Here is a 57,342-nt window from a genome sequence, read left to right as displayed (position 1 = left end):
CTTGGTCTCTCGCAGGGAAGCCAGCGGATAAGCCGCCAATTCGCGCGGGTAACTGCGCTGCCAGTCGTCGGCGGTAACAGTTTCAGCAGCGTGTGGTGCGTGGCACAGCGGGTTGTCTTCCAGCGGGTATTCCCCTCGCTCCACCGCTGCAATTTCTTCACGGATCTGCAACATGGCGTCACAGAAACGATCCAGCTCTTCGCGGGATTCACTTTCAGTGGGTTCGATCATCAACGTGCCGGGCACCGGGAAAGACATAGTCGGAGCATGAAAGCCGTAATCAATCAGGCGTTTGGCCACGTCGTCTACGGTGATACCCGACGCTTCCTTGATAGCGGCGAGGTCGACAATACATTCGTGAGCAACCCGGTCGTTAGCACCGGTATAGAGTATCGGGTAGGCATCCTTGAGACGGTGGGCCACATAGTTGGCATTGAGAATTGCGCCTTCGGTCGCCTGCTTCAGACCCTCGGCTCCCATCATGCGGATATACATCCAGGTGATAGGCAGAATACTGGCACTGCCCCAGGGAGCAGCAGAAACTGCTCCCACGGGGGATGCTTTCCCGTTACTGACATGCCCTGGCAGGTACGCCGCCAGGTGCTGTTTGACCGCCACCGGGCCAACACCGGGGCCACCGCCGCCGTGGGGAATACAGAAGGTTTTATGTAGGTTGAGGTGGGAAACATCGCCACCAAACTGCCCAGGCTGACATAGACCCACCATGGCATTCAGGTTCGCGCCATCGATGTACACCTGCCCACCGTGGCCATGAATAATCTCGCAGATTTCGGTGATACCCTCCTCGAACACCCCGTGGGTAGACGGGTAGGTCACCATAATTGCTGCCAGTTGATCACTGTATTGTTCGGCCTTGGTACGCAGATCATCCAGGTCGACGTTGCCGTTATCGTCACAGGCAACCACCACCACTTTCATTCCGCACATCTGCGCCGAGGCAGGGTTGGTACCGTGGGCAGAACTTGGGATCAGGCAGATATTGCGCTCGTGGTCTCCGCGGCCTTCATGGTAGGCACGAATGGCCAGCAGACCGGCGTACTCACCCTGGGAACCGGCGTTGGGCTGCAGAGAAACGGCATCGTAGCCGGTGGCGGCACAAAGCATGGCCTCGACTTCACCGATCATCTGTCGGTAACCCTGTGTCTGGTCTTCGGGCGCAAAGGGGTGAATGGCACCGAACTCAGGCCAGGTTACCGGCAGCATTTCAGCGGTGGCATTCAGTTTCATGGTGCACGAACCCAAGGGAATCATGGCCCGGTCCAGGGCGAGATCCTTGTCCGCCAGACTCCGCAGGTAACGCAACATCTCTGTTTCCGAGTGATACTGGTTAAACACCGGATGAGTGAGAACTTCGTTGGTGCGCAACAATGCCTCCGGCAACCCACTGGCCGCAGAAGGTTCTACTTCGGCAACGGTGAGAAATGAATTGGCATCGAGCAACTGCCAGAGGGTTTCCACATCTTCAGCTGTGGTGGTTTCATCCAGTGAAATGCCCAGGCAGGTGTCGTTGATCACCCGCAGGTTCACGCCCCTAGAGGCAGCCGCCCCATGAACAGCGGCGGTATTGGTCCCGGTTTCCAGAGTGAGGGTATCGAAAAAGCTGTCGTTCAGAACTTTCACGTCCAATGACTCAAACCCTTTGGCGAGAATCGCTGTCAGGCAGTGAACCCGCTCGGCAATCCGCTTCAGGCCCTGCGGGCCGTGATACACGGCGAACATGCTGGCCATCACTGCCAACAATACCTGCGCGGTACAGATATTACTGGTGGCTTTCTCACGTCGGATATGCTGTTCCCGGGTTTGCAGGGCGAGACGGAAAGCGGGCTTACCGCGACTATCTACGGAGACACCCACCAGGCGACCGGGCAACGAGCGTTTGAAATTATCCCGGGTAGCCATATAGGCGGCGTGCGGGCCACCGAATCCAAGCGGCACACCAAAACGCTGGGTAGAACCAATGGCAACATCTGCACCCAGTTCTGCCGGACTCTTCAGCAACAGCAGGCTGAGAATATCTGCCGCCATCACCACCAGGGCTTTGTTATCGTGGGCCTGGCCGATCACATCGCTGAAATCACGCACGGCACCATCGGCACCGGGGTATTGCAACAGCACCCCAAAGCAATCGTGTTCACCCAGCGTTGCCGGATCGCCCACCACTACGTCGATATCCAGTGGCTCCGAACGGGTCTGGATAACCGCCAGGGTTTGCGGCAGGCACTGTTGATCCACAAAGAACGTACGACCCTTGGATTTGGCCATGCGCATACACAGTGTCATGGCCTCGGCTGCTGCCGTGCCTTCGTCCAGCAGCGAGGCGCTGGCGAGATCCATACCGGTGAGATCGGTAATCATGGTCTGGAAGTTCAGCAGTGCTTCCAGGCGACCCTGGGAGATTTCCGGCTGGTAAGGTGTGTAAGCGGTGTACCAGGCGGGGTTTTCGAGCACATTGCGCAAAATGACGTTGGGGGTGAAACAGTTGTAATAGCCCTGTCCAATAAACGATTTCATAACGCGGTTTTTTCCCGCAATGGCTTTCAACTCAGCCAGGGCCTGTTGTTCAGTGCAGGAAGCACCCAGCGCTAATGGCTGTGTTGAACGGATGCTACCGGGCACCACCGCGGCAATGAAGGAGTCCATATCGGCGTAGCCCATTTCCCCAAGCATTCCCTGTTGGTCTTCGATGGAGGGACCAATATGGCGGTAGACAAATTCATTGCTGTAGTTCAGTTCAGCCAGTGATTTCACGGATACACATCTCCAGGAATAAGCGGGTTAAAAGTCTTTCAAACTCAGTTCTGTTTCTTGTTAAACATCGTCAGCGAAGCCGCTGAGACAAGGCAAAAATGGCCGAAAAAGCGGAGGTTATAGGGTATAACCGAGCATTTTGAGGCCATTTTTAATGCCGTATCAGCAACGCAGGTAGATGTTTAACCGCGACGGTTTAGCCACGAAAGTATCGGTGGGGCACAAACGGCATCTTGGTGACCGTCACCGCGCGCGCCTTACCACGCACCAGGGCATTCAGGGTGGTGCCGACAGCAGCATACGCGGATTCCACGTAACCCATGGCCAGTGGCGCACCCAGAGTCGGCCCAAAACCGCCGCTGGTCACCATGCCCACCTGCTTGCCATTTTCATCCACCAATTCGGCACCTTCGCGAACCGGTGCACGGCCATCAATCTGCAGGCCGACGCGTTTGCGGGCAGCCCCTTCCGCGATTTCACGGAAGATGACATCGCTGCCGGGAAAGCCCCCGGCTTTTTCGCCATCCGCACGGCGTGATTTACTAATGCTCCACAACAGGGAAGCCTGAATGGGTGTGGTGGTAACATCCAGGTCATGGCCATAGAGACACAGCCCCGCTTCGAGGCGCAGTGAATCCCTGGCCCCCAGGCCGATAGGGGCCACCTGTTCGAAAGACAGTAGCTTTCGAGCCAGGGCGTCAGCCGCTTCAGCGGGCACGGAAATTTCAAAACCGTCTTCTCCGGTGTAACCGGAACGGGTAATAAAACAGTCTGTCCCGTCGATAGTGACATGGCAGCCATTCATGAAAATCAGTTCACAGGCTGCCGGTGCCACCTGAGCCATAACTTCTGCTGCAGCCGGTCCTTGCAGTGCCAACAGGCCACGTCCATCCAGGTAATCGACCTCGAAACCAGCCAGATGCTTCCGTAGGTGCGCTAGATCCTGCTCCTTGCAGGCGGCATTGACCACCAGAAAAAAGGTATCTTCGGACCAACGTGCAATCATCAGGTCATCGAGAATGCCGCCCTCATCATTGGTGAACAGGGCATAGGTCTGACGATTGATGGGCAAGCTCTCCAACTCCACCGGCACCATCGCCTCCAGAGCAGCAGCCACTCCCACACCACGAACCACCACCTGACCCATGTGGGAAACATCGAACAGCCCGGCTTTGTCACGGGCATGTAAATGCTCGGTCATGATGCCATCGGGGTACTGCACCGGCATATCGTACCCGGCAAAGGGCACCATACGGGCGCCAAGTTCCCGGTGTAAGGCATTGAGGGGCGTGGATTTCAGGTCGGTATTCTGTTCTGTGGTCATAGCGGGAACCCGGCAACATAGGGAAAGAAAAAAGCCATGTTAGCGGTCGGACTAGAATTGGTAAAATTAATAGTTAAAATCATTTCATTACATTTGTTAATAGTATCTACGCCATGAAAAACCTACCCACAGACCTGTTGCGCGCTTTTGTTACCGTGGTGGAACTGGGCGGATTTACACCGGCCGCCGACTGGCTCGGTAGGTCCCAACCCGCCGTCAGCCTGCAAATCAAACGCCTGGAACAGCTGGTGGGCCAGACCCTGCTGATCCGCAGTGGACAGCAACTGGAGTTGAGCCGGGCCGGTCAACAACTGTTCCGCTATGCGCGCCAGATACTGGCACTAAATGACGAAGCCGTTGCCCAGTTCAGTAAAACCGCCGTCAGCGGCAAGATTCATTTCGGAATACCCAGTGAGTTCGCCACCACTCTGCTGCCGAAAATTGTTGGGCGTTTTGCACAGGCATACCCCAATGTCACGCTGGAAGTGACTTGCGCTCTCAGCAAACAGCTTCTCTCCGAAACAGAAAGGCGGCGTTACGACCTGATACTGGCACTGCACGATGACCCAGCCATGGCGGGTCACAACCTGGTCAAGGAAGACGAATTGGTGTGGGTTACCGGTGCCGATCACGATGCACACCTGCAATCTCCACTACCACTGATCGCTGCCCCCGAAGGCTGTATTTACCGCAAGCGGGGCATCCAGCGATTGCAGGAAAGCCTGCGTGACTGGCGAATTGTCTACACCATTCCCGACCTCACCGGCATTCAGGCGGCCATCGAGGAGGGCCTGGGCGTTACTGTACTGGCCCGCAGCACTGTGCCAGAAAACCTGCGCGTATTGAAACCCACGGAGAAACTGCCCAGACTCGGCAGGGTCGGCATCAGTCTTATTGAACAGAGCCCGGAACCGGGTGAAGCCATCGCCCGACTGATGGACTTTGTGAAGGCATCCCTGTAATGGAAAACAACTCCGTGAAAGATAATATCGTTCTCATCGGTATGCCCGGCACCGGCAAAAGCACAGTTGGCATTCTGCTGGCCAAGGCTCTGGGCAAGGACTTTGTGGATTCCGATATCCTGATCCAGGTGCGCGAAGGAAAGACCCTGCAACAGATTATGGATGAGAACGATTACTTGCACCTAAGGGACATTGAAGAATCGGTGCTCACCAGTATTGACGGCCACCACCTGGTCATTGCCACCGGCGGCAGTGCCGTCTACAGTGAAGCTGCCATGAATCACCTTCGTCACCACGGCATCATCATTTACCTGGATACGCCCTTGCCTGAACTGCGCCAACGTATCACCGACTACGACACCCGTGGTATTGCCCGCCGCCCCAACCAGAGTTTTGAGGAACTGTACGCCGAGCGCACCGCCCTGTATCGCCGCTATGCGGACATCACGGTAAGCACGGGGAACGCCTCTGCCGAAGAAGTACTAAATAGCACTCGGCAGTCACTGACTGACCGGAGCGGCCCTTAAGACAGGCGAAAAAAAGCCGGGTGTTCCCCGGCTAATCTCCCCATTCATGTGGATATTTTTTTGACTGGAGTTAATTCATCCGCACTTCGAGTCCCCACAATTCAGGCAGGTCATGCAGCCATCCATCAGGATCACTGCCTTGGTCATACATTTCTGGCAGAGCTGAGCACTTTCGGGAAACGGGTTACTGGGTTTCGCGACAGGAGCCGCCGGAGCGCTGGCTGCTTCATATTCGGCGCGCTTTTCCGCCAGAATCGCTTTCTGGTGATCACCCAGTTCCGGGGTCTGGATCATGCCGATCTTGGTCAGGTGATCTTCAATGGCCTCGCCAATTTCCGCCACCAGTGAGGGCATGAATTTGCCACCGCGCTTGAAGTAACCACCCTGGGGATCGAACACTGCTTTCAGCTCTTCCGCCAGGAAGGTGCAATCACCACCCTTGCGGAACACCGCAGAGATAACCCGGGTCAGGGCAACCACCCACTGGAACTGGTCCATGTTTTTCGAGTTGATGAAAATCTCGAAGGGGCGGCGCTGCTCGTGGTCGGTGCCCTGGTTAAGCACGATATCGTTGATGGTGATATAGAGCGCGTGATCGGACAGCGGCGTCTTCACCTTGTAGGTGGAGCCGTGGAGTTCTTCCGGGCGGCCGAGATTTTCGTGCATCTGCTCAATGGAGCGATCCAGATCAGATGCAGCGGGTTTTTCTTCCGGGAGGGCCTCGTCATTGGACGGCGTGACCACCTTATAGCCGATGATTTTCTTGTCGAGTTTTACAGTCATGTCAGTTGTTCCGCTCAGAATTTGCCGTAGTAGCCTTCTTTCAAGGCATCAAAGAGATTGGCGGCCGTATGGATCTCGCCGTCGTATTCCACTTCCTCATTGCCCTTCAGTTCGACGGTGGAGCCGTCTTCCAGGGTAAAGCGGTAGGTGGTGTTTTCCAGGTCTTTATCTTTCACCAGCACGCCCTGGAAGGCCTCGGGATTAAAGCGGAAAGTCGTACATCCCTTGAGTCCATTCTCGTAGGCATACAGATAGATATCCTTGAAGTCCTCAAAATCGCAGTCAGTGGGGACATTGATAGTTTTCGAGATGGATGAATCCACCCAGCGCTGGGATGCGGCCTGAACATCCACATGCTGCTTCGGTTTGATATCTTCACTGGAGACAAAATAGTCGGGCAGTTTTTCCGCCGGGTCGTCACTGAAGGGCATCGCGCGGGGATTGACCAGCTCCCGGTAGGCCAGCAACTCATAGGAGAATACGTCCACCTTCTCCTTCGACTTCTTGCCCTCACGGATCACATTGCGAGCGTAGTGATGTGCAAAGCTGGGCTCAATACCATTGCTGGCATTGTTGGCCAACGACAGGGAAATGGTGCCGGTGGGGGCAATGGAGGAATGGTGGGTAAAACGGCAGCCGACCGCGGCAATCTCGTCCACCAGCTCCGGCGCCACTTCTGCGACCTTCTGCATGTAACGGCTGTAGCGGGCCTGCAGAACCTTACCCTTCAGCTTGTCACCTACCACAATGCCATCGTTGGCCATTTCCGGGCGCAGGCGCATCATGGCTTCGGTGACTTCGAACTCTTCGTCCATGATCGGAGCCGGTCCTTTTTCCTTGGCCAGTTCCAATCCTGTGTGCCAACCGGCCAGTGCCATCTCGCGGGAGACACGCTCGGTCAGCTCCAGGGATTCCTTACTGCCATAGGGCACTTTGAGCATGGTCATGGTGGAACCGAGACCAAGGAAACCCATGCCGTGGCGGCGCTTGCGAGTGATCTCGTTGCGCTGACCTTCCAGCGGCAGGCCGTTGATCTCGACCACGTTATCCAGCATGCGGGTAAATACCGACACCACCTCGCGGTAGTTATCCCAGTCGAAGCGCGCGCGGTCAGTGAATGGATCAAGAACAAATTTGGTGAGATTAATAGAGCCCAACAGGCAACTGCCGTAAGGTGGCAGGGGCTGCTCACCACAGGGGTTGGTGGCACGGATATTTTCGCAGTACCAGTTATTGTTTTGCTGATTCACCTTGTCGATCAGAATAAAGCCCGGCTCGGCGTAGTCGTAGGTGGAACTCATAATAACGTTCCACAGCTGACGCGCCTTCACTGTGCGGTAGATACGGCACGCCACCAGACCCTCATCGTTGGCAATGTAACCTTCCGTTGACGGGAACTCGCGCCAGACAATGGTTTCATCGGCGGGATCAACCGTTCCCTGCTCTACCTCTTTCGGCGAGATCGGGAAACAGAGTGACCACTCATCATCCGCCTTGACCGCTTCCATGAACTCTTCGGTCACCAGCAGTGACAGGTTGAACTGGCGCAGGCGTCCGTCCTCGCGCTTGGCGCGGATAAAGTCCACCACGTCCGGGTGACTGACATCAAAGGTCGCCATCTGCGCACCGCGGCGGCCGCCGGCGGATGACACCGTAAAACACATCTTGTCGAAGATATCCATAAAGGACAGAGGACCGGAGGTATAGGCACCGGCACCAGACACATAGGCACCTTTCGGGCGCAGTGTTGAAAATTCATAGCCAATACCGCAACCAGCTTTCAGGGTCAGCCCCGCCTCGAGATTCTTTTCCAGGATATCCAGCATCGAATCCTGAATAGTGCCGGACACCGTGCAGTTGATTGTGGAGGTGGCGGGCTTGTGCTCCAGCGCACCAGCATTGGAAATAATCCGACCTGCAGGAATGGCCCCGTTGCGCAGTGCCCAGAGAAAACGCTCGTACCAGTGTTCCTGTTTTGCCGGTTCTTCCACCTCGGACAGCGCACGGGCAACCCGGCTATAGGTCGCATCGATGGTTTCATCAACCGGATTACCGCTTTTATCCTTGAGGCGATATTTTTTATCCCAGATGTCATCTGAGGCTGGCTGGAGTTTGATTTCGATGGGGGAAGGCTCGTCTGCGGTTTTTAGGGCTTCTATCGACATGGCGGTGCTTGTTTCCTTGTGCAGTATGTGGCTTGAGCAATCTTTGAAGGTCCTGCAGAGGAAAGCGTTGCTGCAACTTCCCCCCAATTTACCCGGTTTCGGCACTCTTGAGTCGCCTTATGATGAACGGGTAAATAGTCGCTGAACTGGATGGAGTATACAATATCTAGTGCTGTTGGCCAGAGCAACCACTATAGGTAGTAGTTTCTAAAAATCGATCTGATATTCCAACCCATTGCTAGCAGCCACTCAGCCGCCAGCCCGCCGCAGGCAACGCTCTTTGACAAACAACGAAAAATCGTCACGGGAAAATCCTGACTCGGTTACCAGATGAAGTGACCATAAAGGCCTTGCTCGGTCAAAAAAATTGGAAAAAAGTCTCTAGCACCCCCCTTCCTTGGCAAATGGAATCTCATCACGGATAATGCCTCCCTCATTAGAAATTCATCTCCAGTAGAAGGTATCCAAATGAATATCACTGAAAACGCCGTCGTGCTCTTTCATTACACACTCACCGACGAGGAAGGCGTTCAGCTGGATTCGTCTACCGATGATGCACCTCTGGCCTATATTCATGGCCACAAAAATATTATTCCTGGCCTTGAACAGGCGATGGAAGGCAAAACTGAAGGCGACTCCATGAAAGTCACCGTTCCAGCTGCGGACGCCTATGGTGAGTACCAGGATCACCTGGTACAGGAAGTGCCACGCGAAGCATTCCAGGGTATCGAAGAAGTGAACCCGGGCATGCGTTTTGAAGCGCAAACCCCCTCCGGCCCCGTATCCGTAGTGGTAACCGCCGCCTCTGACGAAACAGTCACCGTTGATGGCAACCACCCGTTGGCGGGCAAAGACCTGACCTTTGACGTGAAGATTGAAACTGTCCGTGAAGCCAGCGAAGAAGAACTGGCCCATGGCCATGTTCACGGTGCCGGCGGACACCAGCACTAAGTCTGCTCACCCCCATAAAAAAGGCCAGCTTTCCAGCTGGCCTTTTTTATTGCCCTGTTTTGTTAGCAACAACTAAAACTACGAGATCAACTCCGCTACCAGATCGTACTCTTCCGCCTCGACCACCCGGGCTTTCACCAAGTCACCGGGCTGTAGACCAAATTCGCCATCCAGGAATACATTGCCGTCGATCTCCGGCGCATCGGCACTGGAGCGGCCAATGGCGCCTTCGTCATCGACTTCGTCAATCAATACCTCAATGGTGCTGCCGACCTTGCGCTGTAAACGCTCTGCACTGATGGCCTGCTGGGTTTCCATAAAGCGCTCCCAGCGATCCTGCTTCACCGCTTCCGGCACAGCACCGGGAAGCTCGTTGGCCGGAGCACCGTCCACCGCCTCGTATTTGAAACAACCAACGCGGTCGAGCTGAGCTTCCTGCAACCAGTCCAGCAGGTACTGAAAATGCTCCTCGGTCTCACCCGGGAAGCCAACAATAAAGGTACTGCGCAATGTCAGGTCGGGGCAGATTTCCCGCCAACGGCGAATCCGCTCCAGTACCTTTTCCTCATTGGCCGGACGCTTCATTGCCTTCAGCACCTCTGGGTGAGCGTGCTGAAAGGGAATGTCCAGATAGGGAAGAATCTTGCCCTCCGCCATCAGCGGTAACACATTGTCCACATGGGGATAGGGATAGACATAATGCAGACGCACCCATACCCCCAGCTCACCCAGGGCTTCACATAGTTGCTGCATATGGGTCTTCACTGGCTTGCCCTGCCAGAAGCCGGTGCGGAATTTCACATCCACACCATAGGCGCTGGTGTCCTGAGAGATCACCAGCAACTCTTTGGTACCCGCATTCACCAGGCGCTCTGCTTCATCCATCACATTGCCGATGGGTCGGCTCACCAGATCGCCGCGAATGGAAGGGATAATGCAGAAGCTGCAACGGTGGTTGCAGCCCTCGGAAATTTTCAGGTAAGAATAGTGGCGCGGTGTCAGCTTGACGCCCTGCTGCGGCACCAGGTCCACATAGGGGTTGTGCTCGGCACTGGGTGGCACGTATTCGTGCACAGCGCCGACCACCGCCTCGTATTGATGGGGGCCGGAAACCGCCAACACGCCCGGATGAACATCGCGAATGGCTTTTTCGTCACCACCCATGCAGCCGGTCACAATCACCCGACCGTTTTCCGCCATGGCTTCGCCGATGGCATCCAGGGATTCCTGTTTGGCACTATCGAGAAAGCCGCAGGTATTAACCACCACCACATCGGCATTCTCATAACTTGGAGACACTTCGTAACCTTCCAACCGCAGTTGGGTGAGAATACGTTCAGAGTCCACCAGCGCCTTGGGGCAGCCGAGAGAGATAAATCCAACTTTGCCTGACATACCTGACCTGTTGACTGGCACCGCACTTCAACGCACAGCACCCGAATTAATGGAAGCCGCGGATTCTACAGCAAACCCTCTCTGACTGCCCGCAGAATGGCTTTACTGGGCGGTCCAACCACCATCTACGGGCAGGCTTGCACCGGTAATGGTGGCAGCGGCATCTGAGCACAGAAACACCGCCAGGTCACCCAGAGCAGAGGGCTGGGTCGCCTTGGGCACCGGCTGTTTGGCAATAATGGTGCGCCGCTTGCCCTCTTCGAAGCTGACGCCATCCCGATCCGCAGTTGCTTGAAATTGGGCCGCCACCAGTTCGGTATCCACCCAACCCGGGCAGATAGCATTGGCGGTGACACCTTTTTCTGCGTTCTCCAGCGCCACCACCTTGGTGAGGCCGACAATGCCGTGCTTGGCCGCAACATAAGCTGCCTTCTGCAGGGAAGCCACCAGGCCGTGTACGGAAGCAATATTGATAATGCGGCCCCAGCCACGCGCCTGCATGCCGGGCACCAGCAGGCGTGTGGTGTGAAATGCGGAACTGAGGTTGATGGCGATGATGGCATCCCACTTCGCCACGGGAAAATCTTCAACCGAGGCGGTGAACTGAATGCCGGCGTTGTTGATGAGAATGTCCACCTGACCAAACTTTTCCAGCGAGGCATTAACCAGCGCTTCGTTACCCTCGGCAGTGGAAATATCAGCATCGCTGAACAGACACTCGACACCAAAGCGGGACTCAAACTCCTTCCCCAGGGCAGCGCCTTCTGCAGGGTCCATCAGACCGTGTAACACAATATTGGCACCGGCATCTGCCAGACGCTCAGCCATGGCATAGCCAATGCCACTGCTGGAACCAGTCACCAATGCAGTTTTACCTTTCAACATAAATCACCTCACGAAATGAATGGTGTCAGCCCGGGGTAGATGGTGGGCGAACAATTGGATTGACGATTGCAAAATCTATGGGAGCAAACAGTTTAAGCCATTCAGCCGGCAATACAAAAAAGCCTTTGCTGCCGACGACAGGCATAAAAAAAGGCCCCCAACAGGGAGCCTTTTTTGACAGCGCCAGAGAATCAGAACTGCATTTCCGGCACGTTGTCGGGAACAACCAGCTCACCGCCAGTCTTTTCCACGATCTCTTCAACAGATACGCCAGGCGCACGCTCCACCAGGTGGAACTTGCCATCATAGATCTGAATGAAAGCCAGGTCGGTCAGTACATTCTTGATACAGCCCGCACCGGTCAATGGCAAGGTACACTCCGGCAGCAGCTTGGAGTTACCGTATTTGTCGGCGTGGGTCATCAACACGATGATGTTATCGGCACCGGCTACCAGGTCCATTGCGCCGCCCATACCTTTTACCAGCTTACCGGGAATCATCCAGGAAGCTATGTTGCCGTTCACGTCCACTTCGAACGCGCCAAGCACGGTCAGGTCCACATGACCACCGCGGATCATGGCGAAGGACTCAGCCGATGAGAAAATGGAAGCACCAGTAGCCGTGGTTACAGTCTGCTTACCGGCATTGATCAGATCGGGATCAACCTGATCTTCTGTTGGGAACGGCCCCATACCCAGCAGGCCGTTTTCGGACTGCAGCATAACTTCCATACCTTCCGGCACATGGTTCGCCACCAGCGTGGGGATACCAATACCGAGGTTTACGTAGTAACCATCCTGTAGCTCGCGGGCAACACGGATAGCCATTTGATCACGAGAAAGTGCCATGATTGTCTCTCCTCTTAACCTTCGCGAACGGTGCGGATTTCAATACGTTTTTCAAACGTACCCTGAATCAGACGATCTACGTAAATACCGGGGGTATGTACATACATCGGGTCCAGTTCGCCAGGTTCAACAATCTCTTCCACTTCCATCACGCAGATCTTGCCAGCGGTGGCGGCCATGGGGTTGAAGTTCATGGCTGTGTTGCGGTAGATCGCGTTACCGTAACGGTCTGCTTTCCACGCTTTAACAATGGAAAAATCGCCCTGAATAGACTCTTCCAAAATGTATTTTCGGCCGTCAAACTCGCGCACATCCTTGCCTTCACCAATATCGGTACCGTAACCGGTGGCCGTGTAGAACGCAGGAATGCCAGCGCCCGCAGCGCGCATTTTTTCTGCCAGAGTGCCCTGGGGCGTCAATTCCACTTCCAGCTGGCCAGAGAGCAGTTGCTCTTCAAACAATTTGTTCTCACCCACATAGGAAGAGACCATTTTCTTGATCTGACGATCTTCCAGCAGAATACCCAGACCAAATCCATCAATACCACAGTTGTTGGAAACAATAGTGAGGTCCTTGGTGCCCATTTTCTTGATCTGCTTGATCAGATTTTCGGGAATACCACAAATACCAAAACCGCCAGCAATCACGGTCATGCCATCTTCGAGACCTGCCATCGCTTCTTCGTAGGTGCTCACCACCTTATCGAAACCCGCCATGAACTTTTTCTCCTCAATCGTTTTTTATGATTTACCCCGCAGACAATACATCTGGCCTGCAAAACCGTTAAAGCATCCTATAGCGCAATATATTTATCAAGCGTAAAATTTTAATCAAATGATTAACCCCCCTTATAAATAGAAGTGGACACATGGATATCACCATTAAACAACTCAAGGCATTTGTGACCGTTGCTCAAACGCGCAATTTTGCGGAAGCCGGGGAGCGCCTGCACCTGTCCCAGCCCGCACTAAGTATTGCCCTGAAAAACATGGAAGAAGTGGTCGGTGGCAAGCTGCTGGCACGCACGACCCGCACCCTGTCACTCACTCCGGAAGGCGAAGCTTTCCTGCCAGTGGCGCAGCGCCTGCTGGCCGACTGGGATAACGCCCTCACCGACCTGCATAACCTGTTTGCCATGCGTCGTGGCAAACTGAGTATCGCTACCATGGCGTCCTTCTCCATCAGCAAGTTGCCCAAGGCATTGCACCACTACCGGGATCAGTTTCCGGATATCAACATTACCGTGCAGGATGTGGTGGCTGAGGAAGTGATCGACATGGTGCGCAAAGGTCGCGTGGAGGTCGGGGTCACCTTCGACCTGGAAGAGTCTGAAGACCTGCATTTCGAACCACTATTTGAAGACAGTTTTTTTGTGGTCACGCCCCAGGACCACCCGCTGCTGAAACAAAAAACGATCCGCTGGGCAGAGCTTCAGAACTACCCCTTTGTTACCCTGCAACGACCCTCAGCCATGCGGCAGATGATTGACGACACCACTGACAGTTGCGGCATACACCTGACCGTCGAGTTTGAAGCCCACCAACTGGCATCTATTGGCTCTATGGTCGCCAATGGACTCGGCATCAGCGTAGTTCCCTCATTGGCTATTCAGCAAATGCAGCTGCTGGGTGCAGAAAGCCGGCCACTGACTGACCCGGTAGTCAAGCGTCAGGTGGGCATTTTGACACGTCGCCGCTACCCATTATCCTCTGCGGCCAATGCACTGGTGGAAACCCTCAAGTCCCAGATCACCGCACCCTGACGACCTGTGGAAAATCTGGTAGGGTGTCCGCCCCAACGATCAACAACTGAATAAATAGCATGAGTGATTCCAAAAAATTTGACGCCAGCATGAATCCAGACGAGCTGTACCTGGAAGAAATTTTCACCGACCAGAAGGTCGGTAGCATCCGTCGCCTGACTCCGGTCACCGCCGACGGCGAGCGCGACCCCAACCGCGAAATTGCCTACATGGGTTCCACCCAGGTGATGAGCCCCATGGGTGCGCTGCCCATCAACTTCCTGATCGAGGCCACCAGCATTGGTGACGCGGCAGAAAAATTTGGTGCCGAAGCCGAAGCCGCAGTTGAACGCACAGCCAGAGAGCTGGAAGAACTGCGCCGTGAACAGGCCTCAAAAATTGTTGTACCCGGCCAGGATGGCGGCATGGGTGGTATGGGCGGCATGGGTGGTATGGGCGGCCCCGGCGGACTGAGTGGTTCCGGCATTATCACCTGATAACCTCGACCCCTTTCACCACTTGAGTAGGCGCTGTCCACCAGCGCCTCAAGAGCCCACGAATATTACCTAGAGTGCTGCGTGCATGGCCCTGAAAGCCACTGTGTTCAAAGCCGAGTTAGCCGTATCCAATATGGATCGCGGTTATTACCACACACACGCCCTCACCATTGCTCGTCACCCCTCGGAAACCGATGAGCGCATGATGGTTCGCCTGCTGGCTTTTGCACTGAATGCCAACCCACAGCTGCAATTTTGCCGGGGACTGTCCAACGATGAAGAGCCGGACCTGTGGCAGAAAAACCTGCAGGGAGATATCGAGCTGTGGATTGAGGTGGGACAGCCGGATGAGCGACGTATCCGCAAAGCCTGCAACAGGGCCGACACCGTACTCATCTACCCCTATGGCGCACGTACTGCAGAGCAGTGGTGGCAAAATATCGCCCCCAAGCTGAGCCGCTTCGATAATCTCGAGGTGTACTATTTTTCCCCGCAGGACACCGCATCATTAACCTCCCTGGCAGAACGCAACATGTCTCTGCAGGCCACCATTCAAGACGGCATGATGTGGTTTGGCAATGACATCACCACGCTGAGTATCAGCCCTGAAAACTGGTTTCGGTGAAATCTGCGGCCCTGCTTACCGATACTAGTGATCAATAAAGGGATTCGCCCTCAATCGTTCAACGGCCAGATCAATAAATGACCTTATCTTGGCGTTAGCCTTTCGCCCGCCAAAATAAACGATGTTCACCGGCAGAGGTGCCAGTTCAAAGTCGCGCAAAATTCGCACTAAGGTCCCTTTTTGAAGCTCTTCACCCACTTGACCTTTTATGACGTAGTACATTTCCAGAGAACTAATTGCTAACCCAGCAGGAGATACAAAGACCTCAGATTTTCCTTCCTTACAACTGCCCCATTTTGATAGCGACCTCATGTCCCGTTGAAACCCCGCCATCCATTTCTCGGCGTCCAGCCACCCATCCGGCAATTTATTAATCGCCATGACATATTGAAGACTTTCGCTAAACCACCGGGCTAAACAAAATTCATGGTCATCGTAAAAAGGTAAGGTTTGGTAGGTAATATCCAGCTCATCTGGAATTTGGATAGCTAATCCTTTAGCAACGATATTTGTTTCCATACAACTGATTATCCTTTACATATTAATTACAGACCGGCTGCACCAAGACCCACGGCTTGACGACTACTGACCACACCAGGGCATCGGTTTCCAACCAGGTTACCGCCTGTTCATCGCTAACTTGCCCTACCTGTCCGGCGGCCATCCAAGACTGAACCTTCTCTTTGTTGTCCTGGCAGATTTCCCCGGCCACATCGATCAGGTCCAGTTCCGGCGCCACGTAAATGGTGGAGCCATTGGCAAAAAACTTTTGCAACTCTTGCCAGCTAATTTTTGCTGTTTCCTGTAGTAATTCTTCTTTCAACATTGCTCTCTTTCCGAAATAGTTATCTCACTCAAACGCTTTGCCCGGCGGCTACCCCGGAGGCCCAGGCCCATTGAAAATTAAAGCCCCCCAGATGGCCAGTGATGTCCAGTACCTCGCCAATAAAATACAGGCCAGGTCGCAACTGGCTCTCCATGGTTTTGGAGGATACCTCCCGAGTATCGACACCGCCCAGGGTCACTTCCGCGGTGCGATAGCCCTCGGTGCCGGAGGGTTTTAACTGCCAGCCATTTAGCTGTTTCGCTACCGCCAGCAACTGTTTGTCCGGCCATTCCGCAAGGGGCGTTTCCGCGCGTTCTGACCACCACAGTGCCTGTAATTCCTGAACCAGTTTGCGCGGCAACTCCCTAACCAGCAAGGTGCGCAATAATGTCCTCGGCTGTTGCGACTTCATAGCCATTAGCCACGATGCCACATCTGTGTCAGGAAGCAGGTCAATGTGCACTTCCTCCCCTTCACGCCAGTAACTGGAGACTTGCAAAACTGCCGGACCACTGAGCCCACGGTGGGTAAAAAGAAGATTTTCCCGGAAAGATTTACCGCCGGCGGTCACCCGGACCGACACCGACAAGCCAGAGAGCTTCTCTGTCAGCAATTTAAAACCGTCGCTAAAGGTAAAGGGTACCAAGGCTGGTCGCAACGGCACCAGACTATGGCCAAATTGCTGCGCCAGCCTGTAACCGAAGTCGGAGCCGCCCAGTGTCGGCACCGACAAACCACCGCTGGCCACCACCAGTGCGTTGGCATGAAACTCCCCAAGACTGGTCTGCAACCGGAAGCCCTGATCGGCTTCCTCGCAAGTCACTTCGCGGATCTCGCACCGGGTCTTCACCTGTACACTCGCCGCATCTGACTCCGCCAATAACATATCGAGAATATCCTGGGAGCGGTGATCGCAGAACAACTGGCCAAGGGTCTTCTCGTGGTAGGCGATACCGTGCTTATTGACCAGTTCAATAAAGTCCCATTGGGTATAGCGGCTCAGCGCCGACTTGCAGAAATGGGGGTTCTCGGACAGGAAGTTATCGGGCTCCGTATAGAGGTTTGTGAAATTACAGCGCCCGCCGCCGGACATCAGGATCTTCTTGCCCGGTTTATTGGCCCGTTCCAGCACCAGTACCCGGCGGCCGCGCTGTCCGGCCACCGCGGCACACATTAAGCCAGCCGCGCCTGCGCCAATGACAATCACATCCCAGGGTTTCACATTAGTGTCCACAAAAATCTCAAAGGGCGCATTCTATCGACCGCGCAGTGCGGGTACTATAGCGGCGCAATTTTTACCCAACCTGTTGAGAGCATCTGCATGTTTAAAATGAACGAATATTTTGATGGCACGGTGGTTTCCATCGGCTTCCAGACCGAAACCCTGCCCGCCACCGTCGGCGTCATGGCACCGGGCGAATACGAATTCGGCACGAGCAAGAAAGAAGTGATGACCGTGGTGAGCGGTGCACTGACTGTGAAACTGCCCGGCCAAGACGACTGGCATACGTTTAACGCCGGCGACAGCTTTGAAGTGGCCGCCAATCAATCGTTCCAGTTACAGGTGGCAGTGGATACGGCTTATCTTTGTACTTATGAGTAAGTCCCAACAGCCTGCCTGAAAACGTTTTCGAGGCAGGCGATACAAGGCAAGGAAAACGGAAAAGGCGGAGTTTAGGGGGCTCTTCAACAGACCTATTGAGCACCTTGAGGTTTTTCTTAACGCCGTACGGCCACGCAGAAAGCTTTTCAGCGGACTGTTAAAGGAATTTCTGCACATACCAGCAGGTTGCTCTCACCCTAAGCCCTTGCTGGTTTGCCCAGCTCAGTCCGGCGCGCACCAGTTTTTCAGCTAAGCCATGATTGCGGTACTCCCCCGGCACATAGGTACGGGAAAAATTTACCGTATTATCAGGCAATAACTGGTACTCCAGCACCGCGCGTCCTCGTTCAAGCTCAATCAGGAAACACCCTTGCTGGTCATCGTGAACAATTTCAGCATCCATCTTTCGAACCCTCCGAAATCAGTGCCAGCTTTTGCTGTCGCCCCAATTGCTTGATAGCCGCTTCCCGTTTCGAAGCCATGCTGCGATCCTCTGCGGGTTCAACGTACACCACCTTTTTTGGCTGGCGCCCATTGAAGTAACGGGCACCCAGCTTGCCATCCCGATGCTCCGCAAAGCGGCGCGCCACATCGGTGGTAATACCGGTATAGAGAGAGCCGTCGCTGGCCTCGATCATATACACAAACCAACTCATTCAGGCCACCACTAAGTGGTTACCGCACTGACGGCAGAGATAACGGGCCTCGCCACGTTGTATCTTTAAGTGACGTCGCGTACCTAAACGGTGAGGCTGGCATCCACAGTGGTAATCAAACTGTCTCTCCCGACGCACCGGGATACCTTCCAGGTCGAATCGGGCGGTGGCGCGGCCATCGACGCCAAAGGCATCCATAATTTTGCGCCACTCGGGGCCGTGAGGTTTGACCCGACGAATGCCGTAGACGCAGTCCACCAGATAGTGGGCCACCTCATGGGGCACAGTCACGTGCAGCCCGTCCTCGAAATATTTGGCAAAAATCCAGGGGTTGTAACGAATTAGCCGTTGCCGACCCTTAACGCGATACATGCCAGCGGTACGCCCTCGGAGGTCGAAAGCCACTGGCACATCGGCAAAACGACGGTCCAGCAACTCGCTTCCCAGCCCGATAAAATGTCGGGTCTGTTCCAGTACTTGCTGTTGAAGCTCTTTACCAATGGGGGTGATCGTTTCCATGACCGCAGTATAGCGGCTCGCGCCCGGCGGCCATACCAGCTCCCAGGGCTACATGCATACCAACACCGACCTTGGAAGGCGCTATAATGTCCCGTTGTTTCCCACAACGGTCCAAAATGGATTGCCACATGCTTTATGACCTGCACTGCCACAGCACCTGCTCCGACGGTTCCCTCGAGCCGGAACAACTGGTGCAGCGGGCAACCGATGCAGGGGTGGAGATGCTGGCCATCACCGATCACGACACCACCGCAGCATTCGGCCGATTACCGCCATGCACAAACTCATCCATACAGGTGATTCCCGCCATCGAGTTCTCCACCACCTGGCGAAAAATTGGCGTGCATATCGTCGGCCTGAATATCGATCCCGACAGCGACGCCATGCGAGCCGGCTGCCACTACCAGCAACAGGCCCGCAAACAACGTGCCGAACAGATTGCCGAAAAGCTTCACCATCTTGGCCTACCCGACACTTTAGAAGGAGCAAAGGCACAGGCTGGCAGTGATATTGTGGGACGCCCGCACTTTGCCCAGCACCTGATAGAGATCGGGGCGGTCAGCAATATGCGTCAGGCCTTCAAGAAATACCTCGGCTCCGGCAAGCCCGGCGATGTCAAACAACTGTGGGCCACACTGCCACAAATCATTCAGTGGATTCGCGATGCCGGCGGCACCGCCGTGCTGGCTCACCCAGACAAATACAATCTCACCCGAACCAAGCTACTCGCCCTGGCAGATGACTTTATGGCAGTGGGTGGTCAAGGCATGGAGGTGGTCTCGGGTCGGCAACCCCCACCACTGACCCGCGATCTGGCCAAGATCTGTGAGCAAAAAGCACTGCTGGCTTCCTGTGGTTCAGACTTCCATCAACCGGGTCAGCCCTGGGCAGAACTGGGCCAGTTCCCCGGTTTACCGGATATCTGCCGCCCGGTATGGGATCACTGGTAGAATGGCTGATGACCATGGCAAATAAACCACCCTTGAAAAAACCACCAGATAAGTCCCAGCTACGCAGAGAACTGCAGCAGCAGATACAGGACTACCTGACCCATGGCGGGGAAATTCACAAAATCCCTCGCGGTGTCAGTGGCCGGGACAACCCCCTGGAGGGTTTGCCCATGGCCTTTTTCAACCAACCAAAAGCCGAGCGCACGCCTATCCCTGAAGTGGTCGCTGCACTGGATGCCCGACGCCAGAAAACATCCAAGTCGGGAAAAACAACGCCCAGTAAACCGAAAGAAAAAATTATCTACGACGACTTCGGAGAACCTATCCGCAAAATCTGGGTGGAGGAATAACTACCGGACCTGGCTCGCTTCACCACCTGGGCTATGATCAAATGATCTGACATGCGCTTGATTGACTACATGTGGGATGTGAACTGATAGCGGGCTTTTCGGGACTGGCGATGAAAATAACAAAGAAAAACCTGGATGCAGCGGTTCAGGAAAACATTATCAGTAGCGAACAGGCAGAGAAATTATTCCTGTTCCTGAAAGAGAACCCCTCCGCTGGCCCCCGATTTGATTTTACCCATGTGCTCTATTACCTGGGCGGACTCATTGCCATCAACGCGATGACCCTTTTTATGACCCTGGGGTGGGAAATGTTTGGGGGCTGGGGAATCCTGGCAATGTCTCTGGCTTATGCCGTTCTAGCACTCAAATTGACCCACACGTTTCAGCAAAAAGGTTACCCGGTTCCTGCGGGAATCTGCGCCACGTTTGTAGTTGCCCTCACCCCACTGGCTATTTATGGCCTGCAGCAAGGGCTGGGCATATGGCCTGATGATACTGCTTACCGTGAATACCATCGCCTGATCAAATGGCACTGGCTCTATATGGAGTTAGGCACGCTGGCCGTGGGTGTTATCGTGGCATGGAAATACAAGTATCCGTTTCTGATCATGCCGATCGCAGTCACCCTGTGGTATATGTCGATGGATATTGCCGCCATGCTCGCTGCTGGCAGCCCGGACTTTGAGCTCAGAGCGATCGTATCCATGTACTTTGGCCTGGCTTTTGTTTGCCTCGCTTTCTGGGTGGATATCCGTGCCAGAAATACCGCAGATTATGCCTTCTGGCTTTATATCTTCGGGGTGCTGACGTTTTGGGGCGGCATGACCCTGCAATATTCCGACAGCGAACTCGCCAAGTTTTTCTATTTCTGTATCAATATTTTCATGCTGGGCATTGGAGTGGCATTGGTGCGTCGTGTTTTTGTGGTATTTGGTGCAATTGGCTGCTGTATTTATCTGGGACACCTGGCCTACAGAGTCTTCGAAGACAGTTGGCTATTTCCGATCATGCTAACGGTTCTAGGATTCACCATCATTTATCTGGGCGTGCTGTGGCAGAAAAATGAACCTCGGATTACCGCGAAAATGCACAGTGTTTTACCCCTACCGCTAAGAGAGCTTCTGGAGGCAAGATCCCGATAACCGGGCATACAGCAGCCTGGAAAATCGCACATCGAGACGTAATAGAATATATCACCCCCCCCGGCAACCCCCGCTTCAAACCCATTTTCTCTGAAGACAGGCAGCCTGTTCTGTATTGTCAGCCTGCCCGGCGTTCAGCCTTGGCCACTGCAGAGTTAAAGGACTTGGGGTTCTACAACACCTGTCATATTGAAGGAAGGTTTTCCGCGTGGGAAAACGCCGGTGGAGAAACCTCTACAAAAGACGCAAAGTGGGTACAGATCGTGTCTGGCAATCCGGGGCAAATCGACTAATATCAAAAAGTCACTTCCCACCACTGCACCTAAAACCGCCGTTCATAATAAAAAAGGGGACACACCATGGAAGAGCAGCAGAAGCTCCAGTATCTGAAAACCGCCCTGCTGGTATTTGGCATTGTTTTTGTCGTTGGCGTACCGGCCATGATGATGTGGGTCTGGCCCTCCGGTTGGAGCTGGACACCACGGCAACCGGAATACGAACAAATGATCATGGGAATTTATGCCACCCTCGGGGTATTCCTGATTCGTGCCGCCAAAAACCCCCTCGCCCATGCCAGCCTTATCTGGTTCACCATCTGGTCGAGTATTGTTCACGCCGGCATTATGTTGGCCCAGGCCCTGGCCGATCATTCTGAACACGCCAACATGATCGGTGATATTCCCGCATTATTCCTGGTGGCAGCCGTACTCTGGTTCCTGATGCCAAAAAATAGTCCGGCCCAGTAATCGGCTTTCAGCGTTAACGCCCTCGTTAACCCATAAATGTTGGGGTACCATCTGTGATTTCTAAATTCTGAGGAGCTGCCACCGTGAACTTCCGGTTAACATTGATCCTGCTGACTCTGCTGGTCACCAGCGTTTCCCAAGCCGAACAGACCGCCATGGCGGATATTAAAGCACCTACCGACCTCGCCAATATTCACGTGGTGAAGCTCTACAGCGACAAACATGCCTCGGACTTTATTGTTTTTGTGAAGAAATCAGTCCCATTGCACAAGCATGCCTTTCACTCCGAGACCATCTACATTCTCGAAGGTACCGGCATCATGCGACGGGGTGATGAGACGTTTGAAGTAAAACCCGGCGACTTTATCAAGGTTCCTGAGGGCACTCCCCACGCAGTTAAAACAACGTCCGAGATGCCTCTGAAAGCACTTTCTATACAGGCTCCCGAGTTCTTCGGCAAAGACCGGATACCTGTCAAATAACACAAACCATACAGACTGTTTACCGGCAAAGGTCATCGACATTGTTCACATTGCGGCAGTCGGCAAAGGTATACTCTGGCAACTCAATAATCACAAACCATTAAGGGGTGGATAAAGCGTGTTAAACACTGTGACGGGCGTCTTTGCACGCCAAAACTATACGGCCGGTCTGCTACAACTTTTTCTAGCACTACTGTTGATCTTTGTGGCCAGCCCTTCATCAGCCGGTCTGAAACTGGAACACAGTGACACCCTTTGGATTAGCGTGGGTGGCGGCACGCGCCTGCAACAAACCTCCCGGAATAATGATGCCGACGGCAGTGATGAGTTCACCATCAACAGCCTGCGGACTTACTGGGCTGGCCAGTTACATGAATACGTCAAGTGGAGTATTAACACGGAGAAATATGAAGGCGACTCCGTGATGATGATTGATGCCATTCTGCAATTTGAACTCGATCCTGCATTCAAACTCTGGGTGGGGCGCACCCTGGTCCCCACCGACAGACCGGGACTGAATGGCCCCTACACTGGCATGAGCTGGAATCAGTACCGTCAGCCACTGTTCCCCGCAGACTACGACGGTCCTGCAGGACGACTCGGCCGTAGCGAAGGTGCCGTGGTATTTGGCCAACTGGATAAACTGCAATACCTGGCAGGGATCTTTGAAGGCACCGACGATTATGGCAACGACGATGACAACCTGCTGTATGCCGCACGCTTTGCCTACAATTTCAAGAATGTTGAGCCCCTGGTGGGTTACTACACTGCCGCCACACACTTTGGTAAGGCTGGCGATATTCTGACAGCCGCCGTCACGGTGCAAAGTCAGAAGGATAGCAGTGGCAGCGAAATTGACCCTGGTGATTTTTTTGGCTATGCCTTCGATGTGTTTTCCGAAACCGTGCTGGATAACAATGCTGTACTGACGCTGGAGACGGGTTACAAGAATATGGATGGCGACCGAACCTGGGCCTCGCCACCCACAGATGGGCTGGAGGAGTGCTTCTGTCTGTTTGAAGGGGACTCGTACTATGCTACCGCTGGCTACCTGTTTGCCAAGAAAATCGGTCCGGGGCAATTCCAACCCTATGCCCGCTATATGAAAAATGACCCGGTGGATGCGGACACCAGCGACACCACTGAGTGGGGACTGAACTACGTGATCAACGGTTATAAAGCCACCGTCAACCTGCATTACGTAACCGGCGATGCCAATGCACTGGGTTATCCGGGTAATGATACCGACATTGTTTCAATGGGTGTCATTCTACAGTACTACTAAAACGCAAAACGGGGGTTGAACCTGCCGCTCAACCCCCGCCATTTCCGGCACCGGTGCCGTTATTTTTTCACTTCCCGCAGCCCTTGTCCCCATGAACATGGCCGTGGTCGCGCTCTTCCTGCGTTGATTCGCGCACATCCACAATTTCCACATCAAAGGTCAGAGTCTTACCCGCCAAAGGGTGGTTGATGTCGATATCCGCATTGAACTTGCCTACCTTGAGGATAGTCACCGGGCGCAAGCCTTCTTTGGTACGCAGGGGAACCGTCATGCCAGGCTCCAGCTTGCCTTCATAATGCAGGTTTTTCAGCCCCACACGCATTTCGTTGTCAGTCAATAATCTTCCATAGGCCATTTCAGGCGGCAGGGTAATGCTGTACTTGTCTCCCGGCTCCTTGCCCAGCATGGAGGCTTCGAGCGGTTCAATCATATTCCGGTAGCCGCAAATAAAGGTCGCAGCTTCCTCATTCTGGGAAGTCTCGACGACTTCGCCATTTTCGTCGGTCATGGTGTAGTGGAAAGCCACCACAGCATTGTCTTGTACTTTCATAACGTCAGTAATCCTGGATCGGCAAATCGGCGCACATTATGGTGGCCTGTGACTAGGCTGGCAAGACCTGGTAAAAACCGTTAGAGATACTGACGGTCAACGGCATATCAAACAGCGACGACAGGTGATTGTCAGTCAGCAGGTCGGCTTTGTAGCCATCGGCCACCACACTGCCATTAGCGATAAAGACCACACGCTCAATTTCAGGGGGAATCTCGTGTATATGGTGGGTAGCGAGAAGAATGGTCTTTCCGCGCTGCAACAGTTCGCGGATGCCATTGAGATAATGATAGGTGGCATTCAAGTCCAGCCCGCTGGTGGGCTCATCGAGAATCAGGTGATCGGGGTTGTGGATTAGAGCACGACCGAGCAGACAGCGACGCTGTTGACCTGTAGACATCTGCTTGTAGGGCCTTCCCGCCAGGTCGGAGATTCCCAACTCTTCCAGCACCGCCCTGCCCCGGGTCAATTGCTCGTCCGTTACATCCTGATAATGAAACAGGCCAATGGAGTTGTGCAGACCAGACACCACCACACCGAGCCCACTAACATCCGGCACAAAACCCTGTTGCAGGTCAGCGGACACCAGGCCGATTTTTTCCCTCAATTCCCAGAGTATGGGGCGATCCTGGCCCAGGATTCGCACGTGGGACTCATCATTTACCACCGGGTACAGCTCACGGGTCAGCAGTTTAAGTAAGGTGCTTTTACCGGCGCCATTGGGCCCGATAATGGCCGTGCTCTGCCCCTGCTCTACCGACAGTGAAAAGCCATCGAAGACTTTTTTATTGTCGCGGTAAACCGTGGCGTTATGAATATCAAGAAGCCTGGGTGTTTTCATTTATTCTGATCCAGTGCTGTACAGCAAAAGACTATCAGCTATTTAACCTGTTCGCCCTTTGCCTGTTTGTCGGCATGGTAGGAAGACCGTACCAGCGGACCTGAAGCGACTTGGCTGAAACCGATACTGTGGCCATATTCCGCATACTCGGCAAATTCATCCGGGTGCACGAAGCGGTCTACGGGCAGATGGTTTTTGGAGGGCTGCAGGTACTGCCCAACGGTCAACATATCGACATCGTGGGCGCGCAGATCATCCAGCGTGCGCATCAGCTCGTCCTTGGTTTCACCCAGCCCCACCATCAGTCCTGACTTGGTGGGTACATTGGGGTTCAGGCGCTTGTATTCCTGAAGCAGTTTCAGGGACCAGGCATAGTTGGCACCCGGACGGGCCTCTCGGTACAGCCTTGGCACGGTTTCCATATTGTGGTTGAAGACATCCGGTGGCGTGGCGGTAAGAATCTCCAGAGCAGGCTCCATACGACCACGAAAATCCGGTACCAGAATTTCGAGTTTCAGCGCCGGGCTGAGGAGTCGGGCTTCCCGAATACAATCGGCAAAATGCTGGGCACCACCATCGCGCAGATCATCACGGTCGACAGAAGTGATCACCACGTAGCTTAACTGCATTTCGTGGATGGCCTTTGCCAGATGTGCCGGCTCTTCTGCATCCAGGGGGTTGGGTTTACCATGTCCCACATCGCAGAACGGGCAGCGACGGGTACAGATTTCCCCCATAATCATGAAAGTTGCCGTGCCGTGACTGAAACACTCGCTGAGATTGGGACATGCTGCCTCTTCACATACCGTCGCCAGCTTGTTCTTGCGCAGTATGTTTTTGATTTCCTGTACCTTGGGGGACGATGAGACCCGGATACGCATCCAGTCGGGCTTGCGCTGGATTTCCTCTGTGGGGATCACCTTCACTGGGATCCGTTCCACCTTGTCCGCACTGCGTAGTTTCTCGCCCTGCTGAAGGCGGCGAGTGCGTTTTGGCGGAACTACGTTGGTATCAGTCATGACAGCGGAATGCCTCAAAGATTCGTTTCAGGATGCAGGCGCCTGCTGCGAATGCAGCAGTGGATGGTCGCCTTCCACACGGTGCGTATTATACCCCAGCCTGCTGGTCAAAATATCAGCAAGGTACTCGGACACCTCTTGCAGGGTGACCTTGTTCTGTAACAGATCGTTCATCTGGGTCATGGGCACGCCGAGCCCGCAGGGATTGATGCGAGCCCAGGGACTGAGATCCATATCAACGTTGAAATTGAGCCCGTGGTAACTGCAACCGCGACGCACCCGCAGTCCCAGAGAACCGATCTTGGCACCATTTTCAACGTAAACACCAGGGGCATCAGGCCTTGGGGCGGCTGTAATACCCCAGTGTGCCAGTGTTTCCACCAGCGCAGCTTCAATGAGCGAAACCAGATCGCGCACCGTGATACCCAGTCGTTTCAGGTCAATGAGCAGGTACCCGGTAATCTGGCCCGGGCCGTGGTAGGTCACATGGCCACCGCGATCACTCTGAACCACCGGAATGTCACCAGGCATCAGGATGTACTCCTGTTTCCCCGCCTGCCCCTGGGTAAACACCGGCTCGTGCTCAAGCAACCAGATTTCATCCGGTGTCTCGGCATTGCGTGTAGAAGTGAGCGTTTTCATCGCTTCGAAGGTATCGGCATAGGCACGACACCCCAGGTAGCGGATGATTAGAGGCAAGTCAGGTACTGTCGACATATAAACGGGTTGGATTCCAGCTCTTACAAGACCATCTGTACCAGCGGGTGATCTTTCAGGTCGGCAAAGATGGCCTGAAGCTGTGTTTCCCCGGTTGCAGTAATCGTGACAGTGATGGATTGAAAATTGCCTTTACGGCTGCCCCTTACAGTTATCGTCGCCTGATCAAATCCCGGCGAATGGCGCTCCATAGTTTCAATCACCAGGTTGTGCAGTTCGCCACCGGCACTACCAACCACCTTGATGGGGTAATCACAGGGAAATTCAATTTTCGGTGCTTCTGGTGTCGACATCAGGCAAAGATACCTATGAAGAATCGCTTAATGGCATCCCAGAGACGGGAGAAAATTCCCGCTTCCTCCACTGACCTGTCTGCCACCAGCGCTGTTTCCAGCAGGGGTTCTCCCTCAAAACTGATGGTCAGACTACCCAGCGACTGGCCCCCAGTAAGCGGCGCTTCGATGTCCTCATCGGACACCACCTGGGCTTCCAGTTGATCTTTTGAGCCGCGGGGGATAGTCAGGTACAGGTCCTCAGGCACAACCAGGTTGACGCTGTCTTCAACTCCGTACCAGACCCGGGCGTTTTCTTTCAGAATGTCGCCAGCACTGTAGACTTTGCCGGTTTCATAGTAGCGAAAGCCAAATGACAGCAGTTTTTGTGATTCCCTGGCACGGGCCTCTTCACTGCTGGTTCCCATCACCACTGATATCAGGCGCATGTTATTGCGCACGGCCGAAGCCACCAGGCAAAACCCTGCCTCTTCGGTATGGCCGGTTTTCAGGCCATCCACCGAGCTATCCCGCCACAACAGGCGGTTGCGGTTGGGTTGTTTGATATCGTTGTACTCGAAGTATTTCTCAGCATAGATATCGTAGTGTTCCGGGTAATCCTGTATCAAGGCACGTGCCAGCAGAGACAAATCGCGAGCCGTTGTTAGGTGGCCGTCTGAGGGCCAGCCAGTGGCATTGTGAAAGGTTGTGTTTTTCATACCCAGCAACTGGGCCTGCTGGTTCATGACATCGGCAAAAGCACTTTCACTACCTGCCAGGTACTCCGCCAGAGCCACAGATGCATCGTTACCGGACTGAATGACCACACCACGCAGTAAGTCCATCAGCGGCACCTGTGTCCCCTCACGGACAAACATTTTTGAACCACCCATTTTCCAAGCTGTGACGCTGATGGGTACCATGTCCTGTTCCTTGATTTTGCCGTTGTGCAATTCAGCGGCAACGATGTAACTGGTCATCATTTTGGTCAGGCTGGCAGGGGGCAATTGCTGATCTGCGTTGTGCTCCACCAGGACTTTCCCGGTGTTGGCATCCATCAGTATCCAGGCGGAAGCAGCCAGTTCCGGTGGTGCCGGAATAAGAATTTTGGCTTGAGAGAAAGCCGGTAACAGGGACAGTAACAACCCGATGGAAAGAATTTTCTTCAGCATAAGCAACAGTTTTTTTAATTGGTGTAACGATGGATGGATGTACCGGAAAGGAATACGGAAATTCTAGCACGAGGCCCGCCGGTCTTTCAGGTAAAGTTATTCGTAGACCACAAAGGGACTGATATTCTCCCGCTGCTGCAGCAAATTGCGCAGATTCAATAGCGTGTCATTATCGCTTAACGGTCCCACCAACACCTTGTAAAGAGTTGTTGGTTGGCTTTGCTGCCTTACCACCACGGGAACCTCCGTTAGGCTCTGCACTTTCTGCGACAACGTCGAGGCGGCCGTGTGTGTGGAAAAAGCGCCCACTTGGAGGTAAGTATTACCCGGCAGGCTATAGTCATCGGCACTAGCCACCGGTTGCGCCGAGGGAATCACACTTGGCTGACTGTAGATATGCGGCTGTTCCACAGAATTTTTCTGGTACTTAAGCGGATCGATCGCTTCTACAATCACCTTCGCCGTACCCCTGTCTGAATACCCCAGCTTCTTTGCAGCAACATAAGAAAGATCAATAATGCGGTCACCGTGGAAAGGACCGCGATCATTGACCCGGACAATCACACTGCGTCCATTTTCGACATTGGTGACACGTACATAGCAGGGAATGGGCAGGGTTTTATGAGCCGCTGTCATTTCGTACATACTATAAGGCTCACCATTTGAGGTATTGCGGCCGTGGAACTTGTTGCCATACCAGGAGGCCATACCCTGCTGCCTGAAACCAAGACTGGAAGGTAGCACTTCGTAGGTTTTACCAAACACGGTGTAGGGGCTTTTGTTACCAGCCTTGGTAACCGGCTCTACCTTCGGCACAGCATCGGGAATATGTGCGACGTCCACATCCTTAGGCGGAGGACCATCACCATACCCGTACCCGCCTTTACTACTGCCGCTACCGCCGCAACCCTGAAACAGGAGCACAGTGACGGCCAGCACAGCCCACGGAGTAAAACGTCTAGAGATTGCTTTCACCAACACGCTCCAGGATCAGCTGACTCAACTGGTGTACCGCCATGGCATACATGGTACTGCGGTTATAACGGGTGATAACGTAAAAATTATTCAGCCCCAGCCACAGCTGCTCACCGTCCTCGGCTTCCAGCGTAAAAGGCAGGGCTTTGATGTCTGCGGGTAATTTATCTTCGGCCTGCACTCCCAACTGCGACCATTCAGCCAGGGTTTTATCCAGCGTCAGCTTATTCAATAACGCGTTATCCAGGTCACCCTTGGCGCGTGCACGGGCGACCACGGGCTCATTCATGACCCAGCCATGTTTGGCAAAATAATTGGCGACACTGCCGATGGCATCGGAGCGATTATCCCAGATGTCAGCGAAGCCATCGCCGTCAAAATCCACAGCGAAACTGCGATAGCTGCTGGGTATGAACTGTCCATAACCCATGGCGCCGGCATAGGAACCGGTCAATTTGAGGGGATCCTGGCTCTGCTCACGGGCCAGCAGCAGAAACTCTTCCAGCTGACGGGTAAAAAAGGCACTGCGGGGCGGGTAATCAAATGACAATGTCGACAGGGCATCAATAACCCGGAACCCACCCTTGATCCGCCCATAAAAAGTTTCCACGCCGATAATGGCAACAATCACTTCCGGTGCCACATTGTACTGTCGCGACGCCAATTTAAGGGCTTCACGGTTGTGACGCCAGAAATCAACCCCTTCCGTAATACGTTTCTCGGTGATAAAAATTTTGCGGTAGTCCTTCCAGGGCTTGACCTTTTCTGCAGGCCTCTCCATGGCATCAATAATGGACTGTTTCTTTTCTGCATTATCGAGCAGCGCATCGATTTCACCGCGACCAAAACCGTGTTCTGCCACCATACGATCAGCAAAGGCTTTGGCCTTGGGAGAATCCAGATAACCGGCTTGCACCGAAACAGACAACAATGCAGCTAACGCAAAAACCATTCTTTTTTTCATATTTTTATCAAGGGCTAGGCCCTTACCCCTCACCAACCTCAATGATCAAATGGATCGTTTTTTCTCTGTACTGACCGCCATCAGCATACCAAACCCCAACATCAGGGTCACAATGGAAGTGCCACCATAGCTCACCAGAGGCAAGGGCACCCCCACCACGGGCAAAATGCCGGAAACCATTCCCATATTCACAAACACATAGACAAAGAAAGTTAGCGTAACACTCCCCGCCAACAAGCGTCCAAACATGCTCTGGGCCCTCAAGCAGATGATGATACAACGGACAATGATCAGCAGATACAGCCCCATCAATAGCATCACACCCACCAGACCAAACTCTTCCGCCAGCACCGCAATAATAAAATCCGTATGGCTTTCCGGCAGGAAATCCAGTTGCGACTGGGTTCCCAGCATCCAGCCTTTGCCGTGTACACCACCCGAACCAATGGCAATGGTCGACTGAATAATGTTCCAGCCGGCACCCAGTTTGTCTGCTTCTGGATTAAACATCGTGAGAATACGCTGACGCTGGTAATCGTGTAGAACGTAATACCACATTACCGGCATCAGGGCTGTCGCCGCCACACCCGCAAATGCAAGATACCGCTTTGGCAACCCTGCCAGGAACAAGGCAAAAAACCCCGAAGCGGCAATCAAAATGGCGGTACCCAGGTCTGGCTGCAATATCACCAGCACCGGCGGCAGGGCAATGAATACCAGCGCCGCTATCACATGCATGAAACGTGGCGGAATTGCTCTCTGTCCAAGGTAGCTGGCAAGCATCAAGGGCACCGCCGCCTTGAGGATTTCCGATGGCTGAAAGCGAATGCCACCAATTTCCAGCCAGCGCTGGGCTCCTTTTGCGCCGACCCCCATAAACAACACCGCCAGTAGCAACAACACACCACCGAAGTAGGGCAAAAAAGCCCATCGAGCCATCAGTCTTGGCGGCACCTGAGCGGTCGCCACCATGACAGCGCAACCCACCGCGTAGTTCACCAGCTGGTGCTGAACATAATAGAGACTCTGTCCACTGGCACTGTAGAGAATAAATAAACCGACCGCTGCCAACAGGGTTAACAACAGGAACAGCGGCACATCCAGATGCACCCTCTGCCATTGGCTAGGCGCACCATAAATGGCGGCCCCGCCGGAACCCATACGGCGAACAAAATCACCCTGACTCATCGGTCACCTCATTCGCCAGAGCATCCGGGTAATAGGCCATGTAGGCGTCGATTAACTTGCGCGCTACCGGGGCTGCAGTACTGCTGCCGTGCTCACCATTTTCCACCAGTACGGACACGGCAATTCGTGGATTTTCAACCGGTGCAAAGGCGATGAACAGGGCGTGATCGCGATTGCGTTTAGCCACTTTTTCCGCATCGTATTCCTCATCCTGCTTGATACCGATCACCTGTGCCGTACCTGTCTTGCCAGCAATATGATAGTTCAGTCCCTTATTGATGCCCTTGGCTGTCCCCCGCAAGCCATGCACCACTTCCTGCATGGCCGTGTGAACGTAGTTCCAGTTATTTTCCGAGGCCTTAATGATCCCCGCGGGTGGAGGAATGCTGTGTTGTTTTCTCACCAGTTGCGGAGAGCGAATCTCGCCACGACTGGCCAGACGTGAGGTAGCCACGGCCAACTGCATGGGTGTCGCCAGGGTATACCCCTGCCCGATACTGGTATTGACCGTATCGCCGGGATACCAGGCAATCCCCTTGGCAGCCCTCTTCCAGGGCCGGGATGGCATGATACCCGCGCGCTCTGAGGGCATATCCAGACCCGTTTTCTGGCCCAGTCCAAAGCGTGTGCCGTACAACGCCAGGGTATCAATAGTCATTTTGACACCCACGTCGTAAAAAAAGGTATCGCAGGACTGGATGATGGCATCACTAAGATAAATGCGGCTGCCATGCCCACCCTTTTTCCAGTCCCGGTATTTTCTTTCATCGTTTTTAAGTTGGTAAAAACCGGGGTCATAGATGCGGTAATCCTGGCTGATGGTGCCACTCTGCAATGCCGCTAACCCGTAGATAGGCTTGACCGTTGATCCCGGCGGGTATTGACCCTGTAGCACTCGGTCAAACAACGGACGATCAGGGGAATCCAACAGAGCACGATAACTCTCGACACTAATCCCGGTAACAAACCCATTGGCATCAAAACTCGGAGCACTGGCCATGGCCAGGACACCACCAGTGGCCACTTCAATGGCCACCACCGCCCCTCGCTCACCGGCCAAGCTTTCGAAGGCGACGTGCTGAAGGCGACTATCCAGATAGAGGTGAAGGTCCTTGCCGGGCTCGGGAGCAGTCTGCTCCAGTTGTCGCATCACCCTACCCCGGGCGTTGGTTTCAACCGTCTGGTAACCCACTTGTCCCAGCAACTCATCTTCGTAGAATTTTTCCAGACCGGTTTTACCCACCACTAAGGTGCCACTGTAACGCACAGGGTCCAGGTCCTGAATTTCCTGGTCATTGATGCGCCCCACATATCCCAATACGTGAGACATCTCCGGTCCCAGGGGATAGTGGCGCAGCAACTGTACGGTCACCTCCACTCCGGGCAGGCGATACTCGTTTACCGCGAGCACACCCTGTTCCCGTTCATCCAGATTAACCTTAAGGAGCACTGGTTCGTAGGGGCGTCGACGGCGTTGCATTTGTTTCTGGAAACGTTCCAGTTCGACCTCGGACACACCCACCAGCTGATCCAGCTCAGCAATCAGGGTATCGAGGTCTCCGGCACGCTCTTTGACGATGGACAGGTTGAAACTGGGACGATTGTCCGCCAGCAGAACACCGTTGCGGTCATAGATGAGGCCTCGGGTCGGCGGCATGGGCTCCACGAGAACCCGGTTTCGATCTGACAGGGTCACCAGACCTTCGTGTTCCAGCACTTGAAGATGGTAATAGCGCCAGAGTAATACCCCGGCCATGATCAACACTACCAGCAGGGTAAACAGCAACCGTCCCACGTACAGGCGGTATTCCTGTATCGGGTTCTTGATGGCGCGATCTTCATTCATGGACAGTGATTGTACCCGCAAGTTGTCATCTATCGACAACAGAGATAGCACTGAGTGCCTACGCTTTTGTCGGCGCACAAAAAAACGGGGCACAGGCCCCGTTTTTTATCGCTATTGAAGGTATTACTCGTTGGGCTGAGCAGCATCTTCAGCCGACACCTCGGCAGCGGTTTCCCCTTCATCCTCGAGGAGTTCTTTCATGGACAGTTTGATTCGGCCACGGGCATCAACATCGAGCACCTTAACGCGAACCTGCTGACCTTCCTTGAGGTAGTCGGAGACATTTTCCACACGCTCTTTGGCAATCTGGGAAATGTGCAGCAAGCCATCGGTTCCCGGCATGATGGTCACAAAGGCACCGAAGTCGACAATGCGCGCCACAGTTCCTTCGTAGACCTTGCCCACTTCCGCTTCGGCAGTGATTTCCTCAATGCGGTAAATCGCATCCTTGAGGCTATCACCGTCGTCACTGTAGATACGGATCGTGCCACTGTCATCGATATCGATAGTGGCGCCGGTTTCCTCAGTCAATGCACGGATTGTTGCACCACCTTTACCGATCACATCGCGGATTTTATCGGGATCAATTTTCATGGTGTGGTAGCGAGGTGCAGACTCAGCCACTTCCTCGCGGGCTTTATCAATCACCTTGTTCATCTCACCCAGGATATGCAGTCGGGCCTGCAGAGCCTGACCCAGGGCGATATCCATGATCTCTTCAGTAATACCCTCGATCTTGATATCCATCTGCAGTGCGGTCACGCCTTGGGCAGTACCAGCCACTTTAAAGTCCATATCGCCGAGGTGGTCTTCATCGCCGAGAATATCGGTTAGAACTGCAAAGCCATCGGGCTCTTTGACCAGGCCCATAGCGATACCAGCAACAGGTGCTTTCAGGGGCACGCCAGCATCCATCAATGCCAGGCTGGAGCCACACACGGAAGCCATGGAGCTGGAGCCATTGGATTCAGTGATTTCAGACACGACGCGGATGGAGTAGGGAAACTCTTCCGTGTTAGGCAGCACTGCGGCGATACCACGGCGAGCCAGACGACCATGACCGATTTCCCGGCGACCGGTGGCACCCATGCGACCGCACTCGCCCACCGAATAGGGAGGGAAATTGTAGTGCAGCATGAACGGGTCTTCACGACGACCTTCCAGGGCATCAATCATCTGTGCATCACGCATGGAACCAAGGGTGGCAACGACCAGCGCCTGGGTTTCACCGCGGGTGAACAAGGCCGTACCGTGGGCACGGGCCAGAACACCAACTTCAACATCAATACCGCGAACGGTTTTGCCATCACGGCCATCAATACGGGGTTCACCACGAATAATGCGACCACGAACAATTTTCTTTTCGAGCTTTTTGAACGCATCGCGCACGTCTTCTTCAGATACGCCAGACTCTTCATTGGCCAGTGAAGCGATAGCTTGGCTACGCAGGCTGTCGAGTTGTGCAACACGCTGTTGTTTATCAGTAGTTCGATAGGCTGCATCCAGCGCTTCACCAATCTGTGCCTTGAGAGCATCGGCCAAAGCTTCGTTGAGAGGCGCTGCCTGCCACTCCCAGCGGGGTTTGCCTACTTCGCGGGCCAGTTCGTCGATGACTTGAATTACGGCCTGCATTTCCTGGTGAGCGTAGAGCACAGCGCCCAACATGATATCTTCGGGCAACTCGCGGGCTTCGGACTCAACCATCAGCACAGCTTCGCGGGTACCGGCTACCACCATATCCAAATCGGAGTCTTCCAATTCAGAATAGGTCGGGTTCAGCAGGTAACCTTTTTCACGGTTGTAGCCCACTCGGGCACCACCGATGGGGCCGTTGAAAGGCACACCGGAAATCGCCAGCGCAGCAGATGTACCGATCATGGCCACAATATCGGGATCGACATTTTTTTCCGCTGACATCACGGTACAAACAACCTGCACCTCATTTTTGAAGCCATCGGGGAACAGCGGGCGAATCGGACGATCGATGAGGCGAGAGGTCAGGGTTTCTTTTTCAGTCGGACGACCTTCACGCTTGAAAAAACCGCCGGGGATCTTACCGGCCGCATAGGCTTTTTCCTGGTAATGCACACTGAGAGGGAAGAAATCCTGCCCCTCTTTTGCGTCTTTGGCACCAACAACGGTGCAGAGTACTGCTGTCTTGTCCATGGTACACATCACTGCACCTGTGGCCTGGCGTGCAATCCGCCCGGTCTCCAGCGTCACAGTATGGTTACCGTATTCAAATGTTTTAATTACGGGATTCACTATTTTCACCTATTCCTTACGCATGAACGGCTCCCGTAGGAGCCGTCAGCAATTCTATTAACGACGCAGTCCAAGCTTTCCAATCAGCTGAGTGTAGCGGTTTGCGTCCTTACTTTTGAGGTAGTCCAGCAGTTTACGACGCTGGTTTACCATGCGGATCAAACCACGACGAGAGTGGTGATCCTTTTTATGATCACCGAAGTGACCTTGCAGTTTGTTGATATTGGCAGTCAGTAGCGCCACTTGTACTTCCGGCGAACCGGTATCGCCCTCAGCCTGGGCGTGTTCTTTAACAATGGCTTCTTTTTCAGCTGCAGTTAACATGGTTTTTTCTCCAATATGCGGGTTTCGATTCGGGGTGCCCGCGCATATTTACAGGTACCCTAGTAATAAAGGCGGGTGTCAATCACTGCTCCCCGCCCAACAATTGCTCTCAATGAGCAAATTCCACAGCTGTCGTCCCCAAAGGGCGCAACAACTAAAATACGACCAATCGTTTGGGCGCCACTCGCCCGTCGTCGGTGACCTCCGCCACCCCCAGAAACAGGGCACTGGTATCACCCGGGGATACGCCCCCATTTTCGTCCCTGTTTTCAAAGACGCGCACTATATCGCCTTCTTCGGTCTGTTGATAGACCTGCGGCACCATTACCGCTTGCCCCTGACGGAAGTAAAAGGCTGCATCTTCTGACAGCCCGATCGCCGTCAAGTGCCTAATGCCAGCGTCCATGGTGAGCAACCGCGTGTCCAGGGCCTGTTCACCCTCACTCTCGCGCAAAGCCTCAAGGTCCGGCAGGCTGATGGCCTGGGATTCATCAAAAGGACCGGCTGCCGAGCGGTGTAAGCTGGAAACATAGGCTCCACAGCCAAGCCGCCGCCCGATATCTTCTGCCAGTGTGCGCACATAGGTGCCCTTACTGCAGTGAATCTCTACGTCCGCTTCGGGAAACTCACCTTCCATGAACGACTTGAGGTCCAGCGAGAAGATAGTTACCGGCCTCGCCTTACGTTCAATCTCAACGCCCTCGCGAGCCAGCTTGTACAGCGGTTGCCCATTGTGCTTCAGCGCCGAATACATGGACGGTACCTGTTCGATGTCGCCCCGAAATTCGGGTAGCACCGTCAACAGCTGTTCTTCTGTCAAGTCAGGTGCGCCATCCTCACTCACCACCGCACCATCTGCGTCACCACTGGCAGTGGCAATGCCAAACCGGAACGTTGCCCGATAACACTTATCTGCATCCAGCAGAAACTGGGTAAACTTTGTGGCTTCACCCAGACACACAGGCAATACCCCGGTGGCCAGGGGGTCAAGACTCCCCGTGTGTCCTGCTTTTGCCGCACCAAACAAGCGACGGACTTTTTGCAGCGCACTGTTGGATGATAGTCCCAACGGTTTATCCAACAGCAAAATGCCGTTAACCGGCCTGCCCTTACGACGACCCAATGCTTATTCCTCCCCGGAAGAATCCGGGTCGCGGTGTCGTTGTTTATCGCTGTTCACGGCGTACTCAATCAGTGCCGATAATTCCTGGCCGCGTTTACCGCTGAGGTCATAGATAAAACGCAATCGCGGAGTCACCCGCAACTGCATACGCTTGGCGATTTGGGAACGCAAGAAACCGGCTGCACCGTTGAGCAACTCGGCGGCTGCCTCGCTCTCTTGTGCTGACTCGGCACCCACCAGATTCACAAACACTTTGGCACTGGACAGGTCACGACTGACCTCGACGGCAGTGATGTTGACCATCCCCAACCTCGGGTCGCGCATTTCATCGCGAATCAGCTGTGCCAACTCCCGTTGAAGCGCATCGGCAACCCTGTCATTACGGGTAAATTCTCTGGGCATAAAATCAGTCGACCTGAAGTTACCGGTTAGCGACTACGGCAACCGTTAAAGTTGGCGCGCCACTTCCTTGATGTCATAGACCTCAATCTGGTCGCCATTCTTGATATCGTTGTAATCTTTAACACCGATACCACACTCCATGCCGTTACGTACTTCGTTCACATCGTCTTTAAAGCGGCGTAGAGACTCGAGTTCACCTTCATAAATGACCACGTTATCCCGCAACACACGGATTGGCTTGTTGCGATAGACAGTGCCCTCGATCACCATACAGCCAGCCACGGAGCCAAACTTGGGCGAACGGAATACATCGCGCACTTCTGCAATACCGACAATCTCTTCTCGCTTCTCCGGAGCCAACAGACCACTCAACGCCTGCTTCACATCATCGAGCAGGTTGTAGATAACACTGTAGTAACGAAGGTCAACATCTTCTTCTTCCGCCAGCTGACGGGCAGCGTTATCAGCACGCACGTTAAAGCCAATCACGGCGGCGCCTGTTGTAATCGCCAGGTTAATGTCGGATTCATTGATTCCACCAACACCTGAACCGACCACATTGACTTCCACTTCGTCAGTGCCGATATCGGCCAACGCTGAGAGAATCGCCTCCAGGGAACCACGCACATCGGTCTTCACCAGCACCTGCATGACACCTTTTTCTTGCGCTTCGAAGGTGGCAAACATGTTTTCCAGTTTCGATGCCTGCTGACGTGTCACTTTTTCCTGGCGCGCTTTTTCCTGGCGCATTTGCGCCAGTTCGCGGGCCTTGCGCTCATCTTCGACCACCAGGAATTCCTCACCGGCGGCGGGTGGCACATCCAGACCGAGAATTTCCACCGGGATAGATGGTCCGGCTTCCGTAGCAGGGCGGCCAGCTTCATCAGACATCGCACGAATTCTGCCAACACTCTCACCGGCCAACACCAGATCACCCTTGCGTAGAGTTCCCGCCTGAACCAGGGCAGTTGCCACCGCGCCACGGCCTTTTTCAAGGCGGGATTCAACGATCACACCTTTACCCGGGCCGCTTCTCTGGGCCGTCAATTCCAGCAGTTCTGCCTGCAGCAGTACCGCATCCAGCAAGTCATCAATGCCCTCACCGGTGTGGGCAGAGACTTTCACAAACTGTACGTCACCACCCCACTCTTCAGGGATCACATCTTTAGTAGCCAGCTCATTGATGACCCGATCAGGATCAGCGGCTTCCTTATCAATCTTGTTAATCGCCACCACAATAGGCACACCGGCAGCCCGGGAATGCTGAATGGCTTCCTCGGTTTGCGGCATCACACCATCATCGGCGGCCACCACCAGGATGACTACGTCGGTGCTCTTGGCACCACGGGCACGCATGGCCGTAAAAGCGGCGTGGCCAGGGGTGTCGAGGAATGTCACGGTACCCTTCGGTGTATCCACGTGGTAGGCACCGATGTGCTGGGTAATACCCCCCGCTTCCCCGGAAGCCACTCGGCTTTCACGGATGTGGTCCAGCAATGAGGTCTTACCATGGTCGACGTGTCCCATGACCGTTACCACAGGTGGGCGAGGCTCAAGATTTTCTTCTACTTCCGCCTGCAGGGCCCTGATCATCTTCAGCTCAGCCTCTTCCTCAGAGACTGCTACCGGGGTGTGACCCAGCTCTTCAACCACCAGAATAGCGGTATCCTGATCAATCGCCTGATTGATCGTGGCCATGGTGCCCATCTTCATCAATTCTTTGACGACAACAGCGGCTTTCACATTCATGCGCTGCGCCAGCTCACCCACCGATATTTCTTCTGGCACCTCTACTTCGTGGATGATTTTGTCTGTGGGCTTCTTGAATTTGTGCTTGTTCTCAACCCTGATAGGAACCGGTGTCGCAGAGCGCAGGCGTGGTTTTTTCTGGTCGGCGGTGTCGTCAGACTCGTCCACCACAGCCTTCAGGATATCTTCTTTCTTGCGTTTCGGGTCCTTGATAGCGCCCCGCTTCTTGGCCTTTTTGGGCGCCTCCTCAGAATCGTCGGCTTCGTCACCTTCTCTGACGTGCTTTTTAACGTGCTTGTGGGCGTCAGTAACCACAGGTTCTACCGCGGGCTCAACGGCCTCAGGCTTGGACTTCCCTTCCTGCTTTCCTTCCACAGCAGCTGCTTCCTGCTGTTTGCGTGCAGCTTCTTCCTCAGCCTTCTGGCGCGCTTCTTCCTCTGTCTTGCGACGGGCTTCGATAGCAGCCTGACGCTGCAGTTCCACATCATCAACAACGCGGCTGACAGGGGCCTCTACAGCCGCCGGTGCTTCCTGCCCTGCATCTGTTTCGGATTTTTCTTCTGCAACCTCTTCCATATCACGTTTCACGTAGGTGCGTTTTTTGCGCACTTCTACATTCACGGTCTTGCGTCCCGCACCGGTTTTGAGGGTACTTACGGTCTTACGCTTTAACGTGATTTTTTTCGGTTCGCGGGTTTGCTCGCCGTGCAACCCTTTCAGGTATGCCAGCAACTTCTGTTTTTCCTCATCGCTGACAGGTGCGTCAGGAGAGTTGTGGGGCAAACCTGCCTCCTGCATTTGACTCAGCAGGCGGTCGACGGATGCTCCGACAACCTTGGCAAGTTCGCTTACAGTGACTTCAGCCATCAGTGTTCCTCGATTTTCCGCCGTATCGTTTAGTGGTCGCCCTCATCGGCGAACCAGGGTGCCCGTGCTGTCATAATCAGTTCAGCGGCGCGTGCCTCATCGATATCAGCAATATCCAGCAGGTCTTCTACTCCCTGCTCAGCCAGATCTTCCATGGTCACCACACCCCGGGCAGCCAGTGTGTGAGCCAATTCATCATCCATCCCTTCCATGGAAAGCAGGTCTTCTGCCGGCTCCGAAACCTCTTCCTCAGAGGCCAGCGCCATAGTCAGCAGTGCATCTTTGGCGCGGGCACGAAGCTCTTCGGCAACGTCCTCATCAAAACCTTCGATGCCCGCCAGCTCTTCCAACGGGACATAAGCCACTTCTTCTACGGAAGTAAAGCCTTCTTCCACAAGCACCATACCCACGTCTTCATCCACATCGAGACGCTTCATGAAGGTAGATACCAGTGAACTGGATTCTTCCTGTTGCTTGCTTTCCGCTTCGTCGGTGGTCATCACGTTGATTTTCCAACCAGTCAGCTCGGATGCAAGACGGACATTCTGTCCATTGCGGCCAATGGCCATGGCCAAGGATTCTTCTGCCACGGCTACATCCATGGAGCGGGTTTCCTCGTCCACAATAATGGACTCAACTTCTGCCGGGGCCATAGCGTTAATCACCAACTGTGCCGGGTTGTCGTCCCACAGCACAATATCGATTCGCTCGCCGTCGAGCTCATTGGATACCGCCTGAACACGCGCACCGCGCATACCCACGCAGGCTCCCACAGGGTCGATGCGGCCATCATTGGTCTTCACCGCAATCTTGGCACGGGAACCGGGGTCACGGGCTGCTCCACGAATCTCAATCACTTGCTCGGCCACTTCCGGCACTTCGATGCTGAACAGCTCAATCAGCATTTCCTTGCACTTACGGCTCAGATAAAGCTGCGGACCACGACTTTCGGAATTGATTTCCTTGAGAATGGCGCGAACCCGGTCGTTGATACGAAAGACTTCGCGGCCAACCAGTTCTTCGCGGGGCATCACTGCCTCGGCATTGTTGCCAAGATCCACAATAATGTTTTCACGGGTCACTTTTTTGACAGTGCCGCTAATCAGGCTACCCACCTGGTCGCGGTATTGCTCCACCACCAAAGCACGCTCGGCATCGCGAACTTTCTGCACGATGACCTGCTTGGCCGTTTGGGCAGCGATGCGACCAAAACCGATGTTCTCCACCTGCTCTTCAAAAACGTCACCAGCTTTGAGTGCCGGGTCTTTTTCGTGAGCCTCTTCCAAGGTGAACTGGGTGCCTAATTCCGCGAGGGTGTCGTCATCCATCACTTCCCACCAACGGAAAGATTCGTAATCGCCGGTATCGCGGTCGATGACGACACGGATGTTTGCATCTTCGTCATAGCGCTTTTTGGTCGCCGTGGCCAGGGCCTGTTCGATGGCCTCAAAAATCACGTCCCGGGAAACACCTTTCTCATTGGAAACGGCTTCCACTACCATCAAAATTTCTTTGTTCATTCAGTCAGCCTCACAATCGCCCTCAAAATCGGGGTACGACATTTGCCTTTTCAACGCTATCCACAGGAAACAGGTACTCGTGATCATCGACGACCAACAGAATATCCTCTCCCTCAACACCATTCAGGCGACCCTTGAATTTTCGCCTGCCTTCGTAGGGGAAGCGCAGCTTAAGTGCCACCTCTTCACCGACATACCTTTGGAACTGCTCCAAATTGTAAAGGGGCCGCTCCAGACCCGGGGATGAAACCTCCAGGGTATATTCTCCACTGATGGGATCTTCAACATCCATTAGACTGCTGACCTGGCGACTGACTTTTTCACAGTCCTCAACCGTCACGCCTTCCTCAGCCCGATCAATGTAAATACGCAGCAGTGCCGAGCGCCCTGACGACAAGTATTCCAACCCCCAAAACTCACAGCCCAGGGCTTCCACCACCGGGGCGATCATTGCTTTGAGCGTTTCCTCTTTTGTCGCCACGGCAACCTCATGATTTCACAATCAAAAAATGGGCACACGGCCCACTTCATACTGCTTTTTTGGTACCTAACAAAAGGCCCCTAAGAAGGGGCCTTTTGACAGCGCCTAAAGCTGGCGCCCGGTATCAGCAACATTCGCTGACACCCATAATTGGTAGCGGGGGCAGGATTTGAACCTACGACCTTCGGGTTATGAGCCCGACGAGCTACCAGGCTGCTCCACCCCGCATCAAACTGCATGGCTTTTCAGCCGTGGAGACTGAGCAAGTCTCCTGCACCCACCAGGTCATAACTCCTAGTTTCGCCCGAAGCCTCCAATTGGCTGCTTCAAGGGCCGTGAATTATAGGGATGCCCCCACATGCGGTCAAGGACAATCACGCCTATCAAGCCTCTTTACTTAAGATTGTGTTAAGAGTGCGTTCGTATAGTGGGCTGCAAACCTTATAGACCTTTGGATTCAGCCATGCGACACGTTGCGACCAAACATCCCATACTCTGGGCTTACCTGTTTGTAGCCTTATTTTCTCTCAGCTACCAACTCCCGATCTATGCAACCGGCATGTCCGGATTCCCCGGTTTACGTGACGTGTTTTTAGCCAGCTTTGCCTGGCTGATACCGATGTTTCTGGTGCCCCGCTATAGCCGCATATGGCTGGCACTGGCGGGGCTCATCATCTGGCCGGCAGCTCTGGTCTCGTTATTTTACTTTGTCATTTACGGGCAGGAGTTTTCCCAGAGCGCCATCTTTATTGCTTTTGAGTCCAATGTCGCGGAAGGCAGCGAGTTCATTCTTTCCTACTGGAAATGGTGGTTCACCCTCTTGCTGATCGGCTTTAGCGCCATTCCCGTTTGGATGTGGCGACAGACCCAACCCCTTCAGATGAGCCGCCGTGCACGTATGACCTACGCAATGGTTTTCACCCTGATCGCTTTCTGGCCGTTTATTGGCACAGTGCTGTTTGATCCCGGCAAAACAGTACACAACGCCCTGGAGCATCAGCTGGCCAGGGTCGAACCATCCGCCCCCTGGAACCTGGTTGTGGGTTACACCAAATATCGAGAACAGATGGCTGGTATGGAAGAACTGCTGGCCCAGAACCGGGAGGTGAAACCACTGCAGCACCTAGCCACTGATAGTGACAAAGTGTTGCCGGAAACAGTGGTACTGGTTATTGGTGAATCCACCAACCGCCAGCGTATGAGTCTATATGGCTATGAGCGCCAGACCACACCACGTCTCGACGCCCTACGCAATGCCGGTGATTTGCTGGTGTACCAGGATATTGTCACCCCCCGCCCCTATACCATTGAAGCGCTTCAGCAAATTCTTTCATTTGCCGACTCAAAGCACCCGGAACGCTTTTTTACCCAGCCGACACTTATCAATATGATGAAACAGGCGGGCTACGACATCACCTGGATCACCAACCAGCAGACTCAAACCCGCCGCAACACCATGCTCACCACCTTTTCCCAGCTGGCAGATCACCAGGTATACCTGAACAACAACCGGGAACAGAATGCCAGCCAGTATGACAGCGCAGTGCTGGAGCCCTTTACCGAAGCACTCAACACGTCTGCCGCGAAGAAGTTAATCATTGTGCATTTGCTCGGCACCCACCGCGCATACCATTACCGCTACCCGCAGGAAGAAGCGGTATTCAGCGGCCGGGAAGATGTCCCCGAATGGATTACTCCGGAACTGATGGATGAGTACAACAGTTATGACGACGCCATTCTCTTTAACGACAAGGTGGTCTCGACGCTGATCGACGATACCCGCCAGAAAGGTGGCAACAGCCTGCTGGTGTATTTTTCCGATCACGGCGAAGAGGTCTACGATAACCCGGACGAACTGTTTACCGGCCGCAATGAAGGTGATCCTTCCTCGGCTATGTACACTGTTCCTTTTATTGTCTGGGCCTCCCCGGAGTTCAGACAACAGCGGGATATGGCGTCATGGCGGGCAGCTGAAAACCGCCCCTACTCCAACGCCTACTTCATCAACACCTTTGCAGAAATGGTGGGGCTGAGCTTTGACGAACTCGATCACAGTGCCAGCCTGATTTCTGATCATTACCGGCCAATGCCTCGATGGATTGGCGATCCGAACGATCCCGGCTCGCTGCGTGATTACAGCAGTATCGAAGACAGCGAGAACCAGCTACAGGTGGTTAAAAGATAAGAAGAGGAGCCGATCAAAGGGCTCTAATGGCGCTTTGATCAGGAAGAGATGAATAAAGTTACTGAGATTGAGTATCAGGGTGCAGGCTTGGCCGGCAATTCGTAACTGACCTGATACTCATTGAAGAGCGGCGCCATCTGTCCACCATCGATCATGGCCATCACCGCGGCATCCACTTTGTTGGTCAGCTCCGGAAAGGTAGCTTTAACAGCAATGCCGATATCCCAGGCGCGGCGGGGCCAGCTAACGATGCTTTCATCGGAGATAGCAAACTTCTGGCTATCCATCTGCCTATCTAAGTCGTCACCCGAAGCCTTTACAGACCATTCCACCTGACTGCGCATACCGGCAACCGCATCAATCTCGCCCTTTTTCAAGGCGCTCACCGCCTCATCGATGGATAAAAAGAGCGTCACCTGCTCGACCAGGCGGCCGCGCAGTGCTGTGGTGAGGGTCAGGTCTGGAACACTATCTACTTCAACGCTAACCTTGTGGTACATAAATGGTGCCAGGTTGACCAGCTCAGCCAGTTTTTCCGTGTTCCGCGCTACCGTCCATCGCTCTTTGTGATAGGGGGCAACAATACTGACCTTGTCATTATCGTAATTGATGTCGTAGGGAACGCGCAGCATGATATCTGCAACGCCACCACCCATGTAATGACACTTCCACACGGCATTGCGCAGATCATCATTCAGGGTTTCATCCGGGGTCAGCCAAAACCAGGCTGGCTGCACACTCAACTGCTCGGCAATCTTCTTGCCGACTTCAACGTCGATCCCTGCCGGTGAGCCTTTTTCCAGATAGGAATAGGGCGGAAAGTCCCGGTACACGGCGATACGTAGAAAACCTGGTTATCTTTGAAAAACATATCGTCCCCGGCAGAGCCACCCACTAGTGGAATATTGCTCAGGGAATCGTTGAGGCTCTTGAGTACCAGCTCTTCCCGAATAGAAAGACCATCGAGTAGCGACGAGGCAAAACTCCACCCCCACAAGGGAAGCAGTGCTTTTTGATTAAAGTTGAGCATCTCCTGCTTTAACAGAGCGTGGTGTCTGAAAAGGAAAAATGATGCAGCCTGACCGCCAACTGCTACAGCACTGAACAACGCCGCAGCCAGCGTTGAGTATGCGAACTGCTTATAGTTCGGTCTATGATTACGCAATTTCATCTCTAGAGCTCCTGTTTCTCTTATCTTTCTCAAATGCTTTTTATGCTTAGGCGCGATTATTTAAGTCCCCACACCATTTCTTATCTGGGAAACTAAATAATTTAAAAGTTAGGATTTCCCATACGACCAAGTATCTGCCTGCATATGGCTGCCAACAATGACACTTGGGAATGAACTAAGCTCGTCAATAAGCAGGACGACACCGACCGGATAAGAGGGTCAAATTTTTATCAAAACGAGTCGCCAAGTACCCATAATCACTCTTGACCGGAAAACTAAGCATAGTCCACCCACAGGAAAACGACGGGTAAAACGAACCACCACAAAGACGGCGAATATGGTAGATTGCCGGCGTTTTCACGGAGATAAAGACCAGAGATGAGCGCACCGAAAATTCGCTTACCCGCGGAGTGGGAACCACAGGATGCCATCCAGCTTACCTGGCCCCACAAAGATACTGACTGGCAGCACCTGCTGCCGGAAGTCATTCCCATTTACACGCGACTGGTTCAGCTACTGACGACCAGGGGCCATGTGATTATTGGTGCCCCGGCAAATGAAATTGAGCCCATACAGCAGCGGTTTGCCGCCCTGGGTGTGCCTGAGGAAAAACTGCACCTCTACCCGGTAGTGTCTGATGACACCTGGGCCAGGGATCACGGCCCAATTACCGTTGCAGAAGGGGATACCCTCTGTTTGCTGGATTACCAGTTCAATGGCTGGGGTGAGAAATACGCTTTTCAGCAGGACAACCGCATTACCGGGGAATTGTTTCGCCAGGGAGCTTTCCCCGGTGCCACCCTGCAACCAAAAACCTTGGTATTAGAGGGCGGTTCCATCGAAAGCGATGGTGAGGGCACGCTGCTCACCACGGCTGCCTGTTTGCTGAATCCCAATCGCAACCCAACCCTGAGCCGTGAAGAGATTGAGCAACAACTTTGCACTGATCTCGGCATCCGCAAAATCAACTGGCTGTACCACGGTGCCATGGAAGGTGACGACACCGATTGTCATATCGACACCCTCGCCCGGCTCTGCCCGAACAACGTCATTGTTTATCAAGCCTGCGATGATGAATCCGACAGTCACTACGCTGAACTGCAACAGATGGCCGAAGAACTGGAAGCCCTGACCTGCCCCCACGGACAACCCTACCAACTGGTGCCCATGCCGTGGCCCTCGGCAAAATACGATGAGGATGGCCACCGGTTGCCAGCCACCTACGCCAACTTCCTGATTTTCAACGGCATGGTGATCGTTCCCACCTACCGGGATACCAATGACGAAGCAGCCTTGGAACAAATGGCCCTCGTCTTCCCGGGCTACGACATTCAGGGGCTTGATTGCCTGCCCATAATCCACCAGCATGGCAGTCTTCACTGCATTACCATGCAACTGCCCAAGGGCGTAGTGACCCCGGCAGCGCAACAAAAGCAACAGGGGTAAACACCTTATGACCGAGCTGACCATTGGTGTTGTGCAGCACGCTTGCGGTGCTGATATCGACGCAAACCTGCAAAAGACTCTGGAAGGTATTCGCGCCACGGCAAGCCAGGGTGCCAACTTGGTAGTGCTTCAGGAACTGCACCGCAGCCTGTATTTCTGTCAGCAGGAAAACCCCAATCTGTTTGACCTGGCGGAAACTATTCCCGGCCCCAGCACCGACACACTCGGGGCGCTGGCCAAAGAGCTGGGCGTGGTGATCGTTTCCTCACTGTTTGAACGCCGTGCCGCCGGGCTGTACCACAACACAGCGGTGGTGCTGGACAGCGACGGCAGTATCGCCGGCAAATACCGCAAGATGCATATCCCGGACGATCCCGGCTACTACGAGAAATTCTATTTCACCCCCGGCGACCTCGGTTTTACCCCTATTCAGACCTCCGTGGGCAAACTCGGCGTACTGGTGTGCTGGGATCAGTGGTTCCCGGAAGCCGCGCGTCTAATGGCGATGGCCGGTGCCGACATGCTCATTTACCCCACAGCCATTGGCTGGCATCCACCGGATGACGACGCCGAGAAACAACGCCAGCGCGATGCCTGGATTACCATCCAGCGCGCCCATGCCGTCGCCAACGGTTTACCGGTGATCAGCGTCAACCGCATTGGCCATGAAGCAGACCCGAATGGCGGACCTGGTGCAGATTTCTGGGGCTCCAGTTTTGTCGCCGGACCCCAGGGTGAAATTCTCTGGCAGGCAGATAGCGAAAGCGAAAGCTTTGCTACGGTCAAAGTAGATTTGGCCTGTGGTGAAGACGTGCGCCGTATTTGGCCCTACCTGCGTGACCGGCGGGTGGATCATTACACCGATCTGACCAAACTTTACCGGGATTAAGCCTTGCGGGTATCATGGCCTCCGAAGCCCCATGTTCGACATTGAGACGGCCTTGAGATTTGCCTTCAACCGCCATCGCATAAAAAAGCTGCCAGTGAAACGAAGTTGAGACAGCTTTTTCGTCTAGATTGACGCATTACTCTATTGGCTAATCTGTTACTTAGTGTTTCTCGTAAGCCCTAACCAACACGGGCTCCTTGAAAAGAAATGATTCACCTAACAATAATTGACCCATTAGTATTGATATTTTAAGGTTTTCTTAAGACCCGCCCGCTAGCATAACCGTGGTAAATGAGATTCATATTTATGAGGCAATCAAACCATCAGTGCATATAAATTTACCATCCTAAACAGCCAAATAAGCAATGTTTATGAGTGGCAAGATGGCATGTGGCGTAAAGAGAGGTTAAGTGCCAACGAATCTTGGTCCTTGGATGGCGCGAATGTAATCAAAAGCGAATACGAGCAAGGATTACTTGAAGTAACGACTTATACAGACACTAATAATGATGGTGTCTACTATAAAGCGTCAAAATCTTACAGTACTGGTTCGTCTCCATATGAATATAGCACCTATAGTGACTTCGATAATTACGAAGAAAATGACTATGATTTAACTTTGACTAGGCCCTACAACCATTGCTTAAGCTCTTTTGCTAGTGCTAACCCACTCAAATAAGCAGATTCTACTCTTCCGCCCATCAGCCAGTCGCCACAAACCCCCAGTCGTAGCTGGTGATCTATGAAACAATCCTCATTATCTGAGGAAACTTCCTCAGATATTTCGATGTTTGCATAACGCCAGAGGTGCAATCTTGAATACTCAGGTTCAGGCATCGTTTTGGCCATCAGCCTTTCCAACTCACACCAAAGGGTTTGCTGAACGCACGTAGGGGAGGCATTCCGATGTTGCTCTGCCCAGTTATTCGTAGAGTGTAGCAGCAGTCCCGCTCTATTATCCCGGCCCGGGCGGGATGACTGCCACGCCAACCAGCCAATGGGGGAGTTCTTCACCACTGCAGCCTCCCAGGGAATTTTAGGTGCTCTAGAAAACCCTAGTAGCAGACTGTAGCAACTGAGCATTATAGTATGGGCCACTTTCTCATAGCTGACAAAAGATGTCGGCAGCAGTCCAGCGGCCTGCGGTGCTGGGATAGCGCAGACAACCCACTCAAAAGGACCGTGGTAGGTGTTGTTGCTATCCCTCAATAACCACCCGGCAGATATCCTTTTAAGTAACTGAACCTCGGTATTCACCATTATATTGAGACCAGATGCTACCAGTTGACAAAGCATATTCATGCTCGGAACAGCTATATAATGAGGTTCATACCAGTCGCGCCCATAGGATTTCCGGTCATCGCCCAGGGTTGTAGTTCGTGGGTGCCATTCATTCACATGGCCTGCAGTAATGAGTGGTTTCAGGTAACCCTTGAAGGCGCGAGCTCGAGCTGTCATAAACTGTGCGCCGTAATCAAACTGAAAGCCCTCTCCGTCACATGTCGCTATACGCCCTCCTACACGAGAGGATTTTTCAAAAACAGTCACATCGGCATGACCATCAAGTTCTCTTGCCAGGGTCAACCCAGAAAAACCGGCTCCGATAATAGCGAGACGAGGTAATTCCAGAACTACAGACATTAGTTTCTTGCCTCTCCTAGGATCAAAGGGCAATTAATCCATAGCTGAAAAGCGATAGTACGGCCAGCGTACTAACCTGAAGTCGAAGGTTATAAAACCACGGAGCAAGCAGTTGCTGGTTGAGAAGAGCGGAATCAATCAAAAGTAGGAAAAATAGGCAAAGAATCAGTATTATTAAATTCAAAAAAAAGATAGAGAAGATAGACAACCAGGCTAACAAGGCAATAATATTGCTGTACAAGAAAAGGTTCAGAGGGCCTTGTTTGAATAAAAAAATCCCCCAATGAATCCCGGCAATGAATGAGACAATAACAGCGCTGTAAGCGACAAGCAACGCTTCCACACCAAATCCAAATATCACGTTATTCCCTGTAAAAAATAGATAGATAGGGAAATAAATAAATGGCAGCAAGCCACTATAAGCAAGTGCTGAAGCTAAGCGCTGATTGCGAGTATGGTTAGTATACATTTTTTACATAATTTGCAAAAATTACAGCGATGAACCCAATGTCCAGAAAATTTTTTTGATAAGGGTTTTAAGAAATTCCATAGAGTCCAGTATTTTTTTCACCAAACAACCTATGGAAAATGTTATTTTTTAACTTCTCGAAATGCTGCCAAGTCATTATGGTCACCACTGAATCTCATTAGCTTGCCAATCAATGTATAACGCATCTCCAACTTTTTTTATATTATCAAGAATAGAGAGTAACTGAGCTGCTACAAATTCGGCAGAAAATAATTTCTCTGGTGGTACATTTTTTTTAAATGGTCTGGATAACGCCGTATCAGTGGTACCGGGGTGAAATGCAACTAACTGAACATTTTTTGCCCGTCGAGCATACTCGATTGATGCTGTCTTAATCAGCATGTTTAGTGCTGCTTTCGAGGCTCGGTAGCTGTACCAGCCGCCTAGCTTATTATCACTGATACTCCCAACACGTGCACTAAACAGTGTCAAAGTACATAACTGATGACTGCGCAATGGCTCCAACAGGTGTTTCAACCATATAAGTGGCGTAAAAGTATTTACTTTGAATACCTCTTCAACACTGGAAAGATCAATATCTTCAAGCCTTTTTTCAGGAAATATATTGTCACCCTCGTGCAGTATACCGTTGCAAATAAATACTCTAATAAAGTCGCCAGGCTCATCCTTTAGGACTTGAACGGCTTTCGCTATGTCAAGCTCTTTGTAATCGCATACAATCCAACTCACTTTTTTTGATAATATAGCTTCTACAGGTCGACGACTCACCGCATAAACCCTGTCAATACACTGGTCACTGCAAAGCCTATTTACTAGCTGCTTTCCGATTTCGCTGGATGCACCTATAACTAATGACTTCATTATTGATGAGCTCATAGAGAAATCCTATCAATATTAGATGATTGGTAATGTTATAGGTTAACAAGCTTTTAATTCTGCCTTAAAGCCCTTATCAAAATACCCTTCTCATCTCTAGATACTTGCCTATCTATCGGCATACGCCATAGTTTACCATCACACGTAGAGTAATACTTACAACTTGCCATGCATCCTCTACAGGGCAATCTTTTCATACATTTTTGAGGAAGCGGAGTCATTGGTTTTTCCTTTTTCATTTTTGGAGTATACGCAGGACTGATCGTATCAGTTCAGCCTGAACTCATACGCTTACACATAATGTGCTGGCCCGGGTTATACCCAGTTTCTACGGACGGTTTAAAAACGGCTAAAATCTTTTGATCCTGCATGGCAACTCTACGTCTCATTCTGGAGTTATGGAATCGCTCAAGATAATCGAACACGCCAGCTCGCGCTTCGTTCCGTGTACGATACCGGCGATGGCGAACTCTCTTACGTTTGAGCATGCCAAAAAAACCTTCGCAAACGGCATTGTCTCCACAGTGACCCACTGCGCTCATGCTGCTGATCAAATCGTTCCGCGTTAGCAGCTTCTGATAGTCGCCACTCGTAAACTGACAGCCTCGATCTGAATGCAAGATGACGCTGGCGGTTTCCTGCCGCTGCCACGCCGCCATTTCTTCAGCTCTCATCACCATGTGCCGATCCTGGCGATGATGCATGGACCAGCCAATGACCAGCTTACTGTACAGATCCAGCACGACGCACAGATAAAGTTTGCCCTCCTGGATCTCAATTTCTTTGATATCAGTGACCCATTTGGTATCTGGCTCTGAGGCCGTGAAGTCCCGCTCAAGGTGATTCATAATCCCCGATGGACGCGCGGTCGAACGACCCTGACATCTGCCTTTCTTCCGAGGCCGTCCCTGGAGACCATGCGCTGACATCAGCCGGGCTAAACGGTTCAGACTGACGCTTTCTCCTTCGGCCCGCAGATCCTCATGCATCCGTGGTGCCCCAATGATGCCACCACTATCATCATGAATTTCTCGAATACGCCCGAGCAGCGGTGCATTCTCAGACTCCCAAGCGTAATAACCGCTGGCTGACACCTTCAGGCAGCGGCACATGAGGCGTATAGGAAAGTTGGTGCGACAACGTTGAATCGCCTAATCCCTTAGAACGACCCCTTGGCGAAGAACGTTGCCGCTTCGCGCAAAGAATCCCGCTCCTTTTTCACCCGCGCCAGCTCTCGCTTCAAGCGGACAACCTCCTCATCCCGCGGGATATCAATGACGACAAAGGCCTTGCCGGAAACGTCTTCGGCCTCTCTTTTCCAGCGGCTCAGCAAATTGGCATTGATCCCGATCTCCAGGGCAATCTGTCGGCAGCTCACCTCGGGCTGGCGGGTCAGTGCAATGGCTTCACGCTTGAACTAAGCACTGTACTTTCTTCGCTTGGTCATGAACACTACTTATAGGCATATTGTGCCTCTTTTTGGATGTGTCCGTAGAATCAGGGTAGACCCCCCCACAGATGAATCGCCACTAGTTTCCCAGACCCCATTCAACCTCCAAAAAAGCTAGATAGGCAAAGACTGCAGAACAAGCGAAAGGCTTTGGATAACTGTTATCACATCCAAAAGCTAAATACATTACTCACTGAAAACAAGAATCTCCGGATAGGCCTTTGAATGCGGCTCATCAGTTTCGCTATTCACTCTTTTTTTATATGGGGCGACACTATTGGAGTAAGAGACGGATAGGTTCTAAAGAGCATGCTTGAGCTATTTGAACGCAAGATGCTTTTTGTGAACTTGATCTCATTACACGGTAACACTTAACCAGGAAGGCCAGAGGCTGAATTACGACTCACTGCAACGATCTGAACTATTTCGGGTTCAGACATTAATTCTGTAATGATGACCAGGGAAAAGATCACTACTCCCGTCGAGCAATAGTGTAAGTCACGGCTCTTCCCGCTTAATTTCACAGACCTCACAGCGATCACTGCCGGTTAGTAACCTTGAAATTCGGGTACGGTGCTTGGCAAAAAAAAGATACATACAATGCGATACCTGCTTGACCACAGGCCAGCGCAGCGCTGCAACCCAGTGACGTTTCCCCACTAACATCCACGCAGTATAAGTTACGTCCAGACCATAGATCATTTCACCGCTGGCTAGCTGAGCATGAAGTATCTGATCAGCACGCACAGGGTCAATATGTGGAAAGCGCTGAGCAAAACCTTTGGCATGAATATCTTGCAGCGCAATTTTTTGCTCGCTATCGTACCTGGATAAGTGCCGCATCTCCATGGCACAGAGTGGACAGCCGCCATCATAAAAAATGGTTAGCTCCGTCATACTGTTTCCTCAGCAACCAAGAGCGCACTGCAAGAATCACTATTGGCGAGTATAATCATCAATTGTCCAAGACTAGTTTTTTTAGGCAGTCAATCCACAGTGGGTGGTCATTTAAACTCTCCACTAGCTGGATTTTCTCACCGCCATTCTTCACAAAAATCTGTTGGTATTCATCGCCTATTTCAATCACTGTCTCGAGACAATCTGCGGTAAACGCGGGCGAGAACACTAGTAGCTTTTTGTCACCTTGTTTGGCTCGAGCCTCCACTACTTTGTCTGAAAAAGGCTCTAGCCAGTTCTTATCGAGGCGCGACTGGAAGCAAACAGTGTAATCGGACTCCTCAAGCCCCAACTTTTCTGCTAGAAGTCGGGTTGTAGCAAAACAGCTGGCTTTATAGCAATACTGGCTATCAGTCGTGATCTCATGCACGCAATTCCGATCTGCACACAAGCCTTCTTCGTATACCTTATCAACATGACGGGTAGGTAGCCCGTGGTAAGAAAACAACACATGGTCATAATCGTTCAGATCATACTTACTAGCGCGGTCGACAATTGCATCAAGAAAATCAGGGTTGTCGTAATACTGGCTGATCAACTTTAGTTCGGGTATTGCCCACCATGTCCTAATTTCTTCCATTACCATTTCCAGCGCTGAGCCAGTTGAAGCCGATGCATAATGTGGGAACATTGGCAGCACAACGATGCGGGAATAATTGAGCTTCTTCATTTGAGCCAGCACGTCTGGAATGCCCGGGTTTTTGTATCTCATCGCCAAATGTACGCTGTAATCATCACCCAAGGTATCATCCAGTAGCCGGGCGACTTTTTTACTGTAATAAAGCAGCGGTGAGCCCTTTTCTGTCCACAGCTTCTGGTAAATTTTGGCTGATTTTGCTGCCCGGAACGGCACGATAACAAGATTCACAAGTATTTTTCTAAGCAGCCAAGGTAAATCCACAACCCGCGGGTCATTCAAGAACTGGAAAAGATAGGACCGAACATCTGCAGTGGACGGGCTGTCCGGTGTACCTAAGTTTATTAACAAAACACCGATTTTTTTCATTTATGAATTATGCCGCATAGTTATAGATTTAAGAGAATTAGCCAAACATATTTTCCAGCAATCAAAAAATGTATCACAGAATTATAACGCCATAAAAAACAATACGTATAAATGCAGAAAATGGGTGACCCTATTTTCATATAAGGTTATTTTTTGCGTTTTTCAGCTTTTGTATATTCTGGTTGATATTTTCGGCTTCGTTAGTAATCATTGAGTAGGACTCTATATCTCCATTTCTTTGTGCGTGCATAGCCTGTTCTAGCTTTGCTTCATAAGCTTTTTGTAATTTTTTGGTGGGGTCCTTTTTAAAGAAAGAAAACATATACGTTACTTTATAATGGGTTGTACTTTGTATACGTATATAACTAGTTTTTGGTTCTTCAGTTTATGCCTCCATAAGTTACGAGCTGTTTCCATGACCCGGCTCTCACTATTGTATCATTGGTCTCACCTGAAGGAGGCGAACTCTGAGGGCTGAGTGCTTGCAAGAAGGTGATATAAATGCACATCGTCAAACAACTTCGGGCTCAGAAAAGCATAATTTAAGAGGCAGTTAGCTCATCGGCGTTGCTTGTCTCAAAGTATCGCACCCCCCCACTACATCCAAAGGGATATTATATCATTCACTCAGAACCAAAAGCTGCGGGAAGCTCTTTGAATGAGATACAGCAGCATCGCTATTTACTCTTTTTTGTATGTGAGGCTACTCTCTTGGAGTATGAGAGCGGTATTAGCTTATTACGAATGAAAGGATATCCAAGGAAAATGAACATCAAATGACTACACTGTTGTTTACGTCGACAATGATCGCGATATAGGATCAGAAATGGCCATCAAGCTAGTGGGTTTGCACGATCTGACAGCCTCTGACTTTATTTTGTAGGTGAGACTATCGAGACGACTATACAGCCATCTCTTTATAACACTGAATCTGTCTTCAAAAAAATTACTGATAAATACAATATTAAACGTGATGCAAAGTAATAAGTGCGATTCTCAAGCCCATATCGCTAAATTAGTTAAACTATCTGGGTTAGAAGACAAGATTCTTGACCTTGAGCTTAGGGAAAAGATTCTACTTAGCGAAGAGGAGATCCTTTGGGATGAAGTGCACGCTGTGCAAAGGGACTTGGATTACTTAAAGAGTATTCAAAAATAGTAATCAATACCGGATAGTGTTCTCTACAATCAGTCTTACTCACCTGATCTAACGCTTGATCCTTCGCCACTGCCATGGCTCTATGGGTTTATCCTCAGCCCACAACCTCAATCTGTTCACCTTGGCATTACCCTCGGCCTCTTCGCAAGCTATCTGATCCATCTGTGACTGCTGTTTCTTATAATACCGATACCACCACAGGCCATACCAGCCTTTATCTGTTCCAGATTGATGTCTTGGCCGTTTAGGATGACTTTCCCCAAGTCTCGGCCATAGCGGTCTTGCTTGTTTGATTCAATAAGAACCTGCTTACCCGCAACAATGCCTGCCAAGCACTCTTGAGACTTGCGCCCATAAGGCTGTAAGGGGGCGCAAGCGGGTCAAAACTAAATATATGAGCTTAGAGGGGTGCTATAGGGCATCCATGGCGTTAGCTGTGGCAAGGAGTTGGTTCTAATGGCTAGGCATCAATGGTATCTTATAGAAATACTGTAACTCAGAATATTTAGAATGGAGCATTTAGCTGATGAGCTTGCGTAATCTTCTCATTGCGATCTTCGCTCTTGCCCTCAGCGGCTGCGCAAACTCCCCCCCAAAATCAGTTGAAAGTGCTTGCTCAATACTTTCTGAAAAAAGAAATTGGTATAAAGCATCTCGTAAAGTAGAAAAAAAATATTCACTTCCTATTCATGTTCAACTAGCAATAATTAGACAAGAGTCTAGCTTCAGGCATAATGCTGCCCCACCAAAGAAAACCCTACTAGGAATTCCACTTTGGTGGAGGATATCCAGTGCCTACGGTTTTGCGCAAGCAAAAGATGAGACGTGGGAATGGTACATGGAAAAAACTGGCAACTGGGGGGCAGACAGGGATAATTATGGCGACGCAGTAGATTTTATAGGGTGGTATTCTAGTGTTTCTCAAAGGACACTAGGTATTTCAAAATGGGACGCTTTTTCTCAATATCTCGCATACCATGAAGGTCATACGGGCTATAAAAATAATACATATAAGGGAAAACCTTGGCTAGTGAGTGTTGCTAAAAAAGTAGAATCCTACTCCTCAACATACGCCGCACAACTAGCAGGTTGCCGAAATAAACTGAAATCCTCTGCATGGTGGTGGCCATTTTAAATTATCATAATATTACCTATACATCTTATGTAGGTCGTCAAAGAAATCCGGACATAGCCACGCCTGATTCAACAGACAGTTAGCTGATCGTTTCCTCTAGGGTTAAATATGAGCCAAAACGGCTTATTAGGCGAACAGGCAATTTAGTCCAAATTCTGCTGACGGATGGTACTTATTACATTGCTTAATTGTTATTCCTCAAAGACCAGATCAATCCTCCAAAAATAATAGATACAATAATCACTTTTAGAAGTAAATTTTCTCCCTTGTCAAAGAGACGAACTATCAACCAAATTACGTAAAGAAAAAATAACGCTTTCTGCGGGGTGTTGAACACCATATTTTTCTCCTCGTGGTGAACTTGATAGATTGTGGTATTTATTGAACTAGTAAATGCTGGCAGTGTCACCATCAAACTCTGGAGCTTATAACATCATTCGCTCAAAACCAAAGTCTGCGAGAATGTCTTTAAATACGATCCAGCAGCTTCGCTATTCACTCTTTTTTGTATCTGGGGTGGTACTACTGGAGTAAGGGGGCTGGAATAGCCCCCCCCCGGGGGGGGGGGGGGGGGGGTTTTAGAAAAAAAAAACAAAAAATTAAATTAAATTTTAGAATAATTTTAAATAAA

Annotated in this window: 57 protein-coding genes, 1 tRNA gene and 2 pseudogenes (1 of these 60 cut by a window edge); 18 read left to right on the top strand and 42 right to left on the bottom strand. The window is 52.4% G+C overall.

All coding sequences use genetic code 11. From position 1 onward, the window contains the following. Positions 1–2,769: the 5' portion of an aminomethyl-transferring glycine dehydrogenase gene (gcvP, locus tag Q8A57_RS10705; RefSeq protein ID WP_305171104.1), read on the bottom strand. The gene continues 87 nt to the left of window position 1, outside the view; 2,769 of the gene's 2,856 nt are visible here — the first part of the coding sequence; the start codon lies at positions 2,767–2,769; its stop codon lies off the left edge, out of view. A 196-nt stretch (positions 2,770–2,965) separates the two neighbouring features. Beyond that, positions 2,966–4,093 carry a glycine cleavage system aminomethyltransferase GcvT gene (gcvT, locus tag Q8A57_RS10700; protein ID WP_305171103.1) on the bottom strand — a complete coding sequence of 376 codons (1,128 nt, stop codon included), beginning with the start codon at positions 4,091–4,093 and terminating at the stop codon, positions 2,966–2,968. Between the two features lie 113 nt (positions 4,094–4,206). On the opposite strand from gcvT, the gene Q8A57_RS10695 reads away from it, so the two are divergent. Together Q8A57_RS10695 and Q8A57_RS10690 are read left to right on the top strand one after the other, a co-directional pair. After that, positions 4,207–5,055 (top strand): LysR substrate-binding domain-containing protein, encoded by an 849-nt coding sequence (locus Q8A57_RS10695; protein ID WP_305171102.1) that lies wholly within the window; start codon positions 4,207–4,209, stop codon positions 5,053–5,055. Then, positions 5,055–5,582 carry a shikimate kinase gene (locus tag Q8A57_RS10690; protein WP_305171101.1) on the top strand — a complete coding sequence of 176 codons (528 nt, stop codon included), beginning with the start codon at positions 5,055–5,057 and terminating at the stop codon, positions 5,580–5,582. The genes Q8A57_RS10695 and Q8A57_RS10690 overlap by 1 nt, the downstream gene beginning before the upstream one ends. A 75-nt stretch (positions 5,583–5,657) precedes the next feature. Here Q8A57_RS10690 and Q8A57_RS10685 read toward each other — a convergent pair whose 3' ends face one another. Together Q8A57_RS10685 and Q8A57_RS10680 are read right to left on the bottom strand one after the other, a co-directional pair. After that, positions 5,658–6,365 (bottom strand): TSCPD domain-containing protein, encoded by a 708-nt coding sequence (locus Q8A57_RS10685; protein ID WP_305171100.1) that lies wholly within the window; start codon positions 6,363–6,365, stop codon positions 5,658–5,660. A gap of 14 nt (positions 6,366–6,379) precedes the next feature. Then, positions 6,380–8,530 (bottom strand): adenosylcobalamin-dependent ribonucleoside-diphosphate reductase, encoded by a 2,151-nt coding sequence (locus tag Q8A57_RS10680; protein ID WP_305171099.1) that lies wholly within the window; start codon positions 8,528–8,530, stop codon positions 6,380–6,382. 468 nt (positions 8,531–8,998) lie between these two features. On the opposite strand from Q8A57_RS10680, the gene slyD reads away from it, so the two are divergent. Continuing rightward, a complete protein-coding gene (gene slyD, locus Q8A57_RS10675) occupies positions 8,999–9,481 on the top strand; it encodes a peptidylprolyl isomerase (RefSeq protein ID WP_305171098.1) in 483 nt (160 codons plus the stop codon). A gap of 78 nt (positions 9,482–9,559) precedes the next feature. Here slyD and rimO read toward each other — a convergent pair whose 3' ends face one another. From rimO to Q8A57_RS10655, 4 genes are all read right to left on the bottom strand, one after another. Next, positions 9,560–10,876 carry a 30S ribosomal protein S12 methylthiotransferase RimO gene (rimO, locus tag Q8A57_RS10670; RefSeq protein ID WP_305171097.1) on the bottom strand — a complete coding sequence of 439 codons (1,317 nt, stop codon included), beginning with the start codon at positions 10,874–10,876 and terminating at the stop codon, positions 9,560–9,562. Between the two features lie 102 nt (positions 10,877–10,978). After that, positions 10,979–11,761, bottom strand: coding sequence for a 3-hydroxybutyrate dehydrogenase (locus Q8A57_RS10665; RefSeq protein ID WP_305171096.1), 783 nt, complete (start codon positions 11,759–11,761; stop codon positions 10,979–10,981). Between the two features lie 191 nt (positions 11,762–11,952). Then, positions 11,953–12,609: a CoA transferase subunit B gene (locus Q8A57_RS10660; protein WP_305171095.1), complete on the bottom strand. Its 657-nt coding sequence runs from the start codon at positions 12,607–12,609 to the stop codon at positions 11,953–11,955. A gap of 14 nt (positions 12,610–12,623) precedes the next feature. Next, a complete protein-coding gene (locus Q8A57_RS10655) occupies positions 12,624–13,325 on the bottom strand; it encodes a CoA transferase subunit A (protein WP_305171094.1) in 702 nt (233 codons plus the stop codon). Between the two features lie 152 nt (positions 13,326–13,477). Here Q8A57_RS10655 and Q8A57_RS10650 point away from each other — a divergent pair, with 152 nt between their 5' ends. From Q8A57_RS10650 to Q8A57_RS10640, 3 genes are all read left to right on the top strand, one after another. Next, entirely contained in the window at positions 13,478–14,371 is an 894-nt protein-coding gene (locus tag Q8A57_RS10650) for a LysR family transcriptional regulator (RefSeq protein ID WP_305171093.1), read from the top strand. A 59-nt stretch (positions 14,372–14,430) separates the two neighbouring features. Then, positions 14,431–14,847 (top strand): hypothetical protein, encoded by a 417-nt coding sequence (locus Q8A57_RS10645; RefSeq protein ID WP_305171092.1) that lies wholly within the window; start codon positions 14,431–14,433, stop codon positions 14,845–14,847. A gap of 85 nt (positions 14,848–14,932) precedes the next feature. After that, complete coding sequence (locus Q8A57_RS10640) at positions 14,933–15,472, top strand: YaeQ family protein (protein ID WP_305171091.1); 540 nt, start codon at positions 14,933–14,935, stop codon at positions 15,470–15,472. 24 nt (positions 15,473–15,496) lie between these two features. Here the strand turns inward: Q8A57_RS10640 and Q8A57_RS10635 are convergent, their stop codons facing one another. From Q8A57_RS10635 to Q8A57_RS10625, 3 genes are read right to left on the bottom strand one after another with little or no spacing between them, the layout of a single operon-like run. Further along, positions 15,497–15,991, bottom strand: a complete 495-nt coding sequence (locus tag Q8A57_RS10635; RefSeq protein WP_305171090.1) for a type 2 periplasmic-binding domain-containing protein — start codon at positions 15,989–15,991, stop codon at positions 15,497–15,499. A gap of 22 nt (positions 15,992–16,013) precedes the next feature. Further along, on the bottom strand, positions 16,014–16,298 hold the full coding sequence (locus Q8A57_RS10630) for a DUF2288 domain-containing protein (protein WP_305171089.1): 285 nt from the start codon (positions 16,296–16,298) through the stop codon (positions 16,014–16,016). A 28-nt stretch (positions 16,299–16,326) separates the two neighbouring features. Further along, positions 16,327–17,520, bottom strand: coding sequence for a BaiN/RdsA family NAD(P)/FAD-dependent oxidoreductase (locus tag Q8A57_RS10625; RefSeq protein ID WP_305171088.1), 1,194 nt, complete (start codon positions 17,518–17,520; stop codon positions 16,327–16,329). Between the two features lie 99 nt (positions 17,521–17,619). Between Q8A57_RS10625 and ppnP the strand changes: the two genes are divergently transcribed. Further along, positions 17,620–17,901, top strand: a complete 282-nt coding sequence (gene ppnP, locus Q8A57_RS10620) for a pyrimidine/purine nucleoside phosphorylase (protein WP_305171087.1) — start codon at positions 17,620–17,622, stop codon at positions 17,899–17,901. Between the two features lie 157 nt (positions 17,902–18,058). Here ppnP and Q8A57_RS10615 read toward each other — a convergent pair whose 3' ends face one another. From Q8A57_RS10615 to Q8A57_RS10605, 3 genes are read right to left on the bottom strand one after another with little or no spacing between them, the layout of a single operon-like run. Continuing rightward, positions 18,059–18,304 (bottom strand): GNAT family N-acetyltransferase, encoded by a 246-nt coding sequence (locus tag Q8A57_RS10615; protein WP_305171086.1) that lies wholly within the window; start codon positions 18,302–18,304, stop codon positions 18,059–18,061. Further along, a complete protein-coding gene (locus Q8A57_RS10610) occupies positions 18,294–18,557 on the bottom strand; it encodes a GIY-YIG nuclease family protein (protein ID WP_305171085.1) in 264 nt (87 codons plus the stop codon). Before Q8A57_RS10610 ends, Q8A57_RS10615 begins: the two co-directional genes overlap by 11 nt. Further along, positions 18,558–19,076, bottom strand: a complete 519-nt coding sequence (locus Q8A57_RS10605) for a SprT family zinc-dependent metalloprotease (RefSeq protein WP_305171084.1) — start codon at positions 19,074–19,076, stop codon at positions 18,558–18,560. It lies immediately after the preceding gene. Positions 19,077–19,204: 128 nt separating this feature from the next. Between Q8A57_RS10605 and Q8A57_RS10600 the strand changes: the two genes are divergently transcribed. From Q8A57_RS10600 to Q8A57_RS10575, 7 genes are all read left to right on the top strand, one after another. Then, positions 19,205–20,026 carry a PHP domain-containing protein gene (locus tag Q8A57_RS10600; RefSeq protein WP_305171083.1) on the top strand — a complete coding sequence of 274 codons (822 nt, stop codon included), beginning with the start codon at positions 19,205–19,207 and terminating at the stop codon, positions 20,024–20,026. Next, entirely contained in the window at positions 20,011–20,376 is a 366-nt protein-coding gene (locus Q8A57_RS10595; RefSeq protein ID WP_305171082.1) for a hypothetical protein, read from the top strand. Before Q8A57_RS10600 ends, Q8A57_RS10595 begins: the two co-directional genes overlap by 16 nt. Before the next feature lie 110 nt (positions 20,377–20,486). Further along, a complete protein-coding gene (locus tag Q8A57_RS10590; RefSeq protein ID WP_305171081.1) occupies positions 20,487–21,518 on the top strand; it encodes a DUF2157 domain-containing protein in 1,032 nt (343 codons plus the stop codon). Beyond that, positions 21,509–21,811, top strand: a complete 303-nt coding sequence (locus Q8A57_RS11145) for a rhodanese-like domain-containing protein (protein WP_369427816.1) — start codon at positions 21,509–21,511, stop codon at positions 21,809–21,811. Before Q8A57_RS10590 ends, Q8A57_RS11145 begins: the two co-directional genes overlap by 10 nt. Before the next feature lie 66 nt (positions 21,812–21,877). Next, positions 21,878–22,264 (top strand): DUF6632 domain-containing protein, encoded by a 387-nt coding sequence (locus tag Q8A57_RS10585; protein ID WP_305171080.1) that lies wholly within the window; start codon positions 21,878–21,880, stop codon positions 22,262–22,264. Positions 22,265–22,347: 83 nt separating this feature from the next. Further along, entirely contained in the window at positions 22,348–22,746 is a 399-nt protein-coding gene (locus Q8A57_RS10580) for a cupin domain-containing protein (protein ID WP_305171079.1), read from the top strand. Between the two features lie 118 nt (positions 22,747–22,864). Beyond that, positions 22,865–24,031, top strand: a complete 1,167-nt coding sequence (locus Q8A57_RS10575) for a hypothetical protein (protein WP_305171078.1) — start codon at positions 22,865–22,867, stop codon at positions 24,029–24,031. A gap of 67 nt (positions 24,032–24,098) precedes the next feature. On the opposite strand, the gene Q8A57_RS10570 is transcribed toward Q8A57_RS10575, so the two are convergent. From Q8A57_RS10570 to Q8A57_RS10485, 18 genes are all read right to left on the bottom strand, one after another. After that, a complete protein-coding gene (locus tag Q8A57_RS10570) occupies positions 24,099–24,581 on the bottom strand; it encodes an FKBP-type peptidyl-prolyl cis-trans isomerase (protein WP_305171077.1) in 483 nt (160 codons plus the stop codon). 52 nt (positions 24,582–24,633) lie between these two features. After that, positions 24,634–25,422 (bottom strand): ABC transporter ATP-binding protein, encoded by a 789-nt coding sequence (locus Q8A57_RS10565; RefSeq protein WP_305171076.1) that lies wholly within the window; start codon positions 25,420–25,422, stop codon positions 24,634–24,636. A gap of 38 nt (positions 25,423–25,460) precedes the next feature. Next, positions 25,461–26,441 (bottom strand): lipoyl synthase, encoded by a 981-nt coding sequence (lipA, locus tag Q8A57_RS10560; protein ID WP_305171075.1) that lies wholly within the window; start codon positions 26,439–26,441, stop codon positions 25,461–25,463. A 27-nt stretch (positions 26,442–26,468) separates the two neighbouring features. Then, a complete protein-coding gene (gene lipB, locus Q8A57_RS10555) occupies positions 26,469–27,158 on the bottom strand; it encodes a lipoyl(octanoyl) transferase LipB (protein ID WP_305171074.1) in 690 nt (229 codons plus the stop codon). Positions 27,159–27,181: 23 nt separating this feature from the next. Next, positions 27,182–27,451, bottom strand: coding sequence for an HP0495 family protein (locus Q8A57_RS10550; protein ID WP_305171073.1), 270 nt, complete (start codon positions 27,449–27,451; stop codon positions 27,182–27,184). Beyond that, a complete protein-coding gene (locus Q8A57_RS10545) occupies positions 27,451–28,602 on the bottom strand; it encodes a D-alanyl-D-alanine carboxypeptidase family protein (protein WP_305171072.1) in 1,152 nt (383 codons plus the stop codon). The genes Q8A57_RS10550 and Q8A57_RS10545 overlap by 1 nt, the downstream gene beginning before the upstream one ends. A 96-nt stretch (positions 28,603–28,698) precedes the next feature. Continuing rightward, complete coding sequence (locus Q8A57_RS10540) at positions 28,699–29,577, bottom strand: septal ring lytic transglycosylase RlpA family protein (RefSeq protein WP_305171071.1); 879 nt, start codon at positions 29,575–29,577, stop codon at positions 28,699–28,701. After that, on the bottom strand, positions 29,561–30,541 hold the full coding sequence (mltB, locus tag Q8A57_RS10535) for a lytic murein transglycosylase B (RefSeq protein ID WP_305171070.1): 981 nt from the start codon (positions 30,539–30,541) through the stop codon (positions 29,561–29,563). Before mltB ends, Q8A57_RS10540 begins: the two co-directional genes overlap by 17 nt. A 45-nt stretch (positions 30,542–30,586) precedes the next feature. Next, positions 30,587–31,729, bottom strand: coding sequence for a rod shape-determining protein RodA (gene rodA, locus Q8A57_RS10530; RefSeq protein WP_439651675.1), 1,143 nt, complete (start codon positions 31,727–31,729; stop codon positions 30,587–30,589). Next, a complete protein-coding gene (mrdA, locus tag Q8A57_RS10525; protein ID WP_305171069.1) occupies positions 31,716–33,575 on the bottom strand; it encodes a penicillin-binding protein 2 in 1,860 nt (619 codons plus the stop codon). Before mrdA ends, rodA begins: the two co-directional genes overlap by 14 nt. A gap of 123 nt (positions 33,576–33,698) precedes the next feature. Continuing rightward, a complete protein-coding gene (gene pnp / locus Q8A57_RS10520) occupies positions 33,699–35,840 on the bottom strand; it encodes a polyribonucleotide nucleotidyltransferase (RefSeq protein ID WP_305171068.1) in 2,142 nt (713 codons plus the stop codon). A 57-nt stretch (positions 35,841–35,897) separates the two neighbouring features. After that, complete coding sequence (gene rpsO, locus Q8A57_RS10515) at positions 35,898–36,164, bottom strand: 30S ribosomal protein S15 (protein ID WP_305171067.1); 267 nt, start codon at positions 36,162–36,164, stop codon at positions 35,898–35,900. Positions 36,165–36,318: 154 nt separating this feature from the next. Next, on the bottom strand, positions 36,319–37,287 hold the full coding sequence (gene truB, locus Q8A57_RS10510; RefSeq protein WP_305171066.1) for a tRNA pseudouridine(55) synthase TruB: 969 nt from the start codon (positions 37,285–37,287) through the stop codon (positions 36,319–36,321). A 3-nt stretch (positions 37,288–37,290) separates the two neighbouring features. Beyond that, positions 37,291–37,689, bottom strand: coding sequence for a 30S ribosome-binding factor RbfA (rbfA, locus tag Q8A57_RS10505; protein ID WP_305171065.1), 399 nt, complete (start codon positions 37,687–37,689; stop codon positions 37,291–37,293). 45 nt (positions 37,690–37,734) lie between these two features. Further along, positions 37,735–40,305 (bottom strand): translation initiation factor IF-2, encoded by a 2,571-nt coding sequence (infB, locus tag Q8A57_RS10500; RefSeq protein WP_305171064.1) that lies wholly within the window; start codon positions 40,303–40,305, stop codon positions 37,735–37,737. A gap of 29 nt (positions 40,306–40,334) precedes the next feature. After that, positions 40,335–41,825: a transcription termination factor NusA gene (gene nusA, locus Q8A57_RS10495; RefSeq protein WP_305171063.1), complete on the bottom strand. Its 1,491-nt coding sequence runs from the start codon at positions 41,823–41,825 to the stop codon at positions 40,335–40,337. A gap of 22 nt (positions 41,826–41,847) precedes the next feature. Then, positions 41,848–42,306 carry a ribosome maturation factor RimP gene (gene rimP / locus Q8A57_RS10490; RefSeq protein ID WP_305171062.1) on the bottom strand — a complete coding sequence of 153 codons (459 nt, stop codon included), beginning with the start codon at positions 42,304–42,306 and terminating at the stop codon, positions 41,848–41,850. A 151-nt stretch (positions 42,307–42,457) separates the two neighbouring features. Next, positions 42,458–42,534: transfer RNA gene (locus tag Q8A57_RS10485), tRNA-Met, on the bottom strand. A 235-nt stretch (positions 42,535–42,769) separates the two neighbouring features. Between Q8A57_RS10485 and cptA the strand changes: the two genes are divergently transcribed. Beyond that, complete coding sequence (cptA, locus tag Q8A57_RS10480; protein WP_305171061.1) at positions 42,770–44,491, top strand: phosphoethanolamine transferase CptA; 1,722 nt, start codon at positions 42,770–42,772, stop codon at positions 44,489–44,491. 74 nt (positions 44,492–44,565) lie between these two features. On the opposite strand, the gene Q8A57_RS10475 is transcribed toward cptA, so the two are convergent. Both Q8A57_RS10475 and Q8A57_RS10470 read right to left on the bottom strand, forming a co-directional pair. Further along, on the bottom strand, positions 44,566–45,324 hold the full coding sequence (locus Q8A57_RS10475) for a substrate-binding periplasmic protein (RefSeq protein WP_305171060.1): 759 nt from the start codon (positions 45,322–45,324) through the stop codon (positions 44,566–44,568). Next, positions 45,231–45,662, bottom strand: a complete 432-nt coding sequence (locus tag Q8A57_RS10470; RefSeq protein ID WP_305171059.1) for an FIST N-terminal domain-containing protein — start codon at positions 45,660–45,662, stop codon at positions 45,231–45,233. The genes Q8A57_RS10475 and Q8A57_RS10470 overlap by 94 nt, the downstream gene beginning before the upstream one ends. Positions 45,663–46,040: 378 nt before the next feature. Between Q8A57_RS10470 and Q8A57_RS10465 the strand changes: the two genes are divergently transcribed. Then, positions 46,041–47,108, top strand: coding sequence for an agmatine deiminase family protein (locus tag Q8A57_RS10465; RefSeq protein WP_305171058.1), 1,068 nt, complete (start codon positions 46,041–46,043; stop codon positions 47,106–47,108). Positions 47,109–47,115: 7 nt separating this feature from the next. Continuing rightward, positions 47,116–47,997 (top strand): carbon-nitrogen hydrolase, encoded by an 882-nt coding sequence (locus tag Q8A57_RS10460; protein ID WP_305171057.1) that lies wholly within the window; start codon positions 47,116–47,118, stop codon positions 47,995–47,997. A 630-nt stretch (positions 47,998–48,627) separates the two neighbouring features. On the opposite strand, the gene Q8A57_RS10455 is transcribed toward Q8A57_RS10460, so the two are convergent. The 8 genes and pseudogenes from Q8A57_RS10455 to Q8A57_RS11140 form a co-directional block, all read right to left on the bottom strand. Further along, positions 48,628–49,638 (bottom strand): NAD(P)/FAD-dependent oxidoreductase, encoded by a 1,011-nt coding sequence (locus Q8A57_RS10455; protein ID WP_305171056.1) that lies wholly within the window; start codon positions 49,636–49,638, stop codon positions 48,628–48,630. 22 nt (positions 49,639–49,660) lie between these two features. Then, positions 49,661–50,107: a DUF3429 domain-containing protein gene (locus Q8A57_RS10450; protein ID WP_305171055.1), complete on the bottom strand. Its 447-nt coding sequence runs from the start codon at positions 50,105–50,107 to the stop codon at positions 49,661–49,663. Between the two features lie 162 nt (positions 50,108–50,269). Beyond that, complete coding sequence (locus Q8A57_RS10445) at positions 50,270–51,004, bottom strand: SDR family NAD(P)-dependent oxidoreductase (RefSeq protein WP_305171054.1); 735 nt, start codon at positions 51,002–51,004, stop codon at positions 50,270–50,272. A 272-nt stretch (positions 51,005–51,276) separates the two neighbouring features. After that, positions 51,277–52,406 (bottom strand): annotated as a pseudogene (locus tag Q8A57_RS10440) (IS3 family transposase). Between the two features lie 546 nt (positions 52,407–52,952). After that, positions 52,953–53,351, bottom strand: a complete 399-nt coding sequence (locus tag Q8A57_RS10435; RefSeq protein WP_305171053.1) for a thiol-disulfide oxidoreductase DCC family protein — start codon at positions 53,349–53,351, stop codon at positions 52,953–52,955. A gap of 58 nt (positions 53,352–53,409) precedes the next feature. Continuing rightward, complete coding sequence (gene hemH / locus Q8A57_RS10430; protein WP_305171052.1) at positions 53,410–54,417, bottom strand: ferrochelatase; 1,008 nt, start codon at positions 54,415–54,417, stop codon at positions 53,410–53,412. Positions 54,418–54,553: 136 nt separating this feature from the next. Continuing rightward, a complete protein-coding gene (locus Q8A57_RS10425; RefSeq protein WP_305171051.1) occupies positions 54,554–54,739 on the bottom strand; it encodes a DUF6435 family protein in 186 nt (61 codons plus the stop codon). 986 nt (positions 54,740–55,725) lie between these two features. After that, a pseudogene (locus Q8A57_RS11140) lies at positions 55,726–55,932 on the bottom strand (thermonuclease family protein); the annotation flags it as partial. Positions 55,933–56,102: 170 nt separating this feature from the next. Here Q8A57_RS11140 and Q8A57_RS10420 point away from each other — a divergent pair. Next, complete coding sequence (locus tag Q8A57_RS10420; RefSeq protein WP_305171050.1) at positions 56,103–56,711, top strand: transglycosylase SLT domain-containing protein; 609 nt, start codon at positions 56,103–56,105, stop codon at positions 56,709–56,711. The last annotated feature ends 631 nt before the right edge of the window (positions 56,712–57,342 follow it).

Source organism: Porticoccus litoralis, from assembly GCF_030676955.1.
Lineage (GTDB): Bacteria > Pseudomonadota > Gammaproteobacteria > Pseudomonadales > Porticoccaceae > Porticoccus > Porticoccus litoralis.
Note: the sequence above shows the minus strand (reverse complement) of the source record. Positions and strands in the feature narration are given on the sequence as shown.

Coding starts and splice junctions, on each gene's coding strand:
- Q8A57_RS10545 (WP_305171072.1), bottom strand. CDS start 28,602: ATGCTGAAGAAAATTCTTTCCATCGGGTTGTTACTGTCCCTGTTACCG.
- Q8A57_RS10635 (WP_305171090.1), bottom strand. CDS start 15,991: ATGGAAACAAATATCGTTGCTAAAGGATTAGCTATCCAAATTCCAGAT.
- nusA (WP_305171063.1), bottom strand. CDS start 41,825: ATGAACAAAGAAATTTTGATGGTAGTGGAAGCCGTTTCCAATGAGAAA.
- lipB (WP_305171074.1), bottom strand. CDS start 27,158: ATGTCGACAGTACCTGACTTGCCTCTAATCATCCGCTACCTGGGGTGT.
- Q8A57_RS10610 (WP_305171085.1), bottom strand. CDS start 18,557: ATGAGTTGGTTTGTGTATATGATCGAGGCCAGCGACGGCTCTCTCTAT.
- mltB (WP_305171070.1), bottom strand. CDS start 30,541: ATGAAAAAAAGAATGGTTTTTGCGTTAGCTGCATTGTTGTCTGTTTCG.
- Q8A57_RS10600 (WP_305171083.1), top strand. CDS start 19,205: ATGCTTTATGACCTGCACTGCCACAGCACCTGCTCCGACGGTTCCCTC.
- Q8A57_RS10690 (WP_305171101.1), top strand. CDS start 5,055: ATGGAAAACAACTCCGTGAAAGATAATATCGTTCTCATCGGTATGCCC.
- rimO (WP_305171097.1), bottom strand. CDS start 10,876: ATGTCAGGCAAAGTTGGATTTATCTCTCTCGGCTGCCCCAAGGCGCTG.
- Q8A57_RS10465 (WP_305171058.1), top strand. CDS start 46,041: ATGAGCGCACCGAAAATTCGCTTACCCGCGGAGTGGGAACCACAGGAT.
- Q8A57_RS10645 (WP_305171092.1), top strand. CDS start 14,431: ATGAGTGATTCCAAAAAATTTGACGCCAGCATGAATCCAGACGAGCTG.
- Q8A57_RS10550 (WP_305171073.1), bottom strand. CDS start 27,451: ATGTCGACACCAGAAGCACCGAAAATTGAATTTCCCTGTGATTACCCC.
- slyD (WP_305171098.1), top strand. CDS start 8,999: ATGAATATCACTGAAAACGCCGTCGTGCTCTTTCATTACACACTCACC.
- Q8A57_RS10445 (WP_305171054.1), bottom strand. CDS start 51,004: ATGAGCTCATCAATAATGAAGTCATTAGTTATAGGTGCATCCAGCGAA.
- Q8A57_RS10435 (WP_305171053.1), bottom strand. CDS start 53,351: ATGACGGAGCTAACCATTTTTTATGATGGCGGCTGTCCACTCTGTGCC.
- Q8A57_RS10585 (WP_305171080.1), top strand. CDS start 21,878: ATGGAAGAGCAGCAGAAGCTCCAGTATCTGAAAACCGCCCTGCTGGTA.
- Q8A57_RS10665 (WP_305171096.1), bottom strand. CDS start 11,761: ATGTTGAAAGGTAAAACTGCATTGGTGACTGGTTCCAGCAGTGGCATT.
- Q8A57_RS10590 (WP_305171081.1), top strand. CDS start 20,487: ATGAAAATAACAAAGAAAAACCTGGATGCAGCGGTTCAGGAAAACATT.
- Q8A57_RS10450 (WP_305171055.1), bottom strand. CDS start 50,107: ATGTATACTAACCATACTCGCAATCAGCGCTTAGCTTCAGCACTTGCT.
- Q8A57_RS10605 (WP_305171084.1), bottom strand. CDS start 19,076: ATGGAAACGATCACCCCCATTGGTAAAGAGCTTCAACAGCAAGTACTG.
- Q8A57_RS10695 (WP_305171102.1), top strand. CDS start 4,207: ATGAAAAACCTACCCACAGACCTGTTGCGCGCTTTTGTTACCGTGGTG.
- rpsO (WP_305171067.1), bottom strand. CDS start 36,164: ATGTTAACTGCAGCTGAAAAAGAAGCCATTGTTAAAGAACACGCCCAG.
- Q8A57_RS10630 (WP_305171089.1), bottom strand. CDS start 16,298: ATGTTGAAAGAAGAATTACTACAGGAAACAGCAAAAATTAGCTGGCAA.
- hemH (WP_305171052.1), bottom strand. CDS start 54,417: ATGAAAAAAATCGGTGTTTTGTTAATAAACTTAGGTACACCGGACAGC.
- Q8A57_RS10455 (WP_305171056.1), bottom strand. CDS start 49,638: ATGTCTGTAGTTCTGGAATTACCTCGTCTCGCTATTATCGGAGCCGGT.
- Q8A57_RS10685 (WP_305171100.1), bottom strand. CDS start 6,365: ATGACTGTAAAACTCGACAAGAAAATCATCGGCTATAAGGTGGTCACG.
- lipA (WP_305171075.1), bottom strand. CDS start 26,441: ATGACTGATACCAACGTAGTTCCGCCAAAACGCACTCGCCGCCTTCAG.
- Q8A57_RS10640 (WP_305171091.1), top strand. CDS start 14,933: ATGGCCCTGAAAGCCACTGTGTTCAAAGCCGAGTTAGCCGTATCCAAT.
- ppnP (WP_305171087.1), top strand. CDS start 17,620: ATGTTTAAAATGAACGAATATTTTGATGGCACGGTGGTTTCCATCGGC.
- infB (WP_305171064.1), bottom strand. CDS start 40,305: ATGGCTGAAGTCACTGTAAGCGAACTTGCCAAGGTTGTCGGAGCATCC.
- Q8A57_RS10650 (WP_305171093.1), top strand. CDS start 13,478: ATGGATATCACCATTAAACAACTCAAGGCATTTGTGACCGTTGCTCAA.
- Q8A57_RS10460 (WP_305171057.1), top strand. CDS start 47,116: ATGACCGAGCTGACCATTGGTGTTGTGCAGCACGCTTGCGGTGCTGAT.
- Q8A57_RS10680 (WP_305171099.1), bottom strand. CDS start 8,530: ATGTCGATAGAAGCCCTAAAAACCGCAGACGAGCCTTCCCCCATCGAA.
- Q8A57_RS10615 (WP_305171086.1), bottom strand. CDS start 18,304: ATGGATGCTGAAATTGTTCACGATGACCAGCAAGGGTGTTTCCTGATT.
- Q8A57_RS10595 (WP_305171082.1), top strand. CDS start 20,011: ATGGGATCACTGGTAGAATGGCTGATGACCATGGCAAATAAACCACCC.
- rbfA (WP_305171065.1), bottom strand. CDS start 37,689: ATGCCCAGAGAATTTACCCGTAATGACAGGGTTGCCGATGCGCTTCAA.
- Q8A57_RS10660 (WP_305171095.1), bottom strand. CDS start 12,609: ATGGCACTTTCTCGTGATCAAATGGCTATCCGTGTTGCCCGCGAGCTA.
- Q8A57_RS10425 (WP_305171051.1), bottom strand. CDS start 54,739: ATGTTTTCTTTCTTTAAAAAGGACCCCACCAAAAAATTACAAAAAGCT.
- gcvT (WP_305171103.1), bottom strand. CDS start 4,093: ATGACCACAGAACAGAATACCGACCTGAAATCCACGCCCCTCAATGCC.
- mrdA (WP_305171069.1), bottom strand. CDS start 33,575: ATGAATGAAGATCGCGCCATCAAGAACCCGATACAGGAATACCGCCTG.
- Q8A57_RS10470 (WP_305171059.1), bottom strand. CDS start 45,662: ATGAAATTGCGTAATCATAGACCGAACTATAAGCAGTTCGCATACTCA.
- rodA (WP_439651675.1), bottom strand. CDS start 31,729: ATGAGTCAGGGTGATTTTGTTCGCCGTATGGGTTCCGGCGGGGCCGCC.
- Q8A57_RS10570 (WP_305171077.1), bottom strand. CDS start 24,581: ATGAAAGTACAAGACAATGCTGTGGTGGCTTTCCACTACACCATGACC.
- Q8A57_RS10565 (WP_305171076.1), bottom strand. CDS start 25,422: ATGAAAACACCCAGGCTTCTTGATATTCATAACGCCACGGTTTACCGC.
- Q8A57_RS10655 (WP_305171094.1), bottom strand. CDS start 13,325: ATGGCGGGTTTCGATAAGGTGGTGAGCACCTACGAAGAAGCGATGGCA.
- Q8A57_RS10420 (WP_305171050.1), top strand. CDS start 56,103: ATGAGCTTGCGTAATCTTCTCATTGCGATCTTCGCTCTTGCCCTCAGC.
- cptA (WP_305171061.1), top strand. CDS start 42,770: ATGCGACACGTTGCGACCAAACATCCCATACTCTGGGCTTACCTGTTT.